General features: G+C 67.5%; 52 protein-coding genes, 1 tRNA gene and 1 pseudogene (1 of these 54 running past the window's edge). 20 read left to right on the top strand and 34 right to left on the bottom strand.

What is annotated here, in order from left to right:
• The 3 genes in view from G3N98_RS07075 to G3N98_RS07065 are tightly spaced (at most 48 nt apart) and all read right to left on the bottom strand, a layout consistent with a single transcriptional unit that may run on beyond the window.
• Positions 1-156 carry the 5' end (the start) of a hypothetical protein gene (locus G3N98_RS07075; protein WP_011356002.1) on the bottom strand. Its footprint begins 231 nt before the window's first position, so 156 of the gene's 387 nt are visible here — the first part of the coding sequence; it begins with the start codon at positions 154-156; the stop codon falls past the left edge of the window.
• 48 nt (positions 157-204) lie between these two features.
• Positions 205-1,683 (bottom strand): 4-hydroxyphenylacetate 3-hydroxylase N-terminal domain-containing protein, encoded by a 1,479-nt coding sequence (locus G3N98_RS07070; RefSeq protein WP_089474319.1) that lies wholly within the window; start codon positions 1,681-1,683, stop codon positions 205-207.
• A gap of 36 nt (positions 1,684-1,719) precedes the next feature.
• Complete coding sequence (locus tag G3N98_RS07065) at positions 1,720-2,268, bottom strand: flavin reductase family protein (RefSeq protein WP_206147740.1); 549 nt, start codon at positions 2,266-2,268, stop codon at positions 1,720-1,722.
• A 255-nt stretch (positions 2,269-2,523) separates the two neighbouring features.
• Between G3N98_RS07065 and G3N98_RS07060 the strand changes: the two genes are divergently transcribed.
• Positions 2,524-3,735, top strand: a complete 1,212-nt coding sequence (locus G3N98_RS07060; protein WP_206147739.1) for an IscS subfamily cysteine desulfurase — start codon at positions 2,524-2,526, stop codon at positions 3,733-3,735.
• 62 nt (positions 3,736-3,797) lie between these two features.
• Here the strand turns inward: G3N98_RS07060 and G3N98_RS07055 are convergent, their stop codons facing one another.
• Positions 3,798-4,340: a MarR family winged helix-turn-helix transcriptional regulator gene (locus tag G3N98_RS07055; protein WP_069252868.1), complete on the bottom strand. Its 543-nt coding sequence runs from the start codon at positions 4,338-4,340 to the stop codon at positions 3,798-3,800.
• Between the two features lie 128 nt (positions 4,341-4,468).
• On the opposite strand from G3N98_RS07055, the gene G3N98_RS07050 reads away from it, so the two are divergent.
• Entirely contained in the window at positions 4,469-5,056 is a 588-nt protein-coding gene (locus G3N98_RS07050; RefSeq protein WP_206147738.1) for a nuclear transport factor 2 family protein, read from the top strand.
• A 67-nt stretch (positions 5,057-5,123) separates the two neighbouring features.
• On the opposite strand, the gene rtcR is transcribed toward G3N98_RS07050, so the two are convergent.
• On the bottom strand, positions 5,124-6,740 hold the full coding sequence (rtcR, locus tag G3N98_RS07045; RefSeq protein WP_206147737.1) for an RNA repair transcriptional activator RtcR: 1,617 nt from the start codon (positions 6,738-6,740) through the stop codon (positions 5,124-5,126).
• A gap of 335 nt (positions 6,741-7,075) precedes the next feature.
• Here rtcR and G3N98_RS07040 point away from each other — a divergent pair.
• The 5 genes from G3N98_RS07040 (at position 7,076) to G3N98_RS07020 (ending at position 12,111) form a co-directional block, all read left to right on the top strand.
• Positions 7,076-7,148: transfer RNA gene (locus G3N98_RS07040), tRNA-Cys, on the top strand.
• Between the two features lie 258 nt (positions 7,149-7,406).
• The gene (locus G3N98_RS07035) at positions 7,407-8,546 is read left to right on the top strand and encodes a slipin family protein (RefSeq protein WP_089475621.1); all 1,140 of its coding nucleotides are present in this window, start codon (positions 7,407-7,409) and stop codon (positions 8,544-8,546) included.
• 62 nt (positions 8,547-8,608) lie between these two features.
• Positions 8,609-9,832 (top strand): RtcB family protein, encoded by a 1,224-nt coding sequence (locus tag G3N98_RS07030; protein ID WP_071333674.1) that lies wholly within the window; start codon positions 8,609-8,611, stop codon positions 9,830-9,832.
• A 55-nt stretch (positions 9,833-9,887) separates the two neighbouring features.
• Positions 9,888-10,700, top strand: coding sequence for a nucleotidyltransferase domain-containing protein (locus G3N98_RS07025; RefSeq protein ID WP_175236941.1), 813 nt, complete (start codon positions 9,888-9,890; stop codon positions 10,698-10,700).
• Positions 10,701-10,959: 259 nt separating this feature from the next.
• A complete protein-coding gene (locus G3N98_RS07020; RefSeq protein WP_206147736.1) occupies positions 10,960-12,111 on the top strand; it encodes a DUF1176 domain-containing protein in 1,152 nt (383 codons plus the stop codon).
• A gap of 9 nt (positions 12,112-12,120) precedes the next feature.
• Here G3N98_RS07020 and G3N98_RS07015 read toward each other — a convergent pair whose 3' ends face one another.
• Positions 12,121-12,789 (bottom strand): O-methyltransferase, encoded by a 669-nt coding sequence (locus G3N98_RS07015; RefSeq protein WP_206147735.1) that lies wholly within the window; start codon positions 12,787-12,789, stop codon positions 12,121-12,123.
• A 132-nt stretch (positions 12,790-12,921) separates the two neighbouring features.
• On the opposite strand from G3N98_RS07015, the gene G3N98_RS07010 reads away from it, so the two are divergent.
• Positions 12,922-14,217, top strand: coding sequence for an aminotransferase class I/II-fold pyridoxal phosphate-dependent enzyme (locus G3N98_RS07010; RefSeq protein ID WP_011356015.1), 1,296 nt, complete (start codon positions 12,922-12,924; stop codon positions 14,215-14,217).
• Positions 14,218-14,403: 186 nt separating this feature from the next.
• Positions 14,404-15,129, top strand: a complete 726-nt coding sequence (locus G3N98_RS07005) for a hypothetical protein (RefSeq protein WP_089443120.1) — start codon at positions 14,404-14,406, stop codon at positions 15,127-15,129.
• Between the two features lie 21 nt (positions 15,130-15,150).
• Here the strand turns inward: G3N98_RS07005 and G3N98_RS07000 are convergent, their stop codons facing one another.
• Together G3N98_RS07000 and G3N98_RS06995 are read right to left on the bottom strand one after the other, a co-directional pair.
• A complete protein-coding gene (locus G3N98_RS07000; protein WP_206147734.1) occupies positions 15,151-15,654 on the bottom strand; it encodes a hypothetical protein in 504 nt (167 codons plus the stop codon).
• 66 nt (positions 15,655-15,720) lie between these two features.
• Positions 15,721-15,996, bottom strand: coding sequence for a DUF4148 domain-containing protein (locus G3N98_RS06995; RefSeq protein ID WP_206147733.1), 276 nt, complete (start codon positions 15,994-15,996; stop codon positions 15,721-15,723).
• 316 nt (positions 15,997-16,312) lie between these two features.
• Here G3N98_RS06995 and G3N98_RS06990 point away from each other — a divergent pair, with 316 nt between their 5' ends.
• Positions 16,313-17,473: a porin gene (locus tag G3N98_RS06990; protein WP_206147732.1), complete on the top strand. Its 1,161-nt coding sequence runs from the start codon at positions 16,313-16,315 to the stop codon at positions 17,471-17,473.
• Between the two features lie 199 nt (positions 17,474-17,672).
• Here the strand turns inward: G3N98_RS06990 and G3N98_RS06985 are convergent, their stop codons facing one another.
• The gene (locus G3N98_RS06985; RefSeq protein ID WP_179257713.1) at positions 17,673-17,894 is read right to left on the bottom strand and encodes a hypothetical protein; all 222 of its coding nucleotides are present in this window, start codon (positions 17,892-17,894) and stop codon (positions 17,673-17,675) included.
• 325 nt (positions 17,895-18,219) lie between these two features.
• Here G3N98_RS06985 and G3N98_RS06980 point away from each other — a divergent pair, with 325 nt between their 5' ends.
• Complete coding sequence (locus G3N98_RS06980; RefSeq protein WP_089474308.1) at positions 18,220-18,507, top strand: DUF4148 domain-containing protein; 288 nt, start codon at positions 18,220-18,222, stop codon at positions 18,505-18,507.
• A 79-nt stretch (positions 18,508-18,586) separates the two neighbouring features.
• Here G3N98_RS06980 and G3N98_RS06975 read toward each other — a convergent pair whose 3' ends face one another.
• The 11 genes from G3N98_RS06975 to G3N98_RS06925 form a co-directional block, all read right to left on the bottom strand.
• Positions 18,587-20,017: a heavy metal sensor histidine kinase gene (locus G3N98_RS06975; RefSeq protein WP_206147731.1), complete on the bottom strand. Its 1,431-nt coding sequence runs from the start codon at positions 20,015-20,017 to the stop codon at positions 18,587-18,589.
• Positions 20,014-20,697 (bottom strand): heavy metal response regulator transcription factor IrlR, encoded by a 684-nt coding sequence (gene irlR / locus G3N98_RS06970; protein WP_039349341.1) that lies wholly within the window; start codon positions 20,695-20,697, stop codon positions 20,014-20,016. Before irlR ends, G3N98_RS06975 begins: the two co-directional genes overlap by 4 nt.
• The gene (locus G3N98_RS06965; protein WP_206147730.1) at positions 20,697-23,909 is read right to left on the bottom strand and encodes a CusA/CzcA family heavy metal efflux RND transporter; all 3,213 of its coding nucleotides are present in this window, start codon (positions 23,907-23,909) and stop codon (positions 20,697-20,699) included. Before G3N98_RS06965 ends, irlR begins: the two co-directional genes overlap by 1 nt.
• 125 nt (positions 23,910-24,034) lie before the next feature.
• Positions 24,035-25,507, bottom strand: coding sequence for an efflux RND transporter periplasmic adaptor subunit (locus G3N98_RS06960; protein ID WP_206147729.1), 1,473 nt, complete (start codon positions 25,505-25,507; stop codon positions 24,035-24,037).
• A gap of 34 nt (positions 25,508-25,541) precedes the next feature.
• On the bottom strand, positions 25,542-26,864 hold the full coding sequence (locus tag G3N98_RS06955; RefSeq protein WP_206147728.1) for a TolC family protein: 1,323 nt from the start codon (positions 26,862-26,864) through the stop codon (positions 25,542-25,544).
• A 243-nt stretch (positions 26,865-27,107) separates the two neighbouring features.
• Positions 27,108-28,298 (bottom strand): phosphotransferase, encoded by a 1,191-nt coding sequence (locus G3N98_RS06950; RefSeq protein WP_206147727.1) that lies wholly within the window; start codon positions 28,296-28,298, stop codon positions 27,108-27,110.
• A 41-nt stretch (positions 28,299-28,339) separates the two neighbouring features.
• Positions 28,340-28,972 carry a nicotinamide riboside transporter PnuC gene (gene pnuC / locus G3N98_RS06945; protein WP_124576161.1) on the bottom strand — a complete coding sequence of 211 codons (633 nt, stop codon included), beginning with the start codon at positions 28,970-28,972 and terminating at the stop codon, positions 28,340-28,342.
• 59 nt (positions 28,973-29,031) lie between these two features.
• The gene (locus tag G3N98_RS06940) at positions 29,032-31,263 is read right to left on the bottom strand and encodes a TonB-dependent siderophore receptor (protein WP_206147726.1); all 2,232 of its coding nucleotides are present in this window, start codon (positions 31,261-31,263) and stop codon (positions 29,032-29,034) included.
• A gap of 575 nt (positions 31,264-31,838) precedes the next feature.
• Positions 31,839-32,042, bottom strand: a complete 204-nt coding sequence (locus tag G3N98_RS06935; RefSeq protein WP_043178166.1) for a DUF2970 domain-containing protein — start codon at positions 32,040-32,042, stop codon at positions 31,839-31,841.
• A gap of 122 nt (positions 32,043-32,164) precedes the next feature.
• On the bottom strand, positions 32,165-34,312 hold the full coding sequence (locus G3N98_RS06930) for a pyridoxamine 5'-phosphate oxidase family protein (protein WP_206147725.1): 2,148 nt from the start codon (positions 34,310-34,312) through the stop codon (positions 32,165-32,167).
• A 36-nt stretch (positions 34,313-34,348) separates the two neighbouring features.
• Positions 34,349-34,993, bottom strand: a complete 645-nt coding sequence (locus tag G3N98_RS06925; RefSeq protein ID WP_206147724.1) for a glutathione S-transferase — start codon at positions 34,991-34,993, stop codon at positions 34,349-34,351.
• Between the two features lie 126 nt (positions 34,994-35,119).
• Here G3N98_RS06925 and G3N98_RS06920 point away from each other — a divergent pair, with 126 nt between their 5' ends.
• Positions 35,120-36,061, top strand: coding sequence for a LysR family transcriptional regulator (locus G3N98_RS06920; protein ID WP_206147723.1), 942 nt, complete (start codon positions 35,120-35,122; stop codon positions 36,059-36,061).
• 42 nt (positions 36,062-36,103) lie between these two features.
• Here the strand turns inward: G3N98_RS06920 and G3N98_RS06915 are convergent, their stop codons facing one another.
• The 3 genes from G3N98_RS06915 to G3N98_RS06905 form a co-directional block, all read right to left on the bottom strand.
• A complete protein-coding gene (locus tag G3N98_RS06915) occupies positions 36,104-36,433 on the bottom strand; it encodes a type II toxin-antitoxin system RelE/ParE family toxin (RefSeq protein ID WP_206147722.1) in 330 nt (109 codons plus the stop codon).
• On the bottom strand, positions 36,430-36,702 hold the full coding sequence (locus tag G3N98_RS06910; protein ID WP_089474297.1) for a type II toxin-antitoxin system Phd/YefM family antitoxin: 273 nt from the start codon (positions 36,700-36,702) through the stop codon (positions 36,430-36,432). The genes G3N98_RS06915 and G3N98_RS06910 overlap by 4 nt, the downstream gene beginning before the upstream one ends.
• Before the next feature lie 90 nt (positions 36,703-36,792).
• Positions 36,793-37,434 (bottom strand): helix-turn-helix domain-containing protein, encoded by a 642-nt coding sequence (locus tag G3N98_RS06905; RefSeq protein WP_241025789.1) that lies wholly within the window; start codon positions 37,432-37,434, stop codon positions 36,793-36,795.
• A gap of 103 nt (positions 37,435-37,537) precedes the next feature.
• Here G3N98_RS06905 and G3N98_RS06900 point away from each other — a divergent pair, with 103 nt between their 5' ends.
• The 3 genes from G3N98_RS06900 to G3N98_RS06890 are packed head-to-tail and all read left to right on the top strand — an operon-like array spanning position 37,538 to position 41,002.
• Complete coding sequence (locus G3N98_RS06900; protein WP_175236925.1) at positions 37,538-38,440, top strand: SDR family NAD(P)-dependent oxidoreductase; 903 nt, start codon at positions 37,538-37,540, stop codon at positions 38,438-38,440.
• Complete coding sequence (locus G3N98_RS06895; RefSeq protein ID WP_206147720.1) at positions 38,437-40,011, top strand: NAD(P)/FAD-dependent oxidoreductase; 1,575 nt, start codon at positions 38,437-38,439, stop codon at positions 40,009-40,011. The genes G3N98_RS06900 and G3N98_RS06895 overlap by 4 nt, the downstream gene beginning before the upstream one ends.
• Positions 40,012-40,018: 7 nt before the next feature.
• Positions 40,019-41,002 (top strand): alpha/beta fold hydrolase, encoded by a 984-nt coding sequence (locus G3N98_RS06890; RefSeq protein ID WP_206147719.1) that lies wholly within the window; start codon positions 40,019-40,021, stop codon positions 41,000-41,002.
• Positions 41,003-41,059: 57 nt separating this feature from the next.
• On the opposite strand, the gene G3N98_RS06885 is transcribed toward G3N98_RS06890, so the two are convergent.
• The gene (locus G3N98_RS06885) at positions 41,060-41,458 is read right to left on the bottom strand and encodes a carboxymuconolactone decarboxylase family protein (RefSeq protein ID WP_089497564.1); all 399 of its coding nucleotides are present in this window, start codon (positions 41,456-41,458) and stop codon (positions 41,060-41,062) included.
• A 417-nt stretch (positions 41,459-41,875) separates the two neighbouring features.
• Positions 41,876-42,853: a highly repetitive protein gene (locus G3N98_RS40320; RefSeq protein WP_346779075.1), complete on the bottom strand. Its 978-nt coding sequence runs from the start codon at positions 42,851-42,853 to the stop codon at positions 41,876-41,878.
• Here G3N98_RS40320 and G3N98_RS40315 point away from each other — a divergent pair.
• From G3N98_RS40315 to G3N98_RS06865, 4 genes are all read left to right on the top strand, one after another.
• Entirely contained in the window at positions 42,747-44,066 is a 1,320-nt protein-coding gene (locus G3N98_RS40315) for a collagen-like triple helix repeat-containing protein (RefSeq protein ID WP_346779074.1), read from the top strand. The genes G3N98_RS40320 and G3N98_RS40315 overlap by 107 nt on opposite strands.
• A gap of 120 nt (positions 44,067-44,186) precedes the next feature.
• Positions 44,187-45,470 (top strand): isoprenylcysteine carboxylmethyltransferase family protein, encoded by a 1,284-nt coding sequence (locus tag G3N98_RS06875; protein WP_206147717.1) that lies wholly within the window; start codon positions 44,187-44,189, stop codon positions 45,468-45,470.
• A 444-nt stretch (positions 45,471-45,914) separates the two neighbouring features.
• Positions 45,915-47,480, top strand: coding sequence for a hypothetical protein (locus tag G3N98_RS06870; RefSeq protein WP_206147716.1), 1,566 nt, complete (start codon positions 45,915-45,917; stop codon positions 47,478-47,480).
• 549 nt (positions 47,481-48,029) lie between these two features.
• Positions 48,030-48,611 (top strand): histone acetyltransferase, encoded by a 582-nt coding sequence (locus G3N98_RS06865; protein ID WP_206147715.1) that lies wholly within the window; start codon positions 48,030-48,032, stop codon positions 48,609-48,611.
• A 26-nt stretch (positions 48,612-48,637) separates the two neighbouring features.
• Here the strand turns inward: G3N98_RS06865 and G3N98_RS40160 are convergent, their stop codons facing one another.
• From G3N98_RS40160 to G3N98_RS06845, 5 genes and pseudogenes are all read right to left on the bottom strand, one after another.
• Positions 48,638-48,766 (bottom strand): hypothetical protein, encoded by a 129-nt coding sequence (locus G3N98_RS40160; RefSeq protein ID WP_256991438.1) that lies wholly within the window; start codon positions 48,764-48,766, stop codon positions 48,638-48,640.
• Positions 48,763-48,969, bottom strand: coding sequence for a hypothetical protein (locus G3N98_RS06860; RefSeq protein WP_175241075.1), 207 nt, complete (start codon positions 48,967-48,969; stop codon positions 48,763-48,765). Before G3N98_RS06860 ends, G3N98_RS40160 begins: the two co-directional genes overlap by 4 nt.
• Before the next feature lie 48 nt (positions 48,970-49,017).
• Positions 49,018-49,326, bottom strand: coding sequence for a hypothetical protein (locus tag G3N98_RS06855; protein ID WP_144030294.1), 309 nt, complete (start codon positions 49,324-49,326; stop codon positions 49,018-49,020).
• An 11-nt stretch (positions 49,327-49,337) separates the two neighbouring features.
• Positions 49,338-49,739: a hypothetical protein gene (locus G3N98_RS06850; protein ID WP_144030293.1), complete on the bottom strand. Its 402-nt coding sequence runs from the start codon at positions 49,737-49,739 to the stop codon at positions 49,338-49,340.
• Positions 49,740-49,794: 55 nt separating this feature from the next.
• Positions 49,795-50,345, bottom strand: a pseudogene (locus G3N98_RS06845) (IS5 family transposase); the annotation flags it as partial.
• A gap of 116 nt (positions 50,346-50,461) precedes the next feature.
• On the opposite strand from G3N98_RS06845, the gene G3N98_RS06840 reads away from it, so the two are divergent.
• The gene (locus G3N98_RS06840) at positions 50,462-51,034 is read left to right on the top strand and encodes an NADPH-dependent FMN reductase (RefSeq protein ID WP_206147714.1); all 573 of its coding nucleotides are present in this window, start codon (positions 50,462-50,464) and stop codon (positions 51,032-51,034) included.
• 32 nt (positions 51,035-51,066) lie between these two features.
• Here the strand turns inward: G3N98_RS06840 and G3N98_RS06835 are convergent, their stop codons facing one another.
• From G3N98_RS06835 to G3N98_RS39695, 4 genes are read right to left on the bottom strand one after another with little or no spacing between them, the layout of a single operon-like run.
• Entirely contained in the window at positions 51,067-51,687 is a 621-nt protein-coding gene (locus G3N98_RS06835) for a DUF2894 domain-containing protein (RefSeq protein ID WP_206147713.1), read from the bottom strand.
• Positions 51,684-52,328, bottom strand: coding sequence for an OmpA family protein (locus G3N98_RS06830; RefSeq protein ID WP_206147712.1), 645 nt, complete (start codon positions 52,326-52,328; stop codon positions 51,684-51,686). The genes G3N98_RS06835 and G3N98_RS06830 overlap by 4 nt, the downstream gene beginning before the upstream one ends.
• Before the next feature lie 3 nt (positions 52,329-52,331).
• Complete coding sequence (locus G3N98_RS06825) at positions 52,332-55,379, bottom strand: DUF802 domain-containing protein (RefSeq protein ID WP_206147711.1); 3,048 nt, start codon at positions 55,377-55,379, stop codon at positions 52,332-52,334.
• A gap of 10 nt (positions 55,380-55,389) precedes the next feature.
• Positions 55,390-56,172, bottom strand: a complete 783-nt coding sequence (locus G3N98_RS39695) for a DUF3348 family protein (RefSeq protein WP_241025792.1) — start codon at positions 56,170-56,172, stop codon at positions 55,390-55,392.
• Positions 56,173-56,198 lie beyond the last annotated feature (26 nt).

Below are 56,198 nucleotides of genomic sequence, written 5' to 3'. Positions count from 1 at the left end.
CAGGCGCGTGCGGCTGCCGCGCTTGCGCTCGGTGTCGAGCGCGCCGGACAGGATCAGCTCCTGCGCGCCGGACGCGGGGTCATAGCCTTCCGGCAGCCGCCAGTCGCGCTGCATGTCCAGCGTATGGAATTCGTCGTGAAGCTTGTTGATGGCCATCTGTCTCTCCTGTGGCGATAGCGGATGAATCGGATGCAAGGCGACGCGTCAGGCGGCGCGCGGCGTCGACAGTTCCTGGTTCAGCGAATAGCTGCCGAGCATCGAATCGACGAGATGCGACGCGCGCTGCCAGTCGTACGTGCGATATGCGTGCCCCTTCGTGACGAACGACGCGCCGGCATAAAACAGCTCGTACTGGTTGTGGCGCGAGGCGAATTCGGAGCCGACCGCATCCCACGCGAGCTTGAAGAACTTCACGCGCTCCTCGGACGAACACACGGGCGACTTCTGTGTTTTCTCGATGATGCGCAGCAGGTCGGGATTCTCGAAGTCGCGCACGCTGGACGGCAGCATGATCATTCCGCCGCCGGCGAGCTCGCGCAGCGTGTTGAGCACCTTCGAATAGAGCTGCTGCGTGACGACCTGCGAGCCGTACAGCATGTTGCGGTCGGGCACGTAGAAACCGTTGACGACGGTGCCCTTCGCTTCCATCCCGTAGACCCACGCCTCGACCATCGACGCTTCGGCCGCGAGCTGGCCCAGCGTTTCGCGCACCTGCGGGAACGTATTCGTGCCGTTGACCTCGGAGATCTTCAACCCGAGCCCGACGAGGAAGCGCAGCTTCGTCATCAGCCGCACCTGGCATTGGTAGTTCTGGTACACGTGCGCGGGCGTCGCGTGGAACTGCTTCGCGCACATCGCGGTGTTGCCGGCGACGAAGATCCGCTCCCACGGCACCTTCACGTCGTCGAAATACAGCACCGCGTCGTTCTCGTCGAAGCGGCTCGACAGCGGGTTGTCGAACACCGACGTCGCGTTCTCCTCGTACGACTTGCGCGACAGGATCTTCATGCCCTTCGCGTTCATCGGCACCGCGAACGACAGCGCGTACATCTCGTCGCCTTCGCGCAGCGGCTGGATGCAGCTGCAGAACACCTCGTTCGCCATGATCCCGCTCGTCGCGAGCATCTTCGCGCCGCGCACCGTGATGCCTTCGGCATCCTGATCGACGATGCCGACCGCGAGGTACTTGTCCTCCTGCTCGTGTGCGGACTTCGACTGGTTCCCCTGCGGATTCACGATCACGTAGGTCAGGAACAGGTCGTTGTCGCGCGCATGGCGGTAGTAGTCGCGCAGCGCGCCCGCTCGCGCCGGATCGTATTGCTCGAACACGTCGGCGCCCATGAACATGCCGGAAAGACAGGATGCGACGTGATCCGGCGAACGCCCCATGAAGCCGTAGTGCAGCTCCGACCACGCTTCCAGCGCGGCACGGCGCTCGACGAGTTCGTCATAGGACGTCGGCAGTTGCCAGATCCGGCTGACGCGGTTGCCCGAGTCGGGCGAGACGAACGTCATCTTCTCGACGTTCTCGTCGCGCGCCTGGTAGTCGTACAGGCTCGCGTAGCTGCGGATCGAATTGCGGAATGCCGCGTGCGCGGTCACGTCGCCGACCGGCTGGCCGTTCAGGTAGACCTGCCGCCCGTCGCGCAGCGACGCGATGTGCTGAGTCCCGTTCTTGATCATGGTGTCCTCCAGGGTGGAATGAAACGTGGATTGCAGTCAGGCAGACGGCGCGTGCATGCCGTCGAGCGTGCGGTAGCGGCCGCCGAAGAAGATCAGCGGGCGCCCTTCCGAACGCGCGCAGTGCCGCGTCACGCGGCCGACGAAGATCACGTGATCGCCGCCGTCGTACTGCGCATAGGGTTCGCATTCGAATGTCGCGAGCGCGTCGGGCAGCAGCACGGCGCCATCGTCATCGGCTGCGTCCGCACGCCATCCCCACTTGTCGCCGTTCGCCTTCGCGAAGCAGTTCGACAGGTGCTGCTGCGTCTCGTCGAGCACGTTGACCGCATAGCCTTCCGCGCCGGCCAGGTCGCCGAGGCTCAGGCTGCGACGGTCGACCGAGAACAGGATCAGCGGCGGATCCAGCGACACCGAATTGAACGACGCGACCGTGATGCCGATCGGCATCCCCTCCTTGCGCGGGGCGGTAATCACCGCGACGCCCGTCGCGAACATCGACAGTGCCGTGCGAAAGCGCCGCTGCTCGTCGGCGCCCGCGCCGGTTCCGGCAGGGTTCTCGCTCATCTCGTCCTCCTTGGGTTGCATCGCCGGATTCCGCAGTGGAATCCGGCCCAACAAAGCACCATTATTTAGCTTTGTTATTTAGCTTTTATTAAATGTAAACACAAAGGCAGGTTCAAGCTGTCGTAAACCCTGAACTTGAAAGCTTTGTTTGAAAGACAACCCTACTGGCGGGATGGATGTTGCGCGACGTCCGGGAATGTCCACGTACACTGCGGCTACCCTGTTCCCCGGTGCTTTCGGGCACCGCGGGAGACACCGTCTTCCGGAGCCGCATCGATGCAATCCCGTCCGATCTACATGGACTACAGCGCGACGACGCCCGTCGATCCGCGCGTGGTCGACAAAATGGTGCCGTTCCTGCACGAGCAGTTCGGCAACCCGGCGTCACGCAGCCACAGCTACGGCTGGGCGGCCGAGCAGGCCGTCGAGGAAGCGCGCGCGCACGTCGCCGCATTGCTCGGCGCCGACCCGCGCGAAATCGTGTGGACGTCCGGCGCGACCGAGGGCAACAACCTCGCGATCAAGGGTGCCGCGCACTTCTACCAGGGCAAGGGCAAGCACCTCGTCACGGTGAAGACCGAGCACAAGGCCGTACTCGACACGTGTCGCGAACTCGAACGCCAGGGCTTCGACGTCACGTATCTCGACGTGCGGGAAGACGGCCTGCTCGATCTCGATGCCGTGCAGCAGGCGCTGCGCGCCGACACGATCCTGGTGTCGGTGATGCTCGCGAACAATGAAACGGGCGTGATCCAGCCGGTGGCCGAGATCGGTGCGCTGTGCCGCGCACGCGGCATCGTGTTCCATTGCGACGCGGTGCAGGCGGCCGGCAAGATTCCGGTCGACGTGAATGCATTGAACGTCGACCTGCTGACGGTGACCGCACACAAGGTCTACGGCCCGAAGGGAATCGGCGCGCTGTACGTGCGCCGCAAGCCACGCGTGCGGATCGAAGCGCAGATGCATGGCGGCGGCCATGAGCGCGGGATGCGTTCGGGCACGCTGCCGACGCACCAGATCGTCGGGATGGGCGAGGCGTTCCGGCTCGCGAAGGAAGAGATGGCGGAAGAAAGCCGCCGTGTCGGCGCCTTGCGCGACCGGTTGCTGGCCGGCCTGTCGACACTCGACGAGGTTTACGTGAACGGCGATCTCACCCGCCGGATTCCGCACAATCTGAACGTCAGCTTCAATTTCGTCGAAGGCGAGTCGCTGATCATGGGAATCAAGGGCGTCGCGGTGTCGTCAGGCTCCGCGTGCACGTCGGCATCGCTGGAGCCGTCGTACGTGCTGCGCGCGCTGGGCCGCAGCGACGAGCTCGCGCACAGCTCGATCCGCTTCACGCTCGGCCGCTTCACGACCGAAGCCGAAGTCGACAGCGTGATCGCGCAGGTGCGCGACACGGTCGGCAAGCTGCGTGAGCTGAGCCCGCTGTGGGACATGCATCTCGAAGGGGTCGACCTGAATACGATCGAGTGGGCCGCGCACTGAGCACGGCCGATGCGTCAGGCCGGCCGGCGAGCGCGGGCGGGCGGGCCTGCGGCTCGCGCGCGTCAGCCTTTTTCCTGGCGCGCGATCAGGTGGGCGAGATCGAGCGTCGCGCGGTCGCCATTGGTGACGAGGCGGTCGATCACCGAGCAGAGCGCCTTGAATTCGGTCTTCGTCACGCCCTCGAACAGCACGTTGTTGATGCGCTGCTGCGTATCGGCGAACGCCTTCAGCAGCTTCGAGCCGGCCGGCGTGACCGTGAGCCGCATCTTGCGCTTGTCGTCGGGGTCCGAGCGTTTGTCGATCAGGCCGAGCTTCTTCAGCTTGCCGGTCTCGATCGTGACGAATGCGCCGCTCAGGTGCAGGTGATCGGCGAGGCGATTGACGGTCACGACATCGTCGTGCGACAGATGCGAAACCGAGACGAGCAGCGAATACTGGATGCCGGTGAGGCCGATCAGCGAGCCGAAGCCGTCGCGCACCGACAGCAGGCGGGCCGCGAACGGCAGCAGCCCGTTGATCAGGTGACGAAATTCCGTGTCCGTGCCGTCGATCAGGCAGGCCGGGTTGGTAATGGTCAGAACGGACTCCTCTTGCTGCTTGGCCATGACTTCGACGCTCCGTACGGTCATGCGAATTTAGCTTTGAAACGAAATTATACGGCAAAGGCACATCCGCCCCTGGCCAGGCCCGGCCGGCGAATGTGTCCCGATTTCCCGATACAGGAGGCGCGTCCATGCCCTTTCCGCTTCATCCCGCAACGGTTCGCGCGCTGCTCGAGTGCTATCTGCGCGCGAAAGACCTGAACCGGCCCGCGCTGATCGCCGACTGCTTCGCGGCCGATGCCGAACTGAGCTTTTCGCTCGCGAACGACGATATCGATTTTCCGCCGCGCGTGACGGGCGCGGCTGCGATTGCGCGCACGCTGGTCGAGGAATTCGGCGAGCGGTTCGAACGCTGCCGGACCTATTACGTTTGCACGGCACCCGAAGTCGACTCAGCGGGTGCCAGCGGGATGTCGTGGCTCGTCGTGATGCGCCAGAAGGACAATGGCGCGTTGCGGATCGGGCATGGCACGTACCGCTGGCAGTTCGCGGGCAACGGCGAAAGCGAACACGCCGCGCGGATTGCCGCGCTGCATATTCATATCGACCGGATGGATACGATCGACGATCCGCAGTCGGTGAAACTCGATGCACTGCACGCGGCGTTCGGCTATCCGTGGCTACCGGCGCACGCATTCGCGCGCGGGCTCGCGGATGTGGCGGCTGCGCAGCCGGAGTGGGCATTCCTGGCGCCGTTTCACGAGGCAGCGGCGGCGTAACCCTTCCCGCTCAATGGCCGCGTGCCGCGTGCTCCAGCTGCACGCGGCACCCGCGCCGCCGTACGCGTCACGCTCCGTCGAGCGCCTGCCGCACCCCGTCCCAATCCAGCCCGAATCGCGCCAGATACTTGCGCAGCCGGTCCGCATCGTTCGGCTGCTTCTTGCTCTGCCGCGACACCGCGAACAGCGTGCGTCCCGCCCCCGACAAGCTTGCCGACATGCGGCACACGTCCAGCACGCGTTCGAGCTGCGCACGGTCGAACAGGTCGAGTTCGGCCGCACGCGCACCGAACACCGCGTCGACACATGAATCGGACGCCTCCGCGCCGCCCGGTGACGACCACGTGCGCGTCAGCCGTTCGACTTCCTGCTCGGCGAGCGCTTCGGTAATCCGCCCCGCATCGGCCAGCGTCGCCATCCGCGTGACCGATGCGGACAGCTCGCGGAAGTTGCCGGCCCACGCCGCGCGTGGCGACGCGGCGAACGCGAGATAGCGCCGCTTCGCCTCGACGTTGAACCGCACCTGCTCGCCCTGCTCGCGGCCGAAACGGTCGAGTTCGAATTCGAGGTTCGGCTCGATGTCCTCGCGCCGCTCGGCCAGCCCCGGCAGTTCGTACGTCCACAGGTTGATCCGCGCGTAGAGATCCTCGCGGAACGTGCCGGCCGCCACCATCTGCCGCAGGTCGCGGTGCGTGCCCGCGATCAGCTCGAAATCGCTGGTCGCCTCGACGTCCGCGCCGACCGGCAGGAAACGCTTCTCCTCGATCGCCTTCAGCAGCATCGCCTGTTCGTCGAGCCCGAGTTCGCCGATCTCGTCGAGAAACAGCAGGCCGCCGTCCGCCGCGCGCAGCAGCCCGGCCCGCGCCGACTGCGCGCCCGTGAACGCGCCCTTCACGTGACCGAACAACGTCGACATCGCCGCGTCGCCGCGCAGCGTCGCGCAGTTGATCTCGATGAACGGCCCCGCGAGCCGATGACGGCCGCGCTTCAGCTCGTACACGCGCTTCGCGAGAAACGACTTGCCGGCACCCGTCGGCCCGACCAGCAGCATCGGCGCGCGCGAACGCACGGCCACGCGCTCCAGTTGCTCGATCAGCGCGTTGAAGCGCGCGTTGCGCGTCGCGATGCCGGCCTTCAGGAACGACACCGTTTCGTCGCGTTCGCGCGTGAAGCGCTGCGCGATGCGGTTGTAGCGCGACAGGTCGAGATCGATCACCGACATCGTGCCGGGCCCGCTCGGCCCTTCGTCGGTCTTCTGCGGCGGCGCCGTCTGCGCGAGACGCGCAGGCAGGTAGCGCGCCTCCGCCAGCAGGAACCAGCAGATCTGCGCGACGTGCGTGCCCGTCGTGATGTGGATCAGGTAGTCCTCGCGGTCGAGATCGAACGGATAGGCGCGCGCGAAATCGTGCAGCGTGGCGTAGACCTCCTCGAAATCCCACGGATCGCGAATCTCCATCGGGATCAGCCGCACGTCGGTGTGCGGCGACACACGCTCGAGATCCTGCTTCACGCGGTTCGCGAGACGCGCGTAGTTTGGCGAGTGCAACAGTTCGAGCCGGTCGATCGGCGTGTCGCGCTGCTCGCACAGCGAAATCGTCGGCCGCCAGTTGCGCCATCGGCGCTGCGAGCCGCCGCCCTGGTCGAGCACGGTACCGAGAAAACCGATCGCAACAGTCCTTCGCATATTTATCTCATAGGATAAGAAGCGATCCGATTGTATCGAATACTCCGGATCGAGCCACCACCGGAGATTCAGATTCATCCCGGAATAAAAATAATTTCCCCTTTTACTTCAATGGCTTGAGATTTTTCTCGAGTAGCGAATCACCCGCTGGCACGCTCCTCGCTAAATAGAAAGCGCCGGATGTCCCGCTGGCCCACGAGTCAGGGTTCACAAAGCCCTGCTGGTGCGCCGCCGCCGAACCTGGTTCGTCGCGGCAGCGCATGTCGCCATGGGCAGACGAAGGCAAACGGGCGCGTACTGGAACTTCGCCCGGGTTCGAGTCCCGGGGCGCCCTCCGTTCGGTAGCTCATTTGGGTAGAGCAGCCGGCGCAAGCCGGTGTGTAGCGGGTTCGAATCCCGCTCGAACACTGTCCGCAAGGACAGTCTCTTGATAGAAGCAGTACCCGCCGGTGCGGGCCGCAAGGCCCGCCGCGCGTCGGACCGGTTGCGGTTCCGCGCGATCGGCCGGACGGCCGCACGGCCCGCGCGAACGCGCACGACGACGCAATGCAGGATGCGTCGCCGTGCACGTCGACGCCGGGCCAGCGCGCCGCCCGCCCGGTTGCGTCGCCCCGCGATCCGCACGATGCGTGTCACCCGGCGGTCAATGAAGAAAAGGACAAGAATATGTGGATGCGACATGTCGTGAAAAAGAACGAACGCGCGCTGCTGATGAATGAGGGCGATTTCGTGAAGGTGCTGGAACCGGGCGTGTTCAAGGCCTTCGATCCGTTCAAGCGCCTGTCGGTGCAGACCGCGCGTCTCGACGCGCCGCTCGCCGACGCGGCACTGGCCGATTACCTGCGTCACGACGCGCCGGACGTGCTCGCGCAGCACTTCGTCGCGATGGATCTCGCCGATGATGAAGCGGGCCTGCGCTACGAAGACGACGTGCTCGTCGAGATCCTGGCGCCGGGCACGCGCCGGCTGTACTGGCGCGGCCTGACCGCGCACCGTCTCGAACGCGTCGATCTCGCGCAGGACAGCCTGCTGCCGGCCGCGCTCGTGAAGCGCATCGCGCAACCGGCGCTGCGTGCACGCGGTGTGGCGGGCCTGACGGGCGTGCTGCTGGCGCAGGTGCCGGCGTACCACGTCGGCGTGCTGAAGATCGACGGCAAGATCGAGCGGTTGCTGGACGCGGGCGTAGCGGCGTTCTGGCGCTTCAACCGCGACGTCGCGGTCGAGCTCGTCGACCTGCGTTTGCAGGCGATCGAAGTCGGCGGACAGGAAATCCTGACGCGCGACAAGGTCGCGCTGCGGCTGAACCTGTCGGCGACGTGGTGCTATGCGGACGTGCTGCACGCGTTCGGCCAGCTGCAGAAGCCGGTCGAGCACCTGTACCGCGAACTGCAATTCGCACTGCGATCGGCCGTCGGCACGCGCTCGCTCGACGAACTGCTGGAAGACAAGCAGTCGATCGACGACGTCGTGATCACGCAGGTGCGCGCCCGCCTCGGCCATTCGGGCGTGGACGTGCGCAGCGTCGGCGTGAAGGATATCGTGCTGCCGGGCGACATGAAGACGATCCTCGCGCAGGTGGTCGAAGCGGAGAAATCCGCGCAGGCGAACGTGATTCGTCGCCGCGAGGAAACGGCGGCCACGCGTTCGCTGTTGAACACCGCGAAGGTGATGGAAGAAAACCCGACCGCGCTGCGGCTCAAGGAGCTGGAAACGCTCGAGCGCGTCGCGGAACGGATCGACCGCATCTCGGTGTTCGGCGGTCTCGACCAGGTGCTGAACGGACTCGTCAGCATCAAGGGCGCGTAATGCATGATCAGGCACGGCGCACGCGCGCCGTGCCTCATGAACAAAGTAGCAAGGTGATGAACATGAGTGAAATGGATTACCAGGTAATGGAACTGGCGAACGGCAAGCCGGTGAAGATGTGGACGCAAGGCGTGGCCGTTGAAGACGAGGCGCGCGCCCAACTGCGCAACACCGCGCAGATGCCGTTCATCTTCAGCCACGTCGCGGTGATGCCGGACGTCCACCTCGGCAAGGGCTCGACGATCGGCAGCGTGATTCCGACCAAGGGCGCGATCATTCCGGCGGCGGTCGGCGTCGACATCGGCTGCGGGATGATGGCCGCGCGCACGACGCTGACGGCATCCGACCTGCCGGATTCGCTCGCGGGGCTGCGCAGCGCGATCGAACGCGCGGTGCCTCACGGCCGCGCGCCGGGCCGCCGCGATCCGGGCGCGTGGGGCGACCGCACGCCGGCCGCCGTGACCGAATCGTGGAAGTCGCTGCAACCGGGCTTCCAGCGGATCGTCGACAAGTATCCGAAGCTGGAAAAGACGAACCACTACGCGCATCTCGGCACGCTCGGCACCGGCAATCACTTCATCGAAGTGTGCGTCGACGAAGCGGACCACGTGTGGTTCATGCTGCACAGCGGCTCGCGCGGCGTCGGCAATGCGATCGGCAGCCTGTTCATCGAACTCGCGCAGGCCGACATGCGGCAGCACATCGCGAACCTGCCGGATCGCAACCTCGCGTATTTCACCGAGGGCAGCCGCCACTTCGACGACTACGTCGAAGCGGTCGGCTGGGCGCAGGACTACGCGCGCCGCAACCGGCAGGCGATGATGGACGCCGTGATCGGTGCGGCTCGCGGCGTGATCGCCAAGCCGTTCTCGGTCGACGAACACGCGGTGAACTGCCACCACAACTACGTGCAGCGCGAACGCCACTTCGGCGAAGACGTCCTCGTGACGCGCAAGGGTGCGGTGTCCGCGCAGAAAGGGCAGCTCGGGATCATTCCGGGCTCGATGGGCGCGAAGAGCTTCATCGTGCGTGGGCTCGGCAACCCGGACAGCTTCTGCTCGTGCAGCCACGGCGCAGGCCGGACGATGAGCCGTACCGAAGCAAAGCGCCGCTTCACGGTTGACGACCAGGTGAAGGCAACCCAGGGCGTCGAATGCCGGAAGGACTCGGGCGTCGTCGACGAAATCCCGATGGCCTACAAGGACATCGACGCGGTGATGGCGGCCCAGCGCAGCCTCGTCGAAGTGGTGCATACGCTGCGCCAGGTGGTGTGCGTGAAAGGATAGCGCGGTGCGCGGCCGATGGCCGGCGGCCGCGCACAACGAAAGGGAAACGACAACAATGAAAACGGAAAAAATGACGACCGTGCGCAGTGCACATCCGGTCGATCCGGCCGTGCGGGCGCGCGTGATGGCGGAACTCGCGGAAGTCGAGCGCCGCCACGACGTGAGCGTGCTGTTCGCGTGCGAATCGGGCAGCCGCGGCTGGGGCTTCGCATCGCCGGACAGCGACTACGACGTGCGCTTCGTGTATGCGCACCGGCGCGACTGGTACCTGAGCGTCGAACCGCAACGCGACGTGATCGAGCGGCCGCTCGACGACGAGCTCGACGTCAGCGGCTGGGAGTTGCGCAAGGCGCTGCAACTGCTGCACCGCTCGAACCCGACGCTGCTCGAATGGCTCGACTCGCCCGTCGTGTATCGCGAAGACGCGCGCTGGGCGCCGCGGCTCAGGTCGCTCGCGTCGGCGTTCTTCTCGCCGGTGCGCGGGCGTCACCACTACCTCGCGATGGCGAAGAAGAACTTTCGCGGCTATCTGCAAGGCGACACGGTGCGTTACAAGAAGTACCTGTACGTGCTGCGGCCGCTGCTCGCGGTACGCTGGATCGACATGGGGCTCGGGATGCCGCCGATGCGCTTCGCGGATCTCGTCGACGGCACCGTGCACGAGCCGGCGGTGCGCGCGGAACTCGACGCATTGCTCGCGCTGAAGATGAGCGCGAACGAAAGCGAGTACGGGCCGCGCCGGCCGGCGATCCACGCGCTCGTCGAGACGATGCTCGCCGATGCCGAACACGATCGCGAATACAAGCGGCCGTGGGGTGACGTGGCGATGCTCGACGCGTTCCTGCGCGACGTGGTCGACGATCGATGAAAAGTGAACGGCGCGATGCGTTTGGGTGTCGCGCCGTTTTCCGCATCCGCACTCGTCCGATCAATGCAGGCCCGCAATGAACGTGCCTGCACACTACGCGTCGCCGTCACGATTGCAGCCCATTGCGGCGGTATACTCGATGCCGTTCGCCAAAGCGCGCCGCCGCATGCGCCGCAGCCTTCGACCTGCCCCGCTTGCTGACGATGCGCTTGCAGCCCGACGTCTTCCGCCCGCCCATCCACAGTCGATACGAACCGTCATGTCGCACCGTCTTTCGCTCGCCATCGCCGCCCTCCTCGCCGTTTCCCCGATCGTTGCCCAGGCTCGCCCGCTCGCGCGGCCGCCGGTCGAGCGCGATTTCAAGAACTGGTCGGTCGTCTGCGACAACGGCAACCGCTGCATTGCCGAAAGCCATGCCGACGATATCGACGACGCCCGCGCCCGCCTCATCCTGCGCGTGACGCGCGATGCCGGCCCCGATGCTCAAGCCTCGCTCGACCTCTACGCGTCGGCGCCGCTGGACCTGCGCACTGCACGCGTGGATGGCCGCCCGTTCGATGCAATGGCGGCTCAATGGCATGCGTTCGGCGGCAAGCCGGACGATGACGAAGCGCACCCGTTCCGGATCCGTACCAACGATCCTGCAACGGTTGCCGCCTGGCTCGCCGCGTCGCGCAATGCGCAACTGCTGAGCTTCGGCGATCCGGCATCGGCGCAAACCGCCCGCACGCCGTTGACGGGATTGAATGCCGCGCTGCTGTTGATCGACGACACGCAGGGCCGTGTCGGCACCGTCACGGCCCTGCTGCGCCCAGGCACCCGGCCCGCGTCGTCGGTGCCGGCCGCGCCGGCACTCCCGCCCGCCGTCACGCCGGCACCGGCCGTCGCGGACCTGTCGGCCGCCGAGCAACGCCCGCTCGTCGACGCGGTGCTCGCGAAGTTCAGCGGCGACGTGAAGCAATGTGCGGCCGATGTCGAAGACGAAATGCCGGCGAGCGATCGCAGGAAGGCATCGCGCGCCGTGGCGATTTCCGCCGACGAAGCGCTGGTCGCGATACCGTGCCAGACGAGCAGCATGTATAACCACACCGACCTGTGGTATCGCGTGCGACGGACGGCGCCCTACTCTCCGACGGCGATGAATTTCGGCGAGAACGCGAACGCGGGACTCGATTCGGCCTCCTTCGCGAACGAACTGACCGACGCCGGCTACGATCCCGCCAGCGCGACGCTGTCGAGCAAGGTGAGGCTGCGCAGTGCCGGCGACTGCGGATCGACCGCATCGTGGATCTTCGACGGCCGGCGCTTCATGCTCGGCGATATCGCCACGCACGGCACATGCAACGGCCTGTTCGACGATCAGTGGCCACGCCTGTATCGACGGGCCGATGCGGCAGCCAGCCCGCGCTGACGCACCACGTCACGCGCCGACGATCGAGATCGAGAACCCGTCCCAGCCCTTCTGCCCGACCGTCTGCACGGCGGTCGTCGTGAGATTCGGTGCGGCCACGAGACGCGCGAACCCGTCGCGCACGCCAACCACGTCGGGTTCGTGATTGCCCGGATCGGCCACGCGCCCGCCGCGCACGACGTTGTCGACGACGATCACCGTGCCGGGCCGCGACAGCTTCAGTGCCGCGTCGAGATAGGCCGGGTTGTTGTCCTTGTCGGCATCGATGAAGATGAAATCGAACGGCGCTTCGCCCGCGTCGATGAGCCGCGCGAGGCTGTCCTTCGCGCTGCCGACCACCACCGTCACGACTTCCGCGAACCCGGCACGCGCGATGTTCTGCGTCGCGACCTTCGCATGCTCCGGATTCAGTTCGAGCGTCACGAGCGAGCCGCCCGGCGGCAACGCGCGCGCGAGCCAGATCGTGCTGTAGCCGCCGAGCGTGCCGACCTCGAGAATCCGCCGTGCGCCGCGGATCGTCGCGAGCAGTTGCAGCAGCTTGCCCTGGTTCGGCGCGACGTTGATCGCGGGCAGACCCGCTGCGTCGCTCGCCGCGAGCGCGGCGTCGAGCACGTCGTCGGACGGCACGAGCGTCGCGGAGAAATACGCATCCACCTGGTTCCAATGATCCTGATTCATCGAGCGCCCCTTGTTTGCGGAACAGGCATTTTATGCGCCGCCCTGCCATAAGCAACAAACCATTCGTTCTAAAGGCAGTGGCGCACGTGCTCCTATAATCGCTCGACCACCACAACAACAGACGGAGCACCCATGACCGATCAGGCCGCATCGAACTGGCGCCTCGAAACCATCGCCGTACACGGCGGTTATCGTCCCGACCCGACCACGCGCGCGGTCGCCGTGCCGATCTACCAGACCGTTGCGTACGCATTCGACGACACGCAGCACGGCGCCGACCTGTTCGACCTGAAGGTCCAGGGCAACATCTACACGCGGATCATGAACCCGACGACGGACGTGCTCGAGCAGCGGATCGCCGCGCTCGAGGGCGGCATCGGCGCGCTGGCGCTGGCCTCGGGACAATCGGCCGTCACGTACGCAATCCAGACGATCGCCGAAGCCGGCGACAACATCGTGTCCGCGAGTTCGCTGTACGGCGGCACCTACAACCTGTTCGCGCATACGCTGCCCCAATACGGGATCACGACGCGCTTCGCCGATCCGCGCGACCCCGCGTCGTTCGAGCCGCTGATCGACGCGCGCACGAAGGCGATCTTCGCGGAATCGGTCGGCAACCCGCTCGGCAACGTCACCGACATCGCGGCGCTCGCGGAAGTCGCGCATCGCCACGGCATCCCGCTGATCGTCGACAACACGGTGCCGTCGCCGTATCTGCTGCGCCCGTTCGAGCACGGCGCGGATATCGTCGTGCATTCGCTGACGAAGTATCTCGGCGGGCACGGCACGAGCCTCGGCGGCGCGATCGTCGATTCGGGCAAGTTCCCGTGGGCCGAGCACGCGGACCGCTTCAAGCGGCTGAACGAGCCCGACGTCAGCTATCACGGTGTCGTCTACACGGAAGCGTTCGGGCCGGCTGCCTATATCGGCCGCGCACGCGTGGTGCCGCTGCGCAACATGGGCGCGGCCATTTCACCGTTCAATGCGTTCCAGATCCTGCAAGGCATCGAAACGCTGGCGCTGCGCGTCGAGCGCATCAGCGACAACGCGCTGAAGATCGCGCAGCACCTCGCGCGCCACGAAAACGTCGAATGGGTGAACTATGCGGGCTTGCCCGATCACCCGGACCATCCGCTCGTCGCGCGCTACCTGTCGGGCCGCGCGCCGGGCATCCTGACATTCGGCGTGAAGGGCGGCCGCGACGGCGGCGCGAAGTTCCAGGACGCGCTGAAGCTGTTCACGCGGCTCGTCAACATCGGCGACACGAAATCGCTCGCGACGCACCCGGCATCGACGACGCACCGGCAACTGTCGCCCGCCGAACTCGCGAAGGCCGGCGTGAAGGAGGAAACCGTGCGGCTGTCGATCGGCATCGAGCATATCGACGACCTGCTCGCCGATCTCGACCAGGCGCTCGCGCAGCTTTGACGGAAACGGGCGCGCCGGCTTGCCGGTGCGCCCTGCCTCGAATGTGTTGACCTTGAAGCGGCTTCAAGGTGTTCAATCCCCGGATGGTGCCGGGGTAACGCCCGGCGTGTACGAACCACCCGTACCAAGCAGCCGGAGAGCCAGACGCTGAGCCCGCTGCGGTACGCCAACCGTCCGAGAGGCCTCATGACACCGACCGCGAAGCTCGCGCTGCTCACGTTACCGCCCTTGCTGGCGGCCTGCTTCGGCGCCCTCGCGGCCGCCTGGCGCGCACCCGGCCCGAAAACGTCGAGCGTCATCCAGCATTTCACCGGCGGCATCGTGTTCGCGGCCGCCGCGCTCGAACTGCTGCCGCAGGACCGCGCACATGCGCTGTTTCCGGTCGTCGTCGGCTTCGTGCTCGGCATCGCGCTGATGCTCGCGATCCGTGCGCTGTCGGGCGCGATCGAGACGCGCTTCGAGCAAGCGCGGCTGCCCGTGAGCCTGATCATCGTCACCGCGATCGACCTCGTCATCGACGGCCTCGTGCTCGGCATCGCGTTCTCCGCCAGCGACGAAAGCGGCATCATCCTGACCGTCGCGCTGACACTCGAAGTACTGTTCCTCGCGCTGTCGGTCAGCGCGGCGCTCGCGGCCGCCGGCATCGGCCGCCTGCTGTCGATCGTCGTCCCGGTCGGGCTCGCGGCGCTGCTGAGCATCGCGGCCGTGGCCGGTAACGCGGCATTCGCCGGACTCCCATCCAATATCTACGCAGCGCTGCTCGGGCTGGGCACCGTGGCGCTGCTGTACCTCGTCACCGAAGAACTGCTGGTCGAAGCGCACGAGGTTCCTGAAACGCCGTTCGCGACCGCCGCGTTCTTCATCGGCTTCATCGTATTCTTCCTGATCGAAGGATCGGTGAAGGCAGGATAAGCAGGCGCGGCCGCGCGCCGGCTACCACGTCGTCGCGCCCGTCGGATACGGTTCGACGATGCGCGTACCGTTGACAGGCGTCACGCCTTCGCTGCGCAGCGCGGCCCACAGGTCGATCGCATGTTCGCGCGACTTGCGGCTGCCGTCGTCGGTCAGCACGTTCAACGCGATCACTTCGTCGCGTGTCGTCAGTTGCAGTTGCTCCTTCAGCTTGCGTGACTGATGCGACGCGGTGCGGACGTCGCCGAGCACGATCCGCTGCTCGGCGACAGTCGATTCGCCGCCTGCATCGGCCGGCACGAACGTCAGCCGGCCGTTGTCGACCTCGCATTGCCCGCGCGTGAACGTCGCGCTCCACTCGCCGGCCGGCACGGCCGCGAACTCGCAGCGCATCCGCTCGTTCGCGCGCCGGCCGACGTCATGCGCCGACGCGTGCGACAACGCCCGCTCCGGCCAGCCGGCCGCCATCGCGGCCGTCGACATCAGGCACGCCGCGAGCACGATTCCTTTCGCGAAATGGCGCATGGCACTCTCCTCTTCGTGTGAGGTTGCGGCCAACGGGCATCGTGCCGGCCGGCCGCGAATGAACGATCAACGCACCGCAAAACGGTTGTCGTGCGCATCGACCAGCGGTGCCATCTCCCCGCGATGCACCGTCGCGCGATGGATCGCCTGGTTGCGCGCGACGGCGGCCGGGCTCGCCGGGTAGTCGTGATTCGGGCTCGGGATCACGCCGTCGTGGCGCGCACGCACCAGTTCCTGGCGGACCTCCTGCCGGGTCTTCTGCTGCGCGGCCGCTGCCTGAGACAAGGCCGCCATCGACAGTACGGCAGCGGCGACGACGATCATCGGTCGCGGAATGTTCATGTTGTTCGCTCCTTGCTGGAAATCCGTGACGGGAGCGTTCACTTTGAGCCGGCAGCGGTGCGGAATCGTGATCGCAGCATGACGGTTTCGTCACCACCGCGACCTTCCCTGCATCGCACTACGAATGAAAATACATGACGCGTTTTCGCACGCATGACGCGGCGATGACATTTTTCTCATTTGTCCCTCACCTTCACGATCCGAACGCTTTCCAGAATCGGCAGCGCCATCGCGACATTCCGCGCCCGCCTGCACCCCGCGCGGCACGGAATCGACCGATGCACGAAACGATCATCTTGAATTCCAGGGGAAAACCATGAAAACTCCAGTTCGGCTCGCCATGATGTCGGGTGCGCTGCTCGCGACCACGCACGCGGCACACGCATCGGAAGTCACGTTATACGGCCTGTTCGATACGTCGCTGACGTACGTATGGAACGCCAGCGCGGACGGCAAGAATCTCGTCGGCCTCGGCAACGGCAACCTGCTGGGCAACCGCTTCGGCGTGAAGGGTGCGGAAGACCTGGGCGGCGGGCTGAAGGCGATCTTCACGCTGGAAAACGGCTTCAATCCGAACACCGGCGCGCTCGGGCAAGGCAACCGGATGTTCGGCCGGCAGGCATTCGTCGGCCTCGACAGCGCGCGCTGGGGCACGCTGACGCTCGGCCGCCAGTACGACGCGCTCGCGGACGTCGCATGGCCGGTCACCGGCGACTTCTACTTCGGCAGCGTCTACGCGACACCCGGCGACGTCGACAACTACGACACGTCGTCGCGCACCGACAACGCGGTGAAATACACGTCGCCCGTGATCAACGGACTCCAGTTCGTCGGGATGTACGCGCTCGGCGGCGTGGCCGGCAAAAGCGGCGCCGGGCAAACCTGGTCGGCCGGCCTGTCGTACAGCAACGGCCCGGTCGACGCGGCGGGCGGCTATTACTACGCGGCCAATCGCTCGTCGCTCGCCAACGGCATCCGCACCGGCTGGAACGGCACGTCCGACGGCACGTTCGACGGGTCGCTGGTCAACGGCGGCTATATCTCCGCGAAATCGATCGGCATCGCGCGCGGCGCGTTGCGCTACAACTTCGCGCCGTTCGCGGTCGGTATCGACTACAGCAATGCACTGTACAAGGCCGATGCGATGTCCGCGTTTCGTAGCACGCAGAAGTACGACACCGCGCGCGGCTTCTTCAACTATCAGGCGACACCCAGCCTGCTCGTCGGCGTCGGCTACAGCTACACGCGTGTCCGTGGCGACACGAGCGCGACCTACCATCAGGTGTCCGCCGGCGCCGACTACGTGCTGTCAAAGCGCACCGACCTCTACGCGGTCGGGGCATGGCAACGCGCAAGCGGCGAACAGCGCACGCTCGACGGCGGCACGCAAACGGCGCAGGCGTCGATCGGGTCGTATGGCTATGGCGGAACGCGCACGCAAGGCATCGTCAATCTCGGGTTGCGCCACCGGTTCTGACCACGGCGGCATGACGCGCGCCACGTGACGAAAATTTCATGTTCCGATCAGGTTCGCGAAGCGTCGCATCGCTACGATCGGAAACGTGACGGGTAGCGCCCGTTCCAGACCACGCAAGCGAGTCGCTGCCGCACGGCACGTCACGCGTTAGGCCCGGACACGTCGAGTGCCGGGCCTTTTTTTGATCGCGCGCCGACGATCAAGGCGTTGAATTGCGTTGCGGGAACAGGCAGTTATGCGTCTTCACATACAGATTCGGATTGCCGCAGCGATGCCCGGCGTAATCGATCTGCTCGCCGGGCATGAGATCGGTCGGCACCGGCTTTTTCGCGGCGGCCGGTGTGGCCTGCGAAGTCGGCGTGGTGCCGGAACGCGTCGATGTGCAGCCCGCGAACAACGGGACGATCAGGACTGCGATCAAGGCTAGGCGAATGGCGGGACGGGGCAATTTTCAAGTCCATTGTGAAAGTCAGAACAAGGCCGCCCGCGTTCCATACAGCTATCGCGAACGGCATGAATGCCGCCAGCCACACGGGCCATCGGCAACCTTCATGTTCCGCTTCCCGCTCATCGCGCCCATGACGCGAACATGACGAATCCGTCATGCCGGTCGCGTCCGAACGGCGCCTCTCCTCATCACGCAATCTGACGCATTTTTCATCTCGCGATCACGATCACGCACGGCTGCTTTCGCATACTGGGTCCATGGTTCGCCACCCGGCGGCCCTGATCAAGGAGAGCACTCGATGAAAACCGCAAAATTCGCCGCACTGTTCGTCACCGCCACGCTGTCGCTCGGCATGGCCACGCAGGCCGCATCCGCGCAGACGCAGACGCAGGGCAAGACCCGCACGCAGGTCGTCAATGAACTGAAGCAGGCGCAGCACGACGGCGTCGTGCCGGTGAGCAAGACGCAGTACCCGCCGACCGGCGAGCTCGTCGCACGCAACAAGGAGCTGCATGGGATTTCGGTGCATGGCGGCGAGAAGAAGCCGCAGCCCGACAACCACGACAACCTGACCGCGCAGAAATGACGCTCGGTCATCCGACCGCAGGCAGCGCGCCGCGCGCGGCCGCCTCATGGCGAACGCGCGGGCATGCCCGCCGGCGGTGTCAGGTAGGGAGGGCCGCCGGCCGTTTCAGCTCGACCGGCCGGCGCGGAAAACGCAACCAGAAGGTCGTGCGCCGGCCCGGGTCGCTGTCGACGCCGCATTCGCCGCCGTGGTTGTCCATGATCGAGCGGACGATCGCGAGCCCCAGCCCCGTCCCCTGCGCCGAGTTGTGCCGGGACGGATCGACACGATAGAAGCGCTCGAAGATCTTTCCGACGTGCTGGGCCTCGATGCCGGGCCCCGTATCCGACACGGCGATCGTCGTCGCACCGCCCTGCTCCACGCAATCGATCGTCACGATGCTGCCGCGCGGCGCGTAGGCCAGCGCATTCGACAGCAGGTTGCTCAGCGCACGCTGGTACAGCGTCAGATCCGCATCGACCCACGCATGGCCGTCGACCTTCACCGTCACGCCGGCATCCTCCGCCAGCGGCTCGTAGTAGCCGGCGACGCGCGCCGCCTCTTCCGACGCATCCAGGCGCCGCACGCTGATCGACGTGCCGGCCTGTTCCGAACGTGCCAGGAACAGCATGTCCTCGATCATCCGCGACAACCGCTGGTATTCGTCGATGCTCGACTCGATCACGTTCCGGTATTCATCCGCGCTGCGCGGCTGCGACAGCACGACCTGCGCGGCCGCCTGCAGGTTCGTGAGCGGCGTGCGCATGTCGTGCGCGAGATTCGACGAGAACTGGCTCAGCCGCGTGAACGATTCGTTCAACCGCTCGAGCATGCCGTTGAACGCGTGCTCGAGCTCCTTCAGCTCGCCAGCCGTATCGAGCGCCGGCAGCGGATGGGCGAGCCGGCTCGTCGACATCTGTTCGGCACGGGCCGCGAACCGCCGCAGCGGGCTTAGCCCGAGCGCCGCGATGCCATATGCGATCGCGGCCGCGAGCACCACGCCGAACACCTCGATCACGACGATCGTATAAGCGTGCGTGCGCAGCAGCAGCACGTCGGCGCTGCGGTCGTACTGCACCACGACGCGCACCACGGGCGCACTTGCGCCTGCACCGGCAAGCGGCACATTCGTCACCAGATACTGCTGCCGTGCGCCGGGCGGCGCGACGCCGACCGGCACGCGCCCTGCATTCAGCGACATCAGCGGCGCAACGAGGCGGAAGCCGGGCGTGCCGACCAGGCGCGTGCCCGTGGCGTCGAAGATCGCGAGATCCATGTTCGGATGACCATGCAACTGGTCGATCCAGATGTCGGTGTTGCGCGCGACGTCGGCGGTCGAGCGTGCTTCGGCCAGATGCGCGCCCAGCGCGGCGGAGATGCCGGCCATCTGCTCGGCCGCCGTCGTGTCGACGCGATTGCTCAGCGCCTCGTACAGCGCGACGCCGCTCGACGCGAGGATCACCGACGTCGACAGGATGATCAGCGCGGTCAGGCGTCCGCGCAGCGTGCGCGGCAACAGGCGCGCGATCATGCCGCGCTGCCGCCGCGCGCCTCGAGCACGTAGCCCATCCCGCGCACCGTATGGATCAGCTTCGGATCGTATGCGTCGTCGATCTTCGAGCGCAGGCGCCGGATCGCCGAATCGACGACGTTCGTGTCGCTGTTGAAATTCATGTCCCATACCTGCGACGCGATCGTCGCGCGCGGCAGGATCTCACCCTCGCGGCGCATCAGCAGCCACAGCAGCGCGAACTCCTTCGCGGTCAGCAGGATCGTGTCGCCCTGCCGGGTGGCCTTGCGGCGCGTGAGATCGAGTTCGAGATCGGCCACGCGCAGCGTGTTCGAATCGCGCGGCTGGCCGCGCCGCAGGATCGACTTGATGCGCGCGGTCAGCTCGACGAAGTCGAACGGCTTCGCGAGATAGTCGTCGGCGCCGAGCTCGAGCCCCTTCACGCGATCGCCGACATCGTCGCGCGCGGTGAGGAACAGCACCGGCGTCGACTTGCTGCGCCGCAGGTTCTGCAGCAGCGTCCAGCCGTCCTGCCCGGGCAGCATCACGTCGAGCACGAGCAGGTCGTACTCCTCGGTCTCGGCCTGATGCTGGCCCGTGATGCCGTCCTCGACCCAGTCGACGACGTAGCCGGCCTCGGTCAACCCCTTGCGCAGGTACGCGCCCGTCTTCGGTTCATCTTCGACAATCAGAATTCGCATCACGCATTACCCTTGAAGAAACCCAGCCGGCGCAACACGCCCGAGCCGAAGCCGCCGCGCAACGCCGCGCGCCACGACACCGCATGGCTGACACGGTACAGCACCGGCAGCACCAGCAGCGTCAGCGCCGTGGACGACAGGATACCGCCGATCACGACCGTCGCGAGCGGGCGCTGCACCTCGGCGCCGGTGCCGGTCGCGAACGCCATCGGCAGGAAGCCCAGCGACGCGACGAGCGCGGTCATCAGCACCGGCCGCAGGCGCGTGAGCGCGCCTTCGCGCACGGCGGCCTCGAGCGGCATCCCTTCGTCGCGCAGGTTGCGGATGAACGAGATCATCACGAGCCCGTTGAGCACGGCCACACCGGACAGCGCGATGAAGCCGACCGCCGCCGTGATCGACAGCGGAATCCCGCGCAGCCACAGCGACACCACGCCGCCGCTCAGCGCGAACGGAATGCCGGTGAACACGAGCAGCCCGTCCTTCACGTTGTTGAACATCACGAACAGCAGCACGAACACCATGAACAGCGCGAGCGGCACGACCAGCTTCAGGCGCTCGCTCGCGCTTTGCAGCTGCTCGAACTGCCCGCCCCACGACACCCAGTAGCCGGCCGGCACGCGCACGTCCTGCTGCAGTTGCTCGCGCGCGTCGGCGACGAACGACCCGACGTCGCGCCCGCGCACGTTCGCGCTGACGACCACGCGCCGCTTGCCGTCCTCGCGGCTGATCTGGTTCGGGCCCGGCGCGACGTCGATCGTCGCCAGTTCCGCGAGCGGCACGTACGGCGCCGCCGCGAGCGGCGCACTGGCGCCGGCCGCCGGTGCGGGCAGTGCGATCGGCAGCCGCTTGATCGCCTCGATGTCCGAGCGCAGCTCGTCGGGCAGCCGCACGACGATGTCGAAGCGGCGGTCGCCCTGGAACAACGTGCCGGCCTTCTGCCCGCCGACGGCCGCGGCCACCGAGTCCTGCAGATCGGCCACGCTTACGCCGTAGCGCGCGAGCTTGTCGCGATCGAGGTTGACGGTCAGCACGGGCAGGCCGGTGGTCTGCTCGACCTTCACCTCCGACGCGCCCGGCACCTTCTGCAACGCGGCCGCGATCTGCTCGCCGGTCTGGTTCAGCACGGCCATGTCGTCGCCGAAAATCTTCACGGCGACGTCGCTGCGCACGCCCGAGATCAGTTCGTTGAAACGCAGCTGGATCGGCTGCGAGAACTCGTACGCGTTGCCCGGCAGCTCGGCGAGCGCTTCCTCGATCTCCCGCACGAGCTGGTCGCGCGGCTTCTTCGGGTCAGGCCACTGGTCGGCCGGCTTCAGCATGATGTAGCCGTCCGACAGGTTCGGCGGCATCGGGTCGGCCGCGATCTCGGCCGTGCCGGTGCGCGCGAACACGCGCTCGATCTCGGGGAAGCGCGCCTTCAGCGTCTTCTCGATCGCCTTCTGCATCTCGACCGACTGCGACAGGCTCGTGCCGGGGATCCGCAAGGCGGCCACGGCCAGGTCGCCTTCGTTGAGGCTCGGGATGAACTCGCTGCCGAGCCGCGTGGCCAGCCCGAGCGTGGCGAGCACGATCACGCCCGCGCCGACCATCACGCGCGCCGGACGCGTCATGAATGCGGCGAGCGCCGGCTCGTACGCGCGCCGCGCCCAGCCCATCAGCCGGTTCTCCTTCTCCTCGACACGCTCGCCGATGAACAGCGCGACGGCCGCCGGAATGAACGTGACGGTCAGCACCATCGCGGCCGCAAGCGCCATCACGACGGTAATGGCCATCGGGTGGAACATCTTGCCCTCGACACCGGTCAGCGCAAAGATCGGCAGGTACACGACCATGATGATCAGTTGCCCGAAGATCAGCGCGCGACGCGCTTCCTGCGACGCGCCGAACACCTCCGCGAAGCGCTCGTCGCGTGTGAGCGGCCGGCCGGCGGCGGCCTGCGCGTGCGCGAGCCGTCTCACGCAGTTCTCGACGATCACCACCGCGCCGTCGACGATGATCCCGAAGTCGAGCGCGCCGAGGCTCATCAGGTTCGCGCTCACCTTCGCGTTCACCATGCCGGTGAAGGTCATCAGCATCGACAGCGGGATCACGAGCGCCGTAATCAGCGCCGCGCGCATGTTGCCGAGGAACAGGAACAGCACGGCGATCACGAGGATCGCGCCTTCGAGCAGGTTCTTCTTCACCGTCGCGACGGCCTTCTCGACCAGCACGGTGCGGTCGTACACGGGAATCGCCTTCACGCCGGACGGCAGCGTGCGGTTCACGTCCTCCATCTTCGCGGCGACGGCCTTCGCGACCGTGCGGCTGTTCTCGCCCATCAGCATGAAGACCGTCCCGAGCACGACCTCCTCGCCGTCCGACGTCGCCGCGCCGGTGCGCAGCTCGCGGCCGATGTCGACCAGCCCGACGTCCTTCATCCGCACCGGCACGCCGCCGACGTTGGTCAGCACGATGCTGGCGATATCGTCGACGGTGCGCGCCTGGCCCGGCACGCGCACCAGATACTGCTCGCCGCGCTTCTCGATGTAGCCCGCGCCGACGTTGTCGTTGTTGCGCTCCAGCGCGCGCACGACGTCGGCAAGCGTCAGCCCGTATGACATCAGCTTCGCCGGGTTCGGCGCGACGCGGTATTCCTTCACGTAGCCGCCGATCGAGTTGACCTCGGTCACGCCGCGCACGTTGCGCAGCTGCGGCCGGATGACCCAGTCCTGCAGCTCGCGCAGGTCGGCCGCCGTATAGCGCGTACCGTCGGGCTTGCGCGCGTTGGCGTCGGCTTCGACGGTCCACAGGTAGATCTCGCCGAGGCCCGTCGACGTCGGCCCCATTGCGGGCGCGATACCGGCCGGCAGCTTGTCCTTCGCTTCCTGGATGCGCTCGTTGACGAGCTGCCGCGCGAAATAGATGTCGGTGCCGTCCTTGAAGATCACCGTGACCTGCGACAGCCCGTAGCGCGAGATCGAGCGCGTCTGCTCGAGGCCCGGCAGGCCGGCCATCACGGTCTCGACCGGATAGGTGATGCGCTGCTCGGCCTCCAGCGGCGAATAGCCGGGCGCGGCCGTGTTGATCTGGACCTGCACGTTGGTGATGTCGGGCACCGCGTCGATCGGCAGCTTCTGGTAGCTGAACACGCCCAGCGCGGCCACGGCCGCGATCGCCAGCATCACGAGCCAGCGGTGCGCAATCGCAAAGCGGATCAGGCGCTCAAACATGACGGGATTCCTTGAAACGGGGCACGGTCACCCTCGATGGACGGGCCGCCCGGCCGGTCACCCGGCGGGCCGGAAAGCGGGCCACATAGCGGGCCGCGAGGCGTGCAACGGCACACACGTAGCGCTCATTCATGTTCCGCGCTCCCCTTGCCGAGTTCGGCCTTCAACACGAAGCTGTTCGACGCCGCATATTCCTGGCCCGGCTTGAGCCCCTTCAGCACTTCGGTCGCCCGTTCGTCGCGCCGGCCCGTTTCGACGGCCTGCGCGACGAAACCCTTCGACGAGCGCACGAAGACGGACGGTGCGCCGTCGATGTCCTGCAGCGCGTCGCTCGCGACCGCGAGCGGCACGCCCTGCTTGCCCGCGTCGACCGACACGTTCACGAACATCCCGGGCCGCCACACACCGTCCGGGTTCGGCAGCACGACGCGCGCCGGCGCAGTGCGCGTCTGTTCGCCGAGCAGCGACCCCACGTACGCGATCGGGCCGCTCGAGCGCGATTCGAACGCGGTCGCGATGACCGTCGCATCGCGGCCGACCCGCACGTCGTTCAACCGCTGCGCCGGCACGGCCATCTCGGCCCATACCGTCGAGAGATCAGAGATCACGAACATGCTGGCATCGGCGGCAATCGCTTCACCCGGCGTCGCGTGCTTCTCGACGATCGTGCCCGCGAACGGCGCGCGCAGTTCGTAGCGGTTCAGCGCACCCGCGCCGACCGGCGCGTTCAGCGCGGCGAGCTTCTGTCGCGCGTTCTGCACGGCGATCTCGGCTTCACGCAACTGCACCTGCGCCTGCTGGTAGTCCTGCTCGGCCGAGATGCGCTCCTTCCACAGCGTGCGCTCGCGCTCGTAGGTCGCGCGTGCGCCCGACAGCCGGCGTTCGGCCGTCAGCAGCTCGCTGCGCCGGTCGGCGAGATCGGTGCTCGCGATCACGGCCAGCACCTGCCCCTTCGCGACGTTCTGCCCGAGCGACACCGACACCTGCTCGACGATGCCGGCCACGCGCGGCACGACGTGCGCGGTGCGATCCTCGTTGAACTTGATCTCGCCCGGCAACTGGAACGGCGTCGCGATCTGCGCGGGGCCGGCCTTCGCCAGCGCGATCTTCGAGGTCGCGAGCTGCGCGTCGGTCAACGCGATCGCGCCGTCGGCGCGGGCGAACGGGAACGATGCCGACTCATTGCCCGCCTTCACGTCGATCGTCGCATCGAACACGTGCGGCTTGCCGATCGACTGCGCGGACACGAACTTCTGGCCGGCCGCGTCGAAACGCAACGGCTCGTGCGAGCGGTCGTAGCGAACCAGCGTGCCGGACACGGTGACGCCCTTGTCGGCCGGCTTGCCGTCGACGAACGGATAGACGATCAGGCGCGCATCGCCGGGCTTCTCCGTCATCACGATTTCGACGGACAGCTTGCCGCGCGTGAGCACGACACCGCCGCGCTCGCCGGTGGCTTCGGTGGATGAAGCGGCAACGGCCGCCGATGCGGACGCGCCGTCGCCGCCGCCGTTGCGCGTGACGCCGAGTGCGCCGATGACGATCCCGGCGCTGCCGAGCACGACCGCCGCGATGATCAGGATTCTGTTGCGTGACATGGTGATCCTTCAGGTAAAAGAGGCGTCCGTTGCGCTATTGCGCGACCGGTGCAAGCGATGCGAGCGGCGTACCGACGAGCCGGCCGATGTCGGCGCGGGCCGTATGGGCATCGGCGAGCGCGCGCACGTATTGCGACTGGCCCTGGAACAGCGTGCGCTGCGCGTCGAGCACGTCGAGGAAGCTGAACTTCCCGAGCTCGTAGCCGCGCGACATCGCGTCGAGCGCGAGGCGCGCGGCCGGCAGGATGTCGGCCTTCAGCCGCTGCGCTTCCTGCGCGGCGGCTTCGAAATTCGCGTACGCCTGCGTAAGGTCCAGCCGCAGCCGCGTGCGTTCGCGATCGAGATCGGCATTCGCGCGCGCGGCCTTGTGCGTCGCCTCGAGCAGCGCGCCCTTGTTCGTGTTGAACAGCGGAATCGGGATCGACACACCGACCACCGCCTGGTTGTCCGGCACGCCGCCCGTGGTCACGCGTTTCACGCCGGCACTGATCGTCACGTCCGGAATGCGCCGCGCACGTTCGAGCGACACGGCCGCGTTCGAGCGCAGCATCTCGGCGCGCGCGATCCGTGCCAGCGGGGAATCATCGAGCTGCGCGGTCAGCGCGGACAGCGGCTCGACCGGCGGCACGGCTTCGAGGTCGCCCTGCACGGCAAGCCCGCCATCGCGCGCCTCGCCCATCACCGCGTTCAGCTTCTCGCGCGCGACCTCGACACGGCCGCGCGCCGTCACCACTTCGATCTGCACACCGGCCGCCGCCACGTGCGCCTTGGTCGCCTCGACCGGCGACACCTTGCCGGCCTGTGCCCGGCGGCTCGCGAGATCCGCGGAGCGCGCGGCGATCGCGGCCGATTCCTCCGTCACCTGAAGCTGGCGCTGTGCGGCGAGCAGCCCGTAGAACGCGGCGATCACGTCGGCGCGCACGACGGCGCCCTGCTCGTCGAGCGATGCATTGGCCGCTTCCCTGCCGTACGACGCGACATCGAGCCGCGCGCTGCGCTTGCCGCCGAGTTCGATCGTCTGGTTGATCAGCGCGGTCGACGTGCGTTCGGCGCGGCGGAACCCTTCCTGCAGGAACGACACTTCGGGATTGGGGCGCGCGCCGGCCTGCATCAGTGCCCCGGCCGACGCATCGACGTCCGCGCGCGCGCCGCGCAGCGCCGGATTGTTCCGCGCCGCGACCGATAGCGCGTCGGCAAGCGTCAATGAGTTGGAAGGGAGAGCGTCGGGGGGCGGTACGCTGATCGGCGCGACGCTGCCGGAAGCAGACGGGGCCGGCCCCGGCGACAGCGACGGCTGCGCATGAGCCGTCGTGGCCATCGCGAAGACGATGGCCACGGCGAGGTTGAGCTTGAGCATGTTCGGTTCTGCGGTAACGGTTCGCGACCGATGCTACGGTTCGGCCGCAGTGCGAACATGAGGCGAAGATGATATTTCCGTCATGTTGGGGGCGGCCGCGTGCGCGCGTGCGGCGCCCTGCGAGAGCCATGCCCCGCTTCGGCGATCAGGAGGATTCGATGAACGTGCGGCGCGACGGCCGCACGGAAGATGGCGGTAGCACGGGGAATCGGCACACGTGCGCGGCGATTCCCCGCCGGCGAATCAGGCAGCCCCTCGCCTCACCCGCCGCCGCTGCGCGAGCCAGTCAAGCAATTGCCGCCCGTCGCGCTCGCCGAACCAGCGAGCGTGACCGATCAGGTAGCCGTCGTACGCGATATCGACGATGGCCGGTGCATCGATGATGCAGCCGAAATAAGCGACTTCCGACAGCGCGAACTCCGTATGCACGATCGGCAGCAGCGCGACCAGCGCCGCGTAGGCTTCGTCGCCCAGCGGTTCGAGCGATTCGTACCCATCGAGCAGCGCGTCGATCTGCGCATACTCGACGCGCCGCGCATCGGCCGGCGCCATCCAGTCGACCGTATTGCGCTCGATCGCGAGCGCGAGATCCATCACCGCGCAGGTGCGATCCGACAACCCGAAATCCAGCACGGTCCGCACCTGCGCACCGGGCCCCGCCTCCGTCCACAACAGGTTCGACGCATGCCAGTCGCCGTGCGTCCACAGCGGCGGCAGCGCAGGCAACAGCGGCACGAGACGTGCGTGATACGGGCCGATCGCATCGACCACGTCGTCGCGCCAGTCACGCGCGCCGAGCGCGCGCACGAGCAGCGGCTGCGCGTCGACCCAGCGTTCGAGCGCGCCCGCCAGATCGGCGGACGACAGCACGCGAAAGCTCGACAGCAGCGTCCGCACGGGCCGCGCCGGCGCATCGTAGCCGCCCGACGCGCGATGCAGCTCGGCCAGCGCGCGGCCGGCCGCGTACGCGTGCGAAGCATGCGTAAAGGGCTGCCACGACATCACGCCGCGATACGGGTCGACGCCAGGTGCCCGTACGTGCACCTCGTAGGTCCAGTCGCCGGATGCGAATGCGGTCGCGCCGTCGCGATCGGCAAGAATGTCGACCACCGGCATCCCGCGCTCGCGCAGATGCGCGATGAAGCGATGCTCTTCCTCGAGCCCTGCGACATCACGCAGGCTCACGTGATGACGCTTGACGAACAGCCCGCGCCCGTCCGTCATCTGCACCAGGACGGCCGCCGCGAACTGCCGCGGGCTGTGCCATGTGAGCCGCGCGGGCTCGCCGGCGCCGTCGATCCGGGCGAGCACCGCCGCCACCTCGTCGTGCGTCATCAGCGGCCAGTCGCGTTCGGCCTGCTCGCCGTCGACGCCGAATTGCGGCGGCGCGACGTCACGCGACAGGGATCCGTCCGGCTCGAGGGGGAATGACATGAACGACGTTGCTCCGTGGTTGATTCAGATCGGCACGTGGATCAGCGCGCGCCGCCGCCGGTTGCCAGCGCACCGCCGGCCGCCGCGCGCAACGCCGCGGCCGTGCGGCTCCAGTCGCGCCAGCCGACGACGGCCAGCCCGATGAACAGCGCATAGAGTCCGGCCGTCAGATACAGTTCCTTGAACACGAACATCCCGACATACACGACGTTCACGACGATCCACAGCCCCCACGACGCGATGTAGCGCCGCGCGGTCCAGTATTGCGCGACGAGGCTGAACGCGGTCAGCGATGCATCGACGAACGGCAGCGCCGCATCGGTCCAGCGCGCCATCATCCCGCCGAGCAACGCGCTGCCGACGACGGCCGCGATCAGGTCGGGCAGCATCTGCAGCGGCCGCACGCCGGTGACGGGCGCGACATCACCCGCCGGCGCCGCGCTGCCGTCGGCCTCGCTCGCACGCTGCGCGAGCCAGCGTTGCCAGCCGTACACCTGCAGCACCGCGAACGCGCCCTGCAGCAGCATGTCCGAATACAGCTTCGCGTCGAAGAAGATCCAGCCGTACAGCGCGACCGACACGAGCCCGACCGGCCAGCACAGCATGCGCCGCTTCGCGGTCAGCCAGATCGCGAGCGCGCTGACGATCACGCCGGCGATTTCGAGTGGGGACATCGTCTGTGCTCTCCAGGTTGGCTGCCGGGGCCGCGCGTCACGCGGCCGGTTCCGGACGGTCAGAAATCATAGGTCAACGACACGCGCGCGGTACGCGGCGCACCCGGGAACAGATACGCATCGCCTTGCTGCTCGCCCGCGTCGCGCCAGTAGAACTTGTTGAACAGATTGTCCACCGACACGCGCAGCACCGTGCGATGGCCGCCGATCTTCGTCGTATAGCGTGCGCCGAGATTGAACACGAACCACGACGGCACGCGCGCGGTGCCCTCCTCGTTCGCGTTGCGGGCCGCGCTGTACTCGACGCCGCCCAGCACGTTCAGCCCCGCGACGCCTGGCACCGCGTAATCCGCATACACCGTCGCGCGCAGCGCCGGCACGTTGATGATCTGGTGCCCTTCATACGCCGGCGACCCGGAATCGTACGCACGCGCACGAATCGCCGCGACGCTGGCCGTCAGCCCCAGGCGCTCGGTCACGCGCCCGGCCGCGCCGAGCTCGATCCCCTGATGCCGCTGCGTGCCGCGCTGCACGAACGTGTAGCTCGTGCCCGATGCGTCCGGGTCGGCGAACTGGAACGGCTTGCTGATCGAGAACACGGCGGCCGTGAGGCTCAGCCGGTCGAGCCAGTCGTATTTTGCGCCAACCTCGAACTGGTGCGATTCGACCGGCGGCAGGAACGCATACGCGTTGGTCGCGCGCACGGGCGCCTGGTCGCCGAGCGACAGCGCCTTGCTGTACGACGCGTACAGCGACAGCACGTTCACCGGCTTGTAGACGAGCGCCACTTGCGGCAGGAACACCGAGCGGTCGGTATGCGTCGCGCCGCCGTCGAGGCTGCTCCAGCTGCGCTGGCGCAACAGCACTTCCTTGCCGCCCGCGAGCACCTGCCAGTGTTCGCCGATGCTGATGCGGTCGAGCCCGAACACGCCGTATTGCCACGCATCGAGGCGCGGATACGACGGGCCGGGCGAATTCGGCGACGGCGAGAACGTCGTGTCGGGCCCGTAGACGTTCTCGCTGCCCACGTAGTCGTACACGGCGTCGGCCATGCTCACGACGCGGCGCTGCACGCTCACGCCGAGCGTCAGCTCGTGCCGCAGCGGGCCCGTCGCGAACTTGCCGGTCGTGACCGCACGCAGGTCGTCGTTGCGACGATATTCGCCGGGGCTGCGGAAGTCGTAGACGTCGTAGTCGCCGTTCGCGCCGAAGAAGAACGGCGACGTCGCGCCGGCCGTGCAGCTCGCCGCGTACGAGCAACCGTACGCGAACGCGCTGTTGTCGTCGATCATCGTGCGGCTGCGGCCGGCGGCGATGTAGGCCTTCCAGTCGTCGTTGAACTGGTAGTCGAAGCGCGCATTCAGGTTCAGCGCGTCGGTCGTCACCGGTTTCGCCCACGGTTGCGTGCCGAGCGCCTTCGACGTCGTCTTGACCGACGGCACGACGGTGCCGCCAAGCAGCTGATAGCCGGGGGCGGAACGCTGGATCCACTGCTGGAATTCGGCGTTGAGCTGCAGGCTCGCACGCGGGCTGATGTCCCAGTCGGCGGCGATCGAGCCGAACGTGCGCCGTCCGTTCGTGCCGTCGATGGTCGAGTGCATGTTCTCCTTCGCGGCATTGATCCGGAAGCCGAACTGATTGTCGGGGCCGAAGCGGCGGCCGAGATCGACGGCCGCCGACGTCGAGCCGCGGCTGTCGACGCCGCCCGTCACGCTCGCGACGTTCGCCGAGCGCTTCGTCACGAAGTTGATCACGCCGCCCGGCGCGACGACGCCGCTGTCGATGCCGGCGAGCCCCTTCAGGATCTCGACGCGCTCCTTGTTCTCGAGCGGCACGTTCTGCTCGCCGGACACCGTCAGCCCGTCGATCCGGATCGCGCTCGCGAGATCGACCGGGAAGCCGCGGATCGCAAAGCCTTCGAAATAGCCGACCGGCGCATAGTCGTTGACGACCGACGCGTCGTTGCGCACGACGTCGCTCAACCGCTTCGCCTGCTGGTCGTCGAGCTGCGCGCGCGTGACGACGCTCACCGACGCCGGCGTGTCGCGCAGCGGGGTATCGTCGAGCCCCGCGACCGATGCGTTGCGTACGCGCAGCGCATTGCCGCGCTCGCCGCTCACCGTGATCGTCGGCAGCGTCGCGCTGCCGGCTGCCTCCGTGTCCGGCGCCGGCGTGTCGCCCGGCGCCGCGGCGGCCTGGGCCGCGAAAAGCGTGATGCCGAGACCGACGCCAAGCCCGACTTTCACGCGCCGCCGCCGTGCGCGCGACGCTGTTGTTCTATTCACCGTCATTGTTCTGGATGGAAAACTCGCCACTCGACCCTGTCGAAACCGTTTACGAAGCTGCGAAGCGTGCTCGCGCGCGACATTCATCAGACGAACCGGGCGATGCGGCACGCAAGCGGGCCGCTCGGTCAGGAAGACGCAGGATGGGACGTCGGATTCAGGTGATGCGCCGGGAACCGACGCGGCCGTCGACGGGTTCGTCGGGGGCGTGTCGGGCGGCCGGCGGCATCGCGCGGTCTTGTCATGCGGGGGGACGCTTCGAACGCCTCGGTGCGGGCGCGACGCACTTGAGCGCACCGTTCGCTGGAACGGCGGCGTGCCCGTCGCGCGCGACATCGCGGCGCGGCGCGCATTTTACCCCGGGCGGGGCTGACCGACCTGGAATCGGGCGAAACGGGAAACGGGGAAGGCGGGAATGAGGACAGCGCGATTCGCGCGGCACGACGACGGTGCCGACGGGCGCGTGACTTGCGTCGTGCGCGCCCGCCTCAACGGCCGGCGCCGTTGCGCGCCGGCCATACGGCCGGAAACCGGAGCGGGAACGTTCGCCCGCTCGCGATTCATCGGCAACGGCAGGTTGCTCAGAACCCCTGCATCGTCACGGTCGGATCGACGACCAGGTGCACGACGCCGTAGATGACCGCGCCGACGAGCACTGCGAGGATGATCGCCACGAACGGCAGCATCGTGAAGTTGGCGTTCGCGAGATCGGTCGCGTGCGCCTTGCTGTTGCGTACGCCGAAGAAACTCCACAGAACCAGTTTGATCATGCCGAGCAGTTTCATGATTGCGCTCCTTTCATCTATCGGTTGACGCTATCGTCGATCCAACCGGCATTCGAAAAAAGAAGCAGTTGCGCGCGCTTTTCGCGCAGCAGGCCGTCTGCGGCGGCATGTCGCAGCGTGCGTCAGCGGTCGAGCACGAGCGGTTCCGTCCCCTTCGCGGGCCGCGCGACGCACAGCAGCGCGCAACCGGGTTCGACCGTGGCATCGGGCGCCTGCTCGTAGTCGACCGCGCCGGACAGCACGCGCGTCGCGCACGTGCCGCACGACCCGGAACGGCATTCGGACGGCACGTCCACGCGCTGCCCTTCCGCGAATTCGAGCAAGGTGCCGTCGGCGGGCGTCCACGCGGCTTCGCGGCCGGTGCGTCGGAAGACGACCGGCACGCTCGCCGCCGCCGGCGCGGCAGTCGTGCGGGTCGCGCTGCGTGCCACGCTCGACGGCCCGAATGCCTCGAAACGGATGCGTTCGTCCGGCACGTTCAGTGCGCGCAATCCGTCGTACAAGTCGCGCATGAATGCCGACGGCCCGCAGAGGTAGAAATCGTAATCGTCGAACGAAAGGATCCGCTTCAGCTGCGCGATGTCGATGCGGCCCGCATGCGCTGCCGAGCCTTCGTGAGGATGACTGTCGAACCAGTGAAGCGACAAGCGCGCGTCGGTGGCGGCGACGCGTGCCAGTTCCTCGGCGAACGGCCGATCAGCCGCTTCACGCGCACCGTGTAAGAACACCACGCGGCGCGGCGATCGAGCGTCGGCCAGCGCGCGGCGCAGCATCGCGATCATCGGCGTGATGCCGATACCGGCCGACACGAGCACGGCCGGGCGCGGGCTCGCGAGATCGAACGAGAAGCGGCCGCGCGGCATCTGCGCGTCGAGCGTCATGCCCGCGTGCGCGTGATCGTGCAGCCACGCCGACACTCGCCCTTCGCGCTTCACGGTGACCCGGTAATGCGCGCCGCCCGGTGCATCGGAAAGCGTGTAGCTGCGAATCGCCGGCGAATCGCTGCCGGGCAGCGGGATGCGCAGCGTCAGGTGCTGCCCGGCTTCATAGGGAGGCAACGGGCCGCCGTCCACCGGTTCGAAATGGAATGAGCGGATCGCGCGCGCTTCGTCGACGATCTTTGCGATTCGCAGTGGGCGCCATGCGGGTGCCGACGCCGATGCGGTCGGCAATGCGGATGCGGATGCGGATGCGGATGCGGATGCGGATGCGGATGCGGACGATACCACCACGCCTGCCCCTGCCCCTGCCCCTGCGTTTGCGCCTGCGCCTGCGTTTGCGCCCACACCCGCCGCCATCGCCGCGAACTGCGGCGCACGCTCGACCGCGGACCACCGGAACGGCAGCACCGCGCGCATGCGCCGCACTTCCCGCACATGGAACCGCACGACCCGCTGCGCACCGTCGAACGACGCGACGAGCGGCCCGTCCCACACGATCTCGGCGCGCGCGGCCACGTACAGCAAGTCGCCGCTATCGAAATCGACGAACAGCAGCCCCGCACGCGGATCGTGCTGCAGGTTCCCGAGCGTATTGAAGAAGCGGTTGCCGCTGAAATCCGGCGTCGTCAGCGTGCGCGCATCGTCGACGCGCACGAAACCCGGCATCCCGCCGCGATGCGACACGTCCGCGCCGCGCGCGGCGCCCGCGTCCGCCGACGTGTTCGCGCTCGCGACGAAGAACGTATCGGCCTGCGCAAGCAGCGCGCGATCGGCGTCGTTCAACGCGTCCGACACGTCCGGCTCGACGGATGCATCGACTTCCCGTGCGACGAACGTCGGCTTGCGCCCCTGGATGTACTTCGCGCAGTTGCCGAAGCTCTGCTCGACCGCGATCGTCAGCGCATCGCCGTCGACCGCGCGCACGACGCCGTTGACGCGATTGCGCCGTCGCGTATCGAATTCGATCCCGAGCCCGCCGAGCGGCGCGCCCGGTTGCCACGCGCCGGCCAGCGGATCGCCCGGCAGCGCGCGCGCCGCGATGCGCAACGTGCGCGCATCGGGCGACGTCACGAACCCCGGCGCGCCGGCCCGCAGCGTCGCCCACGGCTGGCCGTGCGCGTCGACGCCGCCGAGCACGAAGAACGGCAGTTGCGCGAAAAACGTCCGGTGCTGGTCCGGCATGAAGCGCCGGATCCCGCGCCGGCCCGCCGAACCCGCGACCTCCGTCACGCCCGCGCGCTGCTGCACGGCGAGCTCGCCCGCATGAAACGGCGCGGTGTCGAGTTCCCAGCCCGGTACGACGGCGGTCGGGACAGTCGGGGCATTCATCGCGTTCTCCCTGAACAGGCTCGGCTTCGGTGGGTGTTACGCGGCGAGCAGGCCCACGCGCGTCGTCGGCATCGCGACGAAGCCCGGCAGCGCCTCGATGCGCGCCAGCCACGCACGCACGTGCGGATACGGTTCGAGCGACACGCCGCCCTCCGGCGCGTGCGCGATGTACGAATACGCGGCGATATCGGCGATCGTCGGCTGCGCGCCGGCGGCAAATGGCTTGCCGGCCAGCTCGCCGTCGATCACGCCGAGCACTTTGGCGGCCGTGCGCTTGGCGGCCTCCTGGTCGAGCTGCGCGCCGAACACGGTCACGAGCCGCGCGGCGGCCGGCCCCGATGCGATCGGCCCCGCCGCATACGACAGCCAGCGCTGCACGACCGCCGCGCCGGCCGGATCGTCGGGCAGCCAGTGCGCGTCGCCGTAGCGCTTCGCGAGGTAGACGAGGATCGCGTTCGAGTCGGCGATCACCGTGCCGCCGTCGTCGATCACGGGCACCTGCCCGAGCGGATTGAGCGCGAGAAACGCCGGTTCGCGCTGCGCGCCGGCGGCCAGATCGACGTCGACGGTCTCGGACGGCAGGCCGAGCAGCGACAGGAACAACCGGACGCGATGAGCGTGCCCGGACAGCAGGAACGAATACACACGGATCGGGGAAGCAGGCTTGTTGGCGGCAGACATGGAAACGCTCCGGACTCTCGCGCCGCCGGGGATCGGCGACGCACAACCGCAGCGTAGCGCTCGCCGTTCGTCGCCAGAAGACGGATAATCGCTGAAACATCATCCTCTTCCATAGGACAATCGACGATGGCCGACCTGCGCGACGTGAACCTGAACCGGCTGGCGATCTTCGTCGCGGTGGTCGACGCCGGCTCGCTGACAGCCGCGGCCGAGCGGCTCGGCCTGGCGAAGACGGTCGTCAGCACGCACATGCAGCGCCTCGAATCCGAGGTGGGCGCGAACCTGCTGGTGCGCACCACCCGGCGGCTGAGCGTGACCGACGCGGGGCGGGCGTTCTACGACGCGTGCCGCGACATCGTGCGCGCCGCCGAAAGCGCGCTCGATGCGGTGTCGTCCGACGCGGGGCCGCTGCGCGGCACGCTGCGCGTGAGCGTGCCGATCGACTACGGCGCGCTGGTCGTCGCGCCTGCCGTCGTCGCGTTGCGCGACCGGCATCCGGGGCTCGACGTCGAACTTGTCGCGAACGACCGCGTGGTCGATCTCGTCGCGGACAACCTCGACGTCGCGATCCGCATCGGCCGCCTCGCCGATTCGAACTATCGGGCGGTGCAGCTCGGCACGTACGAGAAATGGCTGGTCGCGAGCCCCGCGTTCGTTGCGCGCCATGGGCGGCCGCAAGAGCCGGATGCGCTCGCCGCGCTGCCGTTCGTGATGCTGTCGTCGCTGCCGCACGCGCATACGGTCAAACTGGAAGATGCGAACGGCAACACCGCTTCCGTGCGCTGCGTCGCGCCGGTCGTGTCGAACACCGCCACCGCGTGCCGCGCGATCGTGCTCGCGGGCGGCGGCTTCGGGCTGCTGACGGATTTCTCGACCGCCGACGACGTCGCGGCGGGCCGGCTCGTGCGGCTGCTGCCTGCGTGGCGCTCGGCGCCGGCCGGGATTCACGCGGTGTATCCGTCGACGCGGCTGCCTTCGCCGAAAGTGCGGGCGTTTGTCGACGCGATGAAGGCGAGGATCGGGGAGACGGTGGGGGCGCCAACAACAAAGCGTTCACGCCCGATGTAACGAAAAGTGGAACCGTGAAACGAAGAAGAGAGGAAGTCGTGCTCAATGTGCGAGCATGAGCCGCCTCATCAGCAAGGACTTCAGATCCCTGCGCGTATCGCAAACGATATGCACATGAATCGTGTCGCCGCGCACGTCATAAATGACACGGTTCATTCCGGCAACGACTTCGCGATACTGACTGAGGTTGATGTTCGCCAGTTCATCGGGAATCCTTCCCTGGCCTGGAAATGCACGGATCGACGCAATGGCATCCTTGATCTGGCCGTAGCTGGTTCGCCATGTCTCCGCACCGAAATTCGAAACGAGATAGCGCTTCAACATCTTCAGATCTTCTTCTGCTGAACGAAGAACGACAACGCTTAACGTCATTGATCGTCGTCCTTGTCGAGGTCCGCGAAGACATCCTCGACGGGACGAAAATGACCCTGCTCGATCTCCCGATTGCCCAATGCAAGCAGCCTGAGAAGCGCAAGCGTCTCTTCATGCTCCTCGTACGACTTGACATCCATGACGACGAGTTTCGCCTCACCGTTCTGGGTAATCAGCATCGGCTCGCGGCTTTCCGAGATGTCCTTGACGATCTCGGCCGCATGACTCTTGAGATAGCTGATCGGCTTGACTTGAGTAGAAAATTTCATGGAACGCGTCCCTTATCAGGCGACAATGAGACCGATTATAGTCTGAATTTGGTCCATCATGAAGCCAAGCCATTGGCCGTTCCCGCTGATCTATCCCACCTCCCGCAACGTCCCCAACAACACCTTCCTGCAACTCGCGACCATCTGCGCCTCCGGATCGCGATAGTCGGTGAGCAGCCATGCCGCGCCGACGTTCGTCATCGCGCCGACGAGCGCGAGCCCGATCAGCCGCTGCTCGGTGCGCTCCGCGGGCGTCGCCGCTTCGCGCGGCGCGCCGATCGCCATGATCAGCTTGCCGAAGTCGATCAGCATGCGCTGGTAGGTCATGTCGGTGTCCGCGCTCACGCCCATCACCTCGAGCAGCAGCACGCGCGCCGCGCACGGGTCGCGCAGGAACGCGAAGAACGCGGCGAGGCCCGCGTCGACGCTCTCGTGCAGATCGCCGCCGCGTTCGGCCACCGCCCGCCCGACCGCTTCGTGCAGCTGCTGCGCGTGATGCAGGTAGGTGCAGCGCAGCAAATCGTCGGTGCTGTCGAACGCCGCATAAAAATAGCGATCGTTCAGTTTCGCTTCCTGGCAGATCGACCGCACGGTCGCCTTGCGGAACCCGACCGTGCCGAACACGCGCGTCGCCGCGCGAATCAGCGCGTCGCGCCGCTCCGCGGCCCGCACCTCGGGCGCCACGCCGCCATACGACCGGCCCCTTTTTTCCGTTTCGAGTGCTTTCTCCATTCCGCTATTTGACATCAGGACACCCGAAAACTAAAGTGGTGACGAACAACACCACAATAGATGCGCCGCCGGTACAGCGCAAGCGGAACGGGAGGAACGACGGATGAAGGGGTTTTCCGGCAAGGTCGCCGCGATCACGGGCGCCGGTTCGGGCATGGGCCGCAGCCTCGCGGTCGAGCTCGCGCGGCGCGGCTGCGAGGTCGCACTCGCCGACGTCAACGACGTCGGGCTCGCCGGCACGGCGGCCGCCTGCGCGCAGCACGGCGTGCGCGTGAGCACGCGGCGGCTCGACGTCGCCGACCGCGACGCGGTGTTCGCGTGGGCCGATTTCGTGCGCGCCGAGCACGGCAAGGTCAACCTGGTCTTCAACAACGCGGGCGTGTCGCTGGCCGCCAGCGCCGAGACCGCGCGCATCGCCGATCTCGAATGGATCGTCGGCATCAACTTCTGGGGCGTCGTGCATGGCACGCAGGCGTTCCTGCCGCATCTGCGCGCGTCGGGCGACGGGCACGTCGTCAACACGTCGAGCCTGTTCGGCCTCGTCGCGATGCCCACCCAAAGCGCGTACAACGCGACCAAGTTCGCGGTGCGCGGCTTCACCGAGGCGCTGCGGATGGAGCTCGAACTCGACGGCGCGCCGGTGAGCGCGACCTGCGTGCATCCGGGCGGCGTCGCGACGAACATCGTCGACGCAAGCCGCGTCGATACCAGCATCCATGCGCTCACGGGCCAGGACGAAGCGACCCATCGCCGCCAGGCCAACCGCCTGATCAACGCGACGACGGCCGACGACGCCGCGCGGCAGATCCTCGCGGGGGTCGAGCGCAATGCGCGCCGCGTGCTCGTCGGCGCCGACGCACGCCGGCTCGACCGGATCGCCCGCCTGCTCGGCGCCGGCTACCAGTGGCTGATGCTGCGCCACGTGCGCCGCGCCCGCGCCCGCAACCTTGAACGCGCGCACGCCCCGGCCGCGCGCCCGACCACGCCGACCAAGGACCCAGCATGACCTCGACGACGACCGACCGGCGCGACGCGCCGCCCGCGCCCGGCACCCGCCAGGACGGCAACGACCTCGACGTGCTGATCGTCGGCGCCGGCCTGTCCGGCATCGGCGCGGCCTATCACCTGAAGCAGCGCTGCCCGTATGCGAGCGTGGCGATCGTCGAGGCACGCGACGCGATCGGCGGCACCTGGGACCTGTTCCGCTATCCGGGCGTCCGTTCGGATTCCGACATGTTCACGCTCGGCTACAGCTTCCGGCCGTGGCACAGCGACAAGGCGATCTCGGACGGCCAGACGATCCTCGACTACATCCGCGACACCGCGCGCGCATACGGCATCGACAAGACGATCCGCTACGGCCAGAAGGTGATTGCAGCCGACTGGGACTCGAACCGCGCGCGCTGGACGGTGCGCATCGAGCGCACGCGGGACGGTGCGACCGACACGCTCGTCTACACCTGCCGCTTCCTGTTCATGTGCAGCGGCTATTACGACTACGACGCCGGCTACCTGCCCGACTGGGCCGGGATGGACACGTTCGAAGGCACGCTCGTGCATCCGCAGCACTGGCCGAAGGACCTGTCGTACGCGAACCGGCGCGTGGTCGTGATCGGCAGCGGCGCGACCGCCGTCACGCTCGTGCCGTCGATGGCGGCCGATGCGCAGCACGTGACGATGCTGCAGCGCTCGCCGACCTACATCGTGTCGCTGCCCGCGCGCGACAAGATCGCGAACGCGCTGCGCCGCGTGCTGCCGTCGCGGCTCGCGCACCGGCTCGTGCGCGTGAAGAACGTGCTGCTGACGATGTACCTGTACAACGTGTCGCGCCGCAAGCCCGACCGGACCAAGCAGTTCATCATCCGCGCGGCCAGCAAGCAGGTCGGCCCCGGCTTCGACGTCGCGAAGCACCTGACGCCGCGCTACATGCCGTGGGACCAGCGCGTGTGCCTGGTGCCGAACGGCGACCTGTTCAAGGCGATCCGCGCGGGCCGCGCGTCGATCGTCACCGACGAGATCGAGCGCTTCACGCCGACCGGCCTCAAGCTGAAGAGCGGCCAGCAGCTCGACGCTGACGTGATCGTCACCGCGACCGGGCTGAAGGTGAAGATGCTCGGCGGCGCGCGCGTCACCGTCGACGGCCGCACGGTCAACCTGCCGGACACCGTGTCGTACAAGGGGATGATGTACAGCGACGTGCCGAACCTCGCGTCGTCGTTCGGCTACACGAATGCGTCGTGGACGCTGAAGGCCGAGCTGATCGCGCGCTACGTGTGCCGGCTGCTCAACCACATGCGCGCGAACGGCTACGACACGTGCGTGCCGCGGCTCGGCGCCGGCGATCCCGGCAACGTGCCGGCCGTCAACCTGAGCTCGGGCTACATCCAGCGCGCGGCCGGCATCCTGCCGAAGCAGGGACACAGCAAGCCATGGAAATTCCACCAGAACTACGTGCTCGATCTCGCATCGCTGAAGTTCAGCGGACTCGCCGATTCGGCGATGCAGTTCGAACGCCGCGCAAAAGCCGGCCCGGGCGCCACGGCGCCGGCTGCCGAACCCGCACTCGAAACCCGCTGAGGCCGACATGACCCCTACGCTCCATCTGATCCAGAACGTGCTGCTCGGCGTCGTCGCGGTGCTTGCCGCGCTCGCGCTGTTTACCGGTTACGTGGCCCGCCGCGTGACGCGCGCGTTTCCGCCCGAAGGCCGCTTCGTCGACATCGGCGGCGACCGCATCCACTACGTCGAATACGGCAACGGCCCGCCGATCGTGTTCGTCCACGGGCTCGCGGGGCAGCTGCGCAATTTCGCGTACCTGCCGCTCGCGCGGCTCGCGCAGCAGCATCGCGTGATCCTGATCGACCGGCCGGGCGCCGGCCGCTCGCTCCGCGGCGCGGGTTCGCAGGCGAACGTGTTCGCGCAGGCCCGCACGGTCGCCGCGTTCATCGACGCGCTGAAGCTCGACAAGCCGGTGCTGGTCGGCCACTCGCTCGGCGGCGCGATCGCGCTCGCGGTCGGGCTCAATCATGCGGACCGCGTGAGCCGGCTCGCGCTGATCGCGCCGCTGTCGCACGAGCAGAGCGAGCCGCCGGCGCCGTTCAAGCCGCTGATGCTGCCGTCGCCGCTGGTGCGCCGCTTCGTGTCGTGGACCTTCGCGATTCCGCTGACGATCCTGACCGGCCGCAAGGCCGTGGGCCAGGTGTTCGCGCCGGAAGACGTGCCGCGCGACTTCCCGGTCAAGGGCGGCGGGCTGCTGGGGATGCGCCCGCACGTGTTTTACGCGACGGCGACCGACCTGCTGTCGGCACCGGTCGACCTGCCCGCGATGGAACGCCGCTACGCGGACCTCGCGCTGCCGGTCGACGTGCTGTACGGCCGCGCCGATCCGATCCTGAACTGGCGCGAGCACGGCGAAGCGCTCGCGAAGAAATCGGCGCGCGTGCGGCTGAAGGTCGTCGAGGGCGGGCACATGCTGCCGGTCACGATTCCGGAAGCCACCGCCGACTGGCTGCTCGAAGTCGCCGCCGCGCCGGCCGAGGTGGCCGCGCCGTCGGCACGCATCGCGTAAGCCGGGACCGCGTAACAGCGCCTGATTCCGTGCCGTGCCGCCGGCGCCGGCGCGGCATCAGGTTTCGTCGTCGGGCACCGGCAGCCCGAGATCCGATATCACCTCCCGCGCGCTGCGGAATGCCTCGACCGCGGCCGGCGCGCCCGCGTACAGCGCGCTGTGCAGCAACACCTCGCGAATCTCGACAAGGCTCGCGCCGTTGTTGAGCGCGCCGCGAATGTGACCCTTCAGTTCCGTGCTGCGGCCAAGCGCCGCCAGCATCGCGCAGGTGCACAGGCTGCGCGTCTTCAGGTCGATCCCGCCCCGCTGCCACGTGCTGCCCCACGCGTGCTCGTTCAGCCAGTTCTGCAGCGGCCGCGAAAAACCGTCGAGGTCGCGCATCGCACGCTCGACGAACGCCTCGCCCATCACGTCGATGCGTCGCGCCTTGCCGTATTCCCTGTCCTGTTCGCTCATGTCCGTGTCCTGGTGGAGTCGTGGGTGTTGCGGCGTCGCCGCGAGCCGGGGATGTCGCGCCATGTTCATCGGGCCCGCGCGTTTCGTCAAAGATGCGGCCCTCGGTTCGAGGCCGCCCGCGTCACGCGATGTCGAACGCTACGTAACATCGCGCCGCGCGTTACGGCGGCGCGCGGGAACATCGCAACCGCCGCGCCGGCGCACCCTGCGTGCCGGTCGCGCGAAACCGCCGGAACGCCGTTTAAATCGCACGTATATTCCCGATTCCTGCAATAAAGCGCGACACCGTTTCGGGAATACTGCCGTGGCGCGGAATTTGCAGAGGAGGCTTGGACACACTTCCAATGTCGAGGCCAACATGCACAAACTCTTCAAGAAGACGACGGTAACGATGGCCGTCTCGTCGCTGCTCGCGCTCTACGGTTGCGGCTCGGTCGATGGACCGACGACCCCGCCGACGATCAAGCCGAGCACGTCAGGGACCGGCGGCAGCTCGGGGACGTCGGGGACGTCGGGTGGTGGGACGTCGGGTACTTCGGGTGGCGGGACTTCGGGTAGTTCAGGTACGTCGGGGACGTCCGGTACGTCGGGCACCTCCGGTACCTCGGGCACTTCTGGTACGTCGGGTACTTCCGGTACGTCCGGCACCTCCGGCACGTCCGGCACTTCCGGTACGTCGGGTACCTCCGGTACGTCCGGCACCTCCGGTACGTCGGGTACCTCCGGTACGTCCGGCACCTCCGGCACGTCCGGCACCTCCGGCACGTCGGGCACTTCCGGTACGTCGGGCACCTCCGGTACGTCGGGCACTTCCGGTACGTCGGGCACTTCCGGTACGTCGGGTACTTCCGGTACTTCGGGCACTTCCGGCACGTCGGGCACTTCCGGTACGTCGGGCACCTCCGGCACGTCGGGCACTTCCGGTACGTCGGGTACCTCCGGTACGTCCGGCACCTCTGGTACGTCGGGCACCTCCGGCACATCGGGCACTTCCGGTACGTCGGGCACTTCCGGTACTTCGGGCACCTCCGGTACGTCCGGCACCTCCGGCACGTCGGGCACCTCCGGTACTTCCGGCACCTCCGGCACGTCGGGCACTTCCGGCACCTCGGGCACCTCCGGTACTTCGGGCACTTCTGGTACGTCGGGCACCTCCGGCACGTCGGGCACTTCCGGCACTTCCGGTACTTCCGGTACTTCCGGTACTTCCGGTACTTCCGGCACCTCCGGCACCTCCGGCACCGGCGTCACCCCCCTCGGCAATGTTCTCCAGAAATCCGGCAACCTCGTGACGGCACTCGGCACGACGGTCGCAACCGGCGGCGCGCAGATCGGCGGCGTGCAGATCCCCGGCACGAACCCGACGACGGCCACCAGCGTCGGCAACGCGGTCACGAGCCTCGGCAACGGCGTGCAGGCGCTCGGCAACGGCGTCGCGGCCGGCCTCGGCTCGATCGGCGTGTCGGCCAACCCGCTCGGACCGACGCTGACGTCGACCACCGGCCTGCTGACCGGCACCGGCGGCGCGGTCAACAACCTCGGCAACGCGGTGAAGAGCCTCGGCTCCGGCCCGCTGTCGCCGCTGTCGCCGGTCACGACGCTCGTCGGCGATCTCGTCAACACCGTCGGCGGCGCCGTCAACTCGACCGCATCGGGCCTCAACACGGCGCTGAACAGCTCGCCGGTCCAGCAGCTCGAGACGCAGGTCGGCAAGGTGATCAACCCGATCACGAACACGCTGACCGGCGGGGTCACGACGCCGGGCGCCACGCAGACGCTCGGCAGCGTCACGCTGCTCGGCACGCCGCTCAACGGCCTGCTGAGCGCACTCGGCAACGGCCTCGCCGGCGCCGGCACGAAGGTCGGCGGCGCAACCGACAACCCGGTGGGCGGCGCGCTCGGCGGTGTCGTGGCGCAGCTCGGCAACACGGTGACGTCCACTGGCGGCCTCGTCCACGACAACAACGCGGGCAGCTCCAGCAGCGGCACGGGCGGCAGCAACCCGCTCGCCCCGATCACGGGCCTGCTCGGCACGCTGACGGGCGGCCTGGGCGGCGGCAGCTCGAGCGGTTCGGGCGGCACCAGCGGCACCAGCGGCACGAGCAGCGGCGGCCCGCTCGGACCGGTCACGGGCCTGCTCGGCTCGCTGACGGGTGCGCTCGGCGGCCTCGGTTCGGGCGGCACGAGCGGTACCGGCGGAACGAGCGGAACGGGCGGCACCAGCGGCACCGGTGGCGCGGGTATCGGCGGCCTGCTCGCGCCGGTCACCAACCTCGTCAACTCGCTGACGCCGCTCGGCGCCAGCCTCACCGGCACGGTCACGACGCCGGGCGGCAACGTGACGGGCACGCTCGGCGGCCTGTTGTCGAGCGGCCCGGTCGGCACGGTGACGGGAGCGCTGACGACGCCGGCAGGCGGCGCGGGCGCCACCGGCACGGCCAGCCCCGGCGGTGCGGCCGGCACGGTCACGACGCCGGCGGGTGGCGGCTCCGTGGTGGGCGGCCTGACCGGCGGCTCGAGCGGTGGTGCCGCGGGCGGCGCCGGCAACCTGCTGTCGCCGGTGACGAACCTCCTGGGCGGTCTGCTGGGCGGCGGCAACAAGAAGTAACGCTTTACCTATCAAAACCACAGGCCAATGGCCGGGCGCGCATCCATACAAAGCCCGGCCGACGGCCGGCGTCACCCGCCAAGCGGGGGCGCCGGCCCTCATCCGTACGAGGATCCGATCATGAATTCCACGCTTGACGGCATCGCCGCGGTCCAGGACCGCCCACCCCGTTCCGCCACGCCGCTGCGCGCCGGCCTGCTCGGCATCACCGCCGGGCTCTTCGCGCTATGGATCACGCGCGGTCAGCCGAGCCTCGACGCAGCCACCCGCGCGGTCATCGCGAGCCTCGCGATCATCGGCACGATCGCGCTGCACGAAATCTTCATCTCGCGCGTCTACCTGCGCCCGAGCGCGGGCCTGTCGCGGCAGGCGGTCCGGCCGCTCGGCATCGCGCGCGTCGCGACGCGGCTCGGCGCGCTGACGTCGATCTATGCAGGCATCGGCGTGATCTACTGGCTGCTGCCCGAATACCACGGCAAGTTCTACCTGCCGTTCTGGTCGCTGCTGCGTTCGCTCGCGCCGTACGTGATCGTCGCCGCGCCGTTCTACTTCGCGTGGATGGACCGCCACCAGCGCGAGACCGACGACGCGTACCTGCTGTGGGGCCGCTTCCTGTTCCGCCGCGAGCAGCCCGCAAGCTGGAAGCCGGTGCGCGAGATGCTGGCCGGCTGGGGCGTGAAGGCGTTCTTCCTGCCGCTGATGACCGTCTACCTGTCGAAGGATGCCGATCACCTGACCGCGTCGCTCGCGAACGCGATGCATGCGCCGATGACGATCGCGACCTTCGTGTTCATGTACGACCTGTCGTTCACGATGGACCTGATGTTCGGCACGGTCGGCTATCTGTGCACGTTCCGCATCCTCGACAGCCACGTGCGCACCGTCGAGCCGACGACGCTCGGCTGGGTGGCCGCGCTGATGTGCTACCAGCCGTTCTGGTCGCTGTTCTCGAACAACTACATCCGCTACGAAGGCTCGATGTTCTGGGACAACTGGCTGATGTCGGCCCCGACGCTGCGCGTGATCTGGGGCGCGGCGATCATCCTGCTGCTGTTGACCTACGCGCTGTGCACGATCTCGTTCGGGCTGCGGTTCTCGAACCTGACGAACCGCGGGATCATCACGTCGGGCCCGTACCGCTTCACGAAGCATCCGGCGTACATCACGAAGAACCTGTCGTACTGGATGGTATCGGTGCCGTTCGTCGAGCCGCTCGGCTGGCAGGTCGGGCTCATGCACTGCGCAGGGCTCGTCGCGGTCAACCTGATCTACTACACGCGGGCGAAGACGGAAGAGCGCCACCTGATGCGCGACCCCGACTATCGCGCGTATGCCGAATGGATCGAGCAGCACGGGCTGTTCGCGCGGATCAGGCAGGCATTCGGGCAGCGCGCGCCGGCTTGACGCTGGGGCAAAGGGCGGGGCGGGCTGCCGCGCCCTCGTCTGCGCTCGCGTTCGCACATCGACGTTTCGCCGGTTCCGGCGCGCCGCGCTTCGGCCGATAGCGAGCAGATGTATCGCATGCCTTGCAAGCGTGCGGTAAACACTGCCGACTGACCGCCATGATCGTGCGTCGCTGGCCGCGCGCACCGCCATATCCTCGTCGACGCTCCCGTTGCCCCGCTGTCCGCGCCTTCCTGCGCCAACCTTCACTTCGTGCGCCCTCGCTGCTGCACCGCCTTCGCGACCCGCCAGCACGACACCCGTCTCCGAGCGACGCGCATCCGCACGACACCGATTTCCCGGCACACGGTGCGCCACGCGCTGTAGTATCGTTGCGCCATTCGGCAAAGGCGGCCTCGCCGGATGCGCGCCATCGGCAATTAAAAGAATCACGCGGAGAGACCCTTGAACAAAGCGAAACAGCTTTTGAATGAACACCGGGCCTATATGGCCTGGGTCGACCAGATCGACATCGGCGCTCGGGAGGACGCAAACGAAGACGCCTTTGTCCTTCTCGACCTGCTCCATCCCGACGAGGTCGAAAACCTGCGGAACGGGATGACCTTCTCGCAATTGGTCGAAAGACCGTTCGAAGACGGCATCAAGACCTTGCCGGTCGTGCTGCGGTATGCCGACATGAAACCGAGCTGGCGGCAGGCGATCGACTCCGCGGCGCGCAATCCCGAACGCGCATTGATCGTCGGCCTGAACGACACGCCGGGCGACGACACTGCACCGGCCGAAATTGCACTGCGCGCGGCGGCCGACGATGCGCAACCCGCGCTTCCGGTTCATATCGGCTTCATCGGCACTGCACCGGCCGGACTTTCCAGGCGGGTTCGCACCGGCCTTTCCACCGTCGCCTACCGGAAATCGGTCGCCAGATCCGCAGCCGCCGGGTCTGGCACGACGCCCAGGGGCAAGGCGCTTCTCAGGGAGATCCTGGAATGGCGCGTGGGCGGCAAGGACCAGGTATTCGCGGCCGTCTACGATATCGGGCAAGGCAGCGCAAGTGCGCTCGTGGATCGCAACGAGCATCCGCTCGTATTTTTCGATATCGGCAAACCGATCTCAGTGTACGACTACACCCGGCCCAAGCATGCACCGCGGTTCTTTCATTGCGATCGGCAAAAGATGACCGAAGAGTTCGACTGGCTCCATGCACCCGTCGTCCTGTCGCATTGGGATTTCGATCACTGGGCCGGCATACTCGAACGGTTTTACGTCGTCACGGACACCAAGGGAAACAAATACGCCAAACTGACGATCGTTCCCGATGCGCTGCAGCGTTACTGGATCGCTCCGTGCCAGGAACACCTGGGCTTGGGCGCAACCCATCTCGAACTCATCCGCCTCTTGCTGAAAACGGTCAACGGGGCATCCGGACTGACCGCGTTGCAGTACTGGCCGATCAATCTCGCCACGCTCCCGTTCAGCCACGGCGTCATCGTGAAGGCCCAGCCGGATGCCGACGTCGGCAACACGTCATCCGAACTGCGCAACAACTCGGGGCTCGTGATGCTGGTTACGCCGACTGCGGAACGGCTCGCCGACGAGGGACGCGTCGACAAACCGACGGCCCTGCTGCTCCAGGGGGATGCGCGTTGCGAGTCCATCCCCGTCGACTGGAGCAGCTTCGATTTAGTCGGGCTGGTGGTATCGCACCACGGCGGAAAAATGGGCCTTGCGCCGAGCGCACCTACGGGTGGCCCGCATTCGAAGGTGGTCTGTTCCGTCGGCGACGTACATCCTGTCCGCAAGACCAAGCCGTACGGACACCCCCACCCCGATGCACTGGCGGCACATGCCAAGGCCGGATGGGACGTCAAGACGTTCACGTACCAACGTATCCAACCGTGGACGTCCGACAAGAAGCTCGGCAATTACGTGCTGTCGCTCGACAGCACGTTCCCTCGTTGCGAATGCGATTGCGCAAGTGATGGCAATCTTTCGCTCAATCCGGTCCTTTGACGGAACGCCCGATGCCGCCTGGCGCACCAGACGGCACCGGGCGCGGGCGATTCCATCGACTTCGGTGGCCGTCGTGCAAGTACGCGCCGGCACCGCCGCCTCCGCCCCCATGCGGCCAATTGTCGCGAAACGACGCGATTCTCCGCCTTTCGTCGCTTTTCATCTTCTGTCCGATTGCCCACCCGGATCACGTCGCGTATGGTGCTGCCCGTCCGCGTGCGATACGGCGCCCGACCTGCCCGCTTGTCGCCCGGACCTTCGACCGTCGTCCCGCACGACGGCCGCGCGGGCCGTGCCCGCCGCTCACCGTCTCCGCGATGCCGCCCTTCGGCGCCGCGTATTCTTGAGGAGAGAGACGTGATCCACAAAGTCCTGATCCTGTTCGCACTCTGCATCGCGGGCCTCGCCGCGATCGCCGCCGGTTTCCAGCACATCCCCAGCTGATTCGCGGCCCCGGCTCGCTTCGCCGAGCCCGGGGGCCGCAGCCATTCCTTTCCCCCTTTGCGATGAACCACTTTCTCGGACCGCCCGGGACGGGCGACCTTTGCCATGCGTATCGACGTACAGCATTCCCAGCACGACATCGACGATGAACTCGACACGCTCTACGCGCGTCTCCACCAGCCCGGCCATCGCCTGTACGGCCTGCCGGCGGTCGCGCTCGGCCGCTCCGGCCTGATCGTCCGCCACCGCGAGGCGGACGGCGAGTACTTCCTGTATGTCGAGGATCCGGCCGCGCGCCAGCTCGCCGGCTATACGGTGTTCAACCGCCTGCCGGAAATCCCGCGCCGCGCCGACCGCTTCCTGCGCGCGCCGCATACGCGGCTGCGCGGGTCCGCGCAGCGCAAGGGGCTCGCGACGACGCTGTATCGCTGGGGGCTCGACGCGGGCCTGTGCCTGATCAGCGGCGCGCGCCAGTCGGTCGGCGCCGCGCAGTTGTGGACGGCGCTCGCGCAGGATTACCGGCACGGCTTCGTCGATATCGACGGCCGTGCGCTGCGTTATCTCGGTGAAACCGTCGCCGACGACGTGCACGGCGCGCTGCATACGCGGCGGCTGATGCTCGGTCATGGATGGGAGATCGGGGAGTTCGCGCGCGCGGCGGGGATGGCCGGCGCCGCCTGCATGTGAGCGTTCGCGTATCAGGCAGGACCGTGCTAGATCGCGATGCCCGTTCGTTCGCTGAACGCCAGCCGCAATATGTGCTCGTCCATCATCTTTATCCGGGCGAGCCCGGCGAGCACCGACGGAAGCAGCCATTCGATGTTCGGATCGACACGCTTCATCTGCGCGACCGCTCGGCCGTGAACACCGCATCCTCGTGCGCACCCGATTCGCCGGCTCCGCGGCGCTGCCGGTAGAGCACGCCGACCCAGTAGCCGATGCGCTCCGTCACGATCCAGCCGGCATATGTGCGCGGGAACTCGGCCTTGAGCAGCGCATCGCGCACGACGTCTTCCGGGTCGCGCATCTCGGGCAAGAAACACATCTGCTCGCTCTTCACGAGCAAGGCTGGCGTTGCGTTGTCAAATACCGCTTAGGTCTCGCTGCAGACATCCGTGTCGGGATCGAAGCGATAACCGACGTGGACGGTCACGCGACCGTCCGGCATCACGCACGTCCGGTTCTGCGGACACAGCGCATAGCGCTCGGCGAGGGTCAGGAATGCGCCGGTCGCATGCGAATACTCGCGTTCGCGCTGGCGGTTGAGCGACGGATCGATGACCCAGATGACCAGTGTCGCGGTGTCGGGACGATCGTGAGCGCTCAGGTAGCTTTCAGCAGGAATCGCTGCCGCCACCGTCGGCTGCAGGTCAGCATGGTCGATGCATTTGCGGAGCGGCATCGGCTTCACTGTCAATCGAAGAACATCACCATCCTCGGATCGGCCAGATAGCCACCATCACACAGAGGAAAAGGTGGGCGACGCTCGAAGCTCAAGTACGTCACCTCCACATCCTCGAACGGCACGGCGCAGGTGCCATCATGCAATCGCCGGTCGTCGGTCCGTATGTTGTAGATCTTCCGGTCGCTCGGGCAATAAAAGAGGCCCATCGGCGATTCCCGGTTACGCGCCGACACGCTGTTCTGGCCAACGACATATCGGCCCAGATGAGTACCATTCCGGCACTGGAGGTCGAATTGCTCGCCAGCATAGGCCGACATCGCGAACAATACCAAGGCGAACCCGCAAGCGGCACGTCGGCACGCCCGCACTGATTTCCATTCTGCCCTCTTACGCATCATCCATCTTGCCATTTGTCACCATTCTCCATTTGTTCAAGAATGCCTCCGATCGCCCCTAGAGGACAGTTCAAAAATTCCGCTCAGGTCGTTTGAAGGTGTTCCAACAGACGAGCAAGCAGCCGAGTTTCAAGAACGCTTCGACAATGTCGCCAAGCCGATTGACACGAATTCGCGGACGACGGAGCTTGTGTAGCCACACGTGAATCCGTTCGACCACCCATCGGAATTTATCCAGACCACTGCCATGGTCAGCGCGTCGCTTCGCGATTACAAGCTTGATGCCACGATCACGCAAGCGCTCACGGTGCGACTCGGAGTCGTAGCCGCGATCTGCGTAGATGACCTTGGGCTTGCAAAGCAGTCAGCCGCGCATGCCTCGGCGGAATAGCATCGACCAGCGGCAGCGGTTGAGTAATGTCGTTCGGTTTGCGCCGGTCAGGATAACGCTAACAGGCATACCGTCAGCGTCTACGAGAACGTAATGCTTGAACCCGGTCACGCGCGATCCGTAGGGTTCGGTCAGTTTTTCGCTCGCCCCACGGCTCGTAATGACGAGAAATCTAAAGCTACACAAGAGAGATCCAGCTGGCCAGATTCGCGCAGCTTGTCGAGCAGTAACCTTTTCAAATTGTGGCAGCTGTTCATGCACAGCGCCGCCCGAACACCGGTGCGATAATCCGTGCGACCGGCGCGACGCTCGCCGCTACGCGACGCGCCAACCGACACGCATCTCGATGACAACCGATTCCCGAACCGACTCCGACCGCCACATCGACATCGTCGCGCTGTGCGGCAGCCTGCGCGCGCAGTCGTACAACGCCGCGCTGCTCGACGCGGCCGCGCGCGTCGCGCCGCACGGCATGCGCATCGTGCGCTTCGATCGTCTCGGCGAATTCCCGCTGTTCAATCCCGATACCGAATATCCGTCACCCACCGCGGTGCGCGACCTGATCGACCGTGTGAATGCCGCCGACGGCCTGCTGATCGCCAGCCCGGAATACGCGCACGGCGTCACGGGCGTGATGAAGAATGCGCTGGACTGGATCGTGGGATGCGAGGCCGTCGTGTACAAGCCGGTCGCGGTGCTGAATGCGTCGCCGCGTGCGACGCATGCGGACGCGGCGCTGCGGGAGACGCTGTCGGTGATGTCGGCGAACATCGTCGAGCGCGCGTCGATCACGCTGCCGATCCTCGGGAGCCAGCTCGACGCGGCGGGGATCGCCGCGCATCCGCCGTTCGCGTCGGCGCTGGCCGAGGCGTTGCACGCACTGCGCACGGCCATCCAGGAGGCAGAGCCGGGCCGGTAGCAACCCGCGTTCGTTCGTGAGCGCGCGCGGCGTTACCGCGCCTTCGCGCGCGTCACCTTCTTCGCCGGGCTGGTCGCCTTCGCGCGCGGCGCTTCCTTCTCGGGCTGCGCGCCGCCGCCGGCGAGATCCTCGAGCCACGCGAGCGCGTCGACATACGACAGGAACTGCTGCAGATAAGCCGGCGACAACTCGCGCATCGTCGCGAGCGACCGGTGCACGAGACTGTTCGAATTGAGCGGCCCGGCGTTGCGCGGCACCTGGTCGAGCGACTGGCGGTACTGCTGTTCCGTGCGGACCTTCGACCACATCGTGCGGAAGTAGTCGACCAGCTCGGGATCGAGCCCGCGCCGGTCGGCCTGCGCATCGCGCGCGAGCCGCTCGACGAGTTCCGCCAACGCACCGCGCGCGGGCGTACCTGCCGCGCCGCTTGCGGTTGCGGTTGCCGTTTTATCGGCGCGCGCAACGACCTCCGCGAAGCCTTCGAGCAACGTCGCCAGCCGCGCATCGAGCAACGCGCGCGCGTCGCCTTCGAGCGCGGCCGCGCGCCGTTCGAGCGCGTCGATCCGGTGAAAGCGCACCGGATCGAGCCGGTCGGCGCCCTGCTCGCGCCATGCGTCGAGCGTCGCGCGAACGTGCGTCGCTTCGCCGGTCACTTCGCCTTCCCTCCGTTCGATGCCGACTTGCGCGGCACCGGCGCGATCTCCACGCGGCGGTTCTTCGCGCGGCCTTCATCGTCAGCATTCGAGCTGACCGGCTGCTCGGAGCCGAACGCGGCGGCGAACACCGACGACGCCGGCACGCCGGCGTCGATCAGCGCACGCGTGACCGTCAACGCGCGCTTGGCCGACAGTTCCCAGTTGTCCGCGAACAGGCGGTTGCCGGCATGCACCTGCTGGTCGTCGGCGAAGCCGCTGATCATCAGGATCTCGTCGCGCGTCTTCAGGTAGGCGCCCAGCGGCGCGGCCAGCGTCTTCAGCAGGTCGCGGCCCGCGGGCTGCAACTGGTCGGAATTCAATGCGAACAGCACGTTGCCGCTGATGCCGATGCGGCCATTCACGAGCGTCACGCGGCCGGCCGCGAGCGGCCCGGCAAGCGCCTGCTCGAGCGACTTGCGCTGCTGCGCTTCCTGCTGGCGCGCACGCATGGCCTCCTCGAGCTTCGACGTGAGCTGAAGTTGCATGCCGATCACGCCGACGAGGATCAGCACGAACGCGCCAAGCAGCACCGACATCAGGTCGGCGAACGCGGGCCACACCGGGGCGGAGGACGCGCCGCCGTCGATTTCGTCGTGCATGCGTTACGCTCCGACGCTCGCCCGCCGGCCGGCGAGCTGCTGCAGGTCTTCGACGATCTGCTTCTGCGACATCATGCTCAGGTCGATCACCTCGCGCGCCTGCGCGACGTAGTACTCGAGCTGCTCGTCGCTGCGCGCGAGCGACTTCTCGAGCGCGGCCTCGATGCGCTGCAGATGGGTCAGCAGCTTGTCGTTCGACTCCCCGAATACCTGCACGGCCATCCCGAACGCGTCGCCGAGGCTCGCGACCTCGACGGCGCCCGCCGTGACCTGTGCGGCCACCGAGTCGAGCTTGCGCGTTTCGGCATCGACGGTGTCGTTAAAGCGTGCACCGACGCGGTCGAGCAGGTCGGCCGACGTGCTGACGAGCGCGTCGATCGCGGTGCGCTGTTCGGTCGACGCGTGGTTGACCGCGCCGAGCAGCGTTTCGAGTGTCGCGAGCAGGCGGCTGCGTTCCTCGAGCATCGCGGTGTCGTGCACCAGGCTGTCGGACAGGCGCTGGCGCAACTCGGCGACGACGTCGGCCGCGGCCTTCGGCGCCTCCGAGGCAGCCTGCACGAGACGCGCGATCTCGTTGATCGTGTCGCTCGCATGCACCTGTGCCTGCGCGGTGATGTCGTTCGCGGTGCGGGCCAGCGTGTCGCAGATGTCCTGCTGGCGCGTCGCGGCCTGTGCGCTCGTCTGCGCCCATTCGTCGCGTAGCGCGGCGGCCATCGCGGCGAGCGAGTCGTTCCATGCCGACAGGCGCTGTTCGTCGCGCGCGGCCAGTTGCGTCTGCAGGCCGGCATGCGAATCGCGGATCGTCGACAGCAGTTCGTTCGAGCGCTGTTCGAACGTCGAGGCCTGTGCGGTCAGGTCGCGCGTCGTTTGTGCCAGTGCGTCGCAGATTTCCTGCTGACGGCCCGCGCTGTGCACGCCTGCGCGTTGCCATTCGTCGCCGAGCTTCGCGGCCATCGCGGCCAGCGAGTCGTTCCACGCGGCGAGGCGTTCTTCGTCACGCGCCGCGAGCTGCGTCTGCAGGCCCGTATGCGAATCGCGGATCGTCGACAGCAGTTCGTTCGAGCGTTGTTCGAACGTCGAAGCCTGTGCGGTCAGATCGCGCGTCGTTTGCGCCAGTGCGTCGCAGATTTCCTGCTGACGGCCTGCGCTGTGCACGCCTGCGCGCTGCCATTCGTCACCCAGTTTCGCGGCCATCGCGGCCAGCGAGTCGTTCCACGCGGCGAGGCGTTCCTCGTCGCGTGCAGCCAATTGCGTCTGCAAGCCCGTGTGCGAATCGCGGATCGTCGACAGCAACTCGTTCGAGCGTTGTTCGAACGTCGAAGCCTGCGTGGTGAGATCGCGCGTCGTTTGTGCGAGTGCGTCGCAGATTTCCTGCTGACGGCCCGCACTGTGCACGCCTGCGCGCTGCCATTCGTCGCCGAGCTTCGCGGCCATCGCGGCCAGCGAATCGTTCCATGCGGACAGGCGTTCTTCATCGCGCGCGGCCAGTTGCGTCTGCAGGCCCGTGTGCGAATCGCGGATCGTCGACAGCAACTCGCTCGAACGTTGTTCGAACGTCGATGCCTGTGCCGCGAGATCGCGCGTCGTTTGCGCCAGTGCGTCACAGATTTCCTGCTGGCGGCCTGCGCTGTGCGCGCCGGCACGCTGCCATTCGTCGCCGAGCTTCGCGGCCATCGCGGCCAGCGAGTCGTTCCACGCGGCGAGACGTTCCTCGTCGCGTGCAGCCAGTTGCGTCTGCAGCCCCGCGTGCGACTCGCGCATCGCGGCAAGCGTCGCGCCCGAATGGCGTTCGAACGTCGCGGCGGCCTCGCCCAGCGCGCGCGCATGCTGGCCGGCCAGCGTCTCGCCGACCTGCTCCTGGCGCGACAGCGCATCGCGCCATGCTTCCGACAGGCGGCTTTCCGTCGATTCGAGGCGCGTCGCCACGCCGTCGAGCAGCGCCGTCGAACGCTGCGAGAACGTGTCGGTGAACTGGCCGAGCGTCGTCTGCAGCTGCTGCGCGACGGCATCGCCCGCGCGGCGCTGTTCGTCGAGCGCGCGGTTCCAGACGGCCGTCACGTTGCCGGTGGTCTTCTCGAAGCCGTCCGTCAGCCCGTCGAGCTGACGCTGCACGGCGCCCGTCACGGTATCGCGCAGCGCGGCCATCTCCTGCGCGAGCCCGGTCATCGTCGCGGCGACGACCGGCTGCAGCGCGGCACCGGCCACGCGCGCGCTTTCGGCGGCGCTTTCCTTCAGCGCGTCGCCGACATTCGACGCGAGGCCCGCATACGCGCGCTCGGTCCGGTCGAAAAACGCCTGCTGGCTTTCGATCTGGCGATCGTGCAGCGCGACGCTGCGCGCCTCGAGCGTCGTCATCATCGTCTGCAGCCGGTCGACCAGCGCCGGCATCACGTCCGCCTGGCGCTGCAGCAGCCGGAACGATTCGTCGCGCTGGTGCGCGGACGAATGCACGCGCAGCGTCGTCGCGATCTTCGCGTCGAGCTGCTGGGCCGCGTCGATCCGCTCGCGGCGCACGAGGGCGGACAGCAGCCCGAGCATCGCGGAGGTCGCGACGCCGGCGATCGACGTGCCGAATGCGAACCCGAGGCCCTTCACCGGCGCGATCAGCGACGCGCGGATCGCGTCGAGATCGGTCGCGCTTTCGAGCGCGGCGCCCGTGCCCTTCAGCGTGACGACCATCCCGAGCAGCGTGCCGAGCATGCCGAGCAGCACGAGCAGGCCGACGAGGTAAGGCGTGAGCGACGGGCCCGGCAGCGCGACGCGCGCGCCTTCGACCCGCGCGCGCACGGCGCCGCGCAGGCCCGGGTGCAGCGTGTCGAGCCACGTGTCGAGTTTCGCGGGCGGCTCGGTCAGGCCGGCGACCGCGCGCGACAGCGTGGCGGTGGCCTGCCGGTAGCGCAGCAGTTCCCATGCGCCGGCGACGTAGCACGCGGCGATCAGCAGCGTGACGGCCGACGCCAGCGGGTTCGACGCGACATAGCCGACGCCGATCCAGCCCACAGCGAGCAGACCGGCGACGAAGACAACGAGATCAAGGCGAATTCTGGACATAGCGTGTTGATTAGCTGGTGCGAAGGGCCGCGAGCAGCCCGTCTACCGTTTGAAACCGGACTTCGAGTTCGGCAAGCAGGATGCTTTGCATCTCGTCGCGAAACGTATCGAGCCATGCGCCGGGCACGATTGCCGCGACGGCCGTGGCGTCGGCCACCACCGCGCCGTCATCGGCTGGATTTGCCGTGGCGGCTGCGGCTGCGGCCGCGGATTCGGCGTCGGCCAGCGCCTGCCGCTCCGCGTCGCGCAGCCGCCCGAAACGGGTGCCGAGCAGCGCGGGGATGGCCGACAGCAGGCTGCGCTCGCGCGCGCCGAGCACGCGCTCCATGATCGCGTCGAGCGTCGCGAGCCGCGCCATCCCGGACGAGCGCGCGGCGACCGCGACCCGCAGGCGGCCGCGCAACTGGCCGATCGCCGTTTCCATGTCCTGCTGCAGGGACAGATAACGCTGGCGGAAATCCGCGAAATCGGCCGTGTCGGCGGCCGGCGGCGGCGGATCGCCGGGCCGGCGGCGCGAGATCGGGAGGGCGGCGGGGTGGGGAAGGGTGGATGGCCTGGTGTGGGTCTTGGTGGTCGGCTGCGTCTGTACAAAAAAAAACGCTTGAGCTGGTTGTGCCGACTCAAACTGCCTTATCCTACAAACGCTCGAATCTCCTGACTGTACGTCCTGCCCGTCCTCTGTCTGTTCCTGCACTAAGCACTCCTCGACGACTACGTCAATCTCCGCTCTGCCCCGCGCACACAGATCGACCCTCCCGCACCACTTACCTCTTCCGCGCACCCACTCAGCCATCTCCACTGCCTCCCACTGTTCACACC

Origin of the sequence: Burkholderia sp. Tr-20390, from assembly GCF_017104595.1 — a bacterium.
Lineage (GTDB): Bacteria > Pseudomonadota > Gammaproteobacteria > Burkholderiales > Burkholderiaceae > Burkholderia.
The sequence above is the reverse complement of the archived record's forward strand: the minus strand, read 5'-3'. Positions and strand labels throughout refer to the sequence as shown.

Bases quoted from the DNA above. Each gene is read 5' to 3' on its own strand.
- G3N98_RS06885 (WP_089497564.1), bottom strand. From the start codon at position 41,458: ATGAGCGAACAGGACAGGGAATACGGCAAGGCGCGACGCATCGACGTG.
- G3N98_RS06910 (WP_089474297.1), bottom strand. From the start codon at position 36,702: ATGAAATTTTCTACTCAAGTCAAGCCGATCAGCTATCTCAAGAGTCAT.
- G3N98_RS06975 (WP_206147731.1), bottom strand. From the start codon at position 20,017: ATGATCGCGCGCCTGTTGCCGCGCACGCTGCGCGGACGCCTGACCGCG.
- G3N98_RS07015 (WP_206147735.1), bottom strand. From the start codon at position 12,789: ATGAATCAGGATCATTGGAACCAGGTGGATGCGTATTTCTCCGCGACG.
- G3N98_RS07035 (WP_089475621.1), top strand. From the start codon at position 7,407: ATGTGGATGCGACATGTCGTGAAAAAGAACGAACGCGCGCTGCTGATG.
- G3N98_RS06950 (WP_206147727.1), bottom strand. From the start codon at position 28,298: ATGTCATTCCCCCTCGAGCCGGACGGATCCCTGTCGCGTGACGTCGCG.
- G3N98_RS06840 (WP_206147714.1), top strand. From the start codon at position 50,462: ATGACAACCGATTCCCGAACCGACTCCGACCGCCACATCGACATCGTC.
- G3N98_RS07060 (WP_206147739.1), top strand. From the start codon at position 2,524: ATGCAATCCCGTCCGATCTACATGGACTACAGCGCGACGACGCCCGTC.
- G3N98_RS06865 (WP_206147715.1), top strand. From the start codon at position 48,030: ATGCGTATCGACGTACAGCATTCCCAGCACGACATCGACGATGAACTC.
- rtcR (WP_206147737.1), bottom strand. From the start codon at position 6,740: ATGCGAAGGACTGTTGCGATCGGTTTTCTCGGTACCGTGCTCGACCAG.
- G3N98_RS06980 (WP_089474308.1), top strand. From the start codon at position 18,220: ATGAAAACCGCAAAATTCGCCGCACTGTTCGTCACCGCCACGCTGTCG.
- G3N98_RS06935 (WP_043178166.1), bottom strand. From the start codon at position 32,042: ATGAAACTGCTCGGCATGATCAAACTGGTTCTGTGGAGTTTCTTCGGC.
- G3N98_RS06875 (WP_206147717.1), top strand. From the start codon at position 44,187: ATGAATTCCACGCTTGACGGCATCGCCGCGGTCCAGGACCGCCCACCC.
- G3N98_RS06915 (WP_206147722.1), bottom strand. From the start codon at position 36,433: ATGACGTTAAGCGTTGTCGTTCTTCGTTCAGCAGAAGAAGATCTGAAG.
- G3N98_RS07020 (WP_206147736.1), top strand. From the start codon at position 10,960: ATGTCGCACCGTCTTTCGCTCGCCATCGCCGCCCTCCTCGCCGTTTCC.
- G3N98_RS06990 (WP_206147732.1), top strand. From the start codon at position 16,313: ATGAAAACTCCAGTTCGGCTCGCCATGATGTCGGGTGCGCTGCTCGCG.
- G3N98_RS07030 (WP_071333674.1), top strand. From the start codon at position 8,609: ATGAGTGAAATGGATTACCAGGTAATGGAACTGGCGAACGGCAAGCCG.
- G3N98_RS06930 (WP_206147725.1), bottom strand. From the start codon at position 34,312: ATGAATGCCCCGACTGTCCCGACCGCCGTCGTACCGGGCTGGGAACTC.
- G3N98_RS06855 (WP_144030294.1), bottom strand. From the start codon at position 49,326: ATGCCGCTCCGCAAATGCATCGACCATGCTGACCTGCAGCCGACGGTG.
- G3N98_RS06860 (WP_175241075.1), bottom strand. From the start codon at position 48,969: ATGTGTTTCTTGCCCGAGATGCGCGACCCGGAAGACGTCGTGCGCGAT.
- G3N98_RS06925 (WP_206147724.1), bottom strand. From the start codon at position 34,993: ATGTCTGCCGCCAACAAGCCTGCTTCCCCGATCCGTGTGTATTCGTTC.
- G3N98_RS06905 (WP_241025789.1), bottom strand. From the start codon at position 37,434: ATGGAGAAAGCACTCGAAACGGAAAAAAGGGGCCGGTCGTATGGCGGC.
- G3N98_RS07070 (WP_089474319.1), bottom strand. From the start codon at position 1,683: ATGATCAAGAACGGGACTCAGCACATCGCGTCGCTGCGCGACGGGCGG.
- G3N98_RS06965 (WP_206147730.1), bottom strand. From the start codon at position 23,909: ATGTTTGAGCGCCTGATCCGCTTTGCGATTGCGCACCGCTGGCTCGTG.
- G3N98_RS06960 (WP_206147729.1), bottom strand. From the start codon at position 25,507: ATGTCACGCAACAGAATCCTGATCATCGCGGCGGTCGTGCTCGGCAGC.
- G3N98_RS06940 (WP_206147726.1), bottom strand. From the start codon at position 31,263: ATGACGGTGAATAGAACAACAGCGTCGCGCGCACGGCGGCGGCGCGTG.
- G3N98_RS07000 (WP_206147734.1), bottom strand. From the start codon at position 15,654: ATGCGCCATTTCGCGAAAGGAATCGTGCTCGCGGCGTGCCTGATGTCG.
- G3N98_RS06920 (WP_206147723.1), top strand. From the start codon at position 35,120: ATGGCCGACCTGCGCGACGTGAACCTGAACCGGCTGGCGATCTTCGTC.
- G3N98_RS06895 (WP_206147720.1), top strand. From the start codon at position 38,437: ATGACCTCGACGACGACCGACCGGCGCGACGCGCCGCCCGCGCCCGGC.
- G3N98_RS07010 (WP_011356015.1), top strand. From the start codon at position 12,922: ATGACCGATCAGGCCGCATCGAACTGGCGCCTCGAAACCATCGCCGTA.
- G3N98_RS06995 (WP_206147733.1), bottom strand. From the start codon at position 15,996: ATGAACATTCCGCGACCGATGATCGTCGTCGCCGCTGCCGTACTGTCG.
- irlR (WP_039349341.1), bottom strand. From the start codon at position 20,697: ATGCGAATTCTGATTGTCGAAGATGAACCGAAGACGGGCGCGTACCTG.
- G3N98_RS39695 (WP_241025792.1), bottom strand. From the start codon at position 56,172: ATGGCTGAGTGGGTGCGCGGAAGAGGTAAGTGGTGCGGGAGGGTCGAT.
- pnuC (WP_124576161.1), bottom strand. From the start codon at position 28,972: ATGTCCCCACTCGAAATCGCCGGCGTGATCGTCAGCGCGCTCGCGATC.
- G3N98_RS07055 (WP_069252868.1), bottom strand. From the start codon at position 4,340: ATGGCCAAGCAGCAAGAGGAGTCCGTTCTGACCATTACCAACCCGGCC.
- G3N98_RS06890 (WP_206147719.1), top strand. From the start codon at position 40,019: ATGACCCCTACGCTCCATCTGATCCAGAACGTGCTGCTCGGCGTCGTC.
- G3N98_RS07065 (WP_206147740.1), bottom strand. From the start codon at position 2,268: ATGCAACCCAAGGAGGACGAGATGAGCGAGAACCCTGCCGGAACCGGC.
- G3N98_RS07050 (WP_206147738.1), top strand. From the start codon at position 4,469: ATGCCCTTTCCGCTTCATCCCGCAACGGTTCGCGCGCTGCTCGAGTGC.
- G3N98_RS06900 (WP_175236925.1), top strand. From the start codon at position 37,538: ATGAAGGGGTTTTCCGGCAAGGTCGCCGCGATCACGGGCGCCGGTTCG.
- G3N98_RS40160 (WP_256991438.1), bottom strand. From the start codon at position 48,766: ATGAAGCGTGTCGATCCGAACATCGAATGGCTGCTTCCGTCGGTGCTC.
- G3N98_RS06955 (WP_206147728.1), bottom strand. From the start codon at position 26,864: ATGCTCAAGCTCAACCTCGCCGTGGCCATCGTCTTCGCGATGGCCACG.
- G3N98_RS06850 (WP_144030293.1), bottom strand. From the start codon at position 49,739: ATGGCAAGATGGATGATGCGTAAGAGGGCAGAATGGAAATCAGTGCGG.
- G3N98_RS07005 (WP_089443120.1), top strand. From the start codon at position 14,404: ATGACACCGACCGCGAAGCTCGCGCTGCTCACGTTACCGCCCTTGCTG.
- G3N98_RS07025 (WP_175236941.1), top strand. From the start codon at position 9,888: ATGAAAACGGAAAAAATGACGACCGTGCGCAGTGCACATCCGGTCGAT.
- G3N98_RS06825 (WP_206147711.1), bottom strand. From the start codon at position 55,379: ATGTCCAGAATTCGCCTTGATCTCGTTGTCTTCGTCGCCGGTCTGCTC.
- G3N98_RS06830 (WP_206147712.1), bottom strand. From the start codon at position 52,328: ATGCACGACGAAATCGACGGCGGCGCGTCCTCCGCCCCGGTGTGGCCC.